This is a genomic window from Niallia taxi (assembly GCF_032818155.1).
Lineage (GTDB): Bacteria > Bacillota > Bacilli > Bacillales > Cytobacillaceae > Niallia > Niallia taxi_A.
Window position 1 is genome coordinate 1 of record NZ_CP102589.1, and the last position, 57,671, is coordinate 57,671.

52 protein-coding genes (1 of these 52 running past the window's edge) are annotated in these 57,671 nt (G+C 38.6%); 11 read left to right on the forward strand and 41 right to left on the reverse strand.

Annotation, left to right across the window (positions count from 1 at the left end):
• Nucleotides 1-293: 293 nt before the first annotated feature.
• From NQZ71_RS00005 to pdxR, 3 genes are all read right to left on the reverse strand, one after another.
• Entirely contained in the window at nt 294-488 is a 195-nt protein-coding gene (locus tag NQZ71_RS00005; RefSeq protein ID WP_144456181.1) for a Loki-CTERM sorting domain-containing protein, read from the reverse strand.
• Nucleotides 489-655: 167 nt separating this feature from the next.
• On the reverse strand, nt 656-1,693 hold the full coding sequence (locus NQZ71_RS00010; protein ID WP_144456322.1) for a SepM family pheromone-processing serine protease: 1,038 nt from the start codon (nt 1,691-1,693) through the stop codon (nt 656-658).
• 90 nt (nt 1,694-1,783) lie between these two features.
• Nucleotides 1,784-3,178, reverse strand: a complete 1,395-nt coding sequence (pdxR, locus tag NQZ71_RS00015) for a MocR-like pyridoxine biosynthesis transcription factor PdxR (protein WP_260054033.1) — start codon at nt 3,176-3,178, stop codon at nt 1,784-1,786.
• A gap of 110 nt (nt 3,179-3,288) precedes the next feature.
• Between pdxR and NQZ71_RS00020 the strand changes: the two genes are divergently transcribed.
• Nucleotides 3,289-3,984, forward strand: a complete 696-nt coding sequence (locus tag NQZ71_RS00020; RefSeq protein ID WP_317011155.1) for an aspartate/glutamate racemase family protein — start codon at nt 3,289-3,291, stop codon at nt 3,982-3,984.
• Between the two features lie 82 nt (nt 3,985-4,066).
• On the opposite strand, the gene NQZ71_RS00025 is transcribed toward NQZ71_RS00020, so the two are convergent.
• Both NQZ71_RS00025 and NQZ71_RS00030 read right to left on the reverse strand, forming a co-directional pair.
• Nucleotides 4,067-4,891: an STAS domain-containing protein gene (locus tag NQZ71_RS00025; protein ID WP_317011156.1), complete on the reverse strand. Its 825-nt coding sequence runs from the start codon at nt 4,889-4,891 to the stop codon at nt 4,067-4,069.
• A 150-nt stretch (nt 4,892-5,041) separates the two neighbouring features.
• A complete protein-coding gene (locus tag NQZ71_RS00030) occupies nt 5,042-5,893 on the reverse strand; it encodes a VOC family protein (RefSeq protein WP_144456187.1) in 852 nt (283 codons plus the stop codon).
• Nucleotides 5,894-6,047: 154 nt separating this feature from the next.
• Here NQZ71_RS00030 and NQZ71_RS00035 point away from each other — a divergent pair, with 154 nt between their 5' ends.
• Complete coding sequence (locus NQZ71_RS00035) at nt 6,048-6,359, forward strand: winged helix-turn-helix transcriptional regulator (RefSeq protein ID WP_127740189.1); 312 nt, start codon at nt 6,048-6,050, stop codon at nt 6,357-6,359.
• 115 nt (nt 6,360-6,474) lie between these two features.
• Here the strand turns inward: NQZ71_RS00035 and NQZ71_RS00040 are convergent, their stop codons facing one another.
• The 6 genes from NQZ71_RS00040 to NQZ71_RS00065 form a co-directional block, all read right to left on the reverse strand.
• Nucleotides 6,475-6,708, reverse strand: a complete 234-nt coding sequence (locus NQZ71_RS00040; protein WP_127740191.1) for an excisionase family DNA-binding protein — start codon at nt 6,706-6,708, stop codon at nt 6,475-6,477.
• A gap of 388 nt (nt 6,709-7,096) precedes the next feature.
• A complete protein-coding gene (locus NQZ71_RS00045) occupies nt 7,097-9,145 on the reverse strand; it encodes a bifunctional diguanylate cyclase/phosphodiesterase (protein ID WP_260054031.1) in 2,049 nt (682 codons plus the stop codon).
• A gap of 192 nt (nt 9,146-9,337) precedes the next feature.
• Nucleotides 9,338-9,937 (reverse strand): class I SAM-dependent methyltransferase, encoded by a 600-nt coding sequence (locus tag NQZ71_RS00050; RefSeq protein WP_260054030.1) that lies wholly within the window; start codon nt 9,935-9,937, stop codon nt 9,338-9,340.
• Nucleotides 9,938-10,046: 109 nt separating this feature from the next.
• Nucleotides 10,047-11,717, reverse strand: coding sequence for a glycoside hydrolase family 13 protein (locus NQZ71_RS00055; RefSeq protein WP_275009597.1), 1,671 nt, complete (start codon nt 11,715-11,717; stop codon nt 10,047-10,049).
• Between the two features lie 213 nt (nt 11,718-11,930).
• Nucleotides 11,931-13,520, reverse strand: coding sequence for a response regulator (locus NQZ71_RS00060; protein WP_144456195.1), 1,590 nt, complete (start codon nt 13,518-13,520; stop codon nt 11,931-11,933).
• Nucleotides 13,517-15,334 carry a cache domain-containing sensor histidine kinase gene (locus NQZ71_RS00065; protein ID WP_317011157.1) on the reverse strand — a complete coding sequence of 606 codons (1,818 nt, stop codon included), beginning with the start codon at nt 15,332-15,334 and terminating at the stop codon, nt 13,517-13,519. Before NQZ71_RS00065 ends, NQZ71_RS00060 begins: the two co-directional genes overlap by 4 nt.
• A gap of 265 nt (nt 15,335-15,599) precedes the next feature.
• Here NQZ71_RS00065 and NQZ71_RS00070 point away from each other — a divergent pair, with 265 nt between their 5' ends.
• The 3 genes from NQZ71_RS00070 (at nt 15,600) to NQZ71_RS00080 (ending at nt 18,771) form a co-directional block, all read left to right on the forward strand.
• Nucleotides 15,600-16,565 carry a carbohydrate ABC transporter permease gene (locus tag NQZ71_RS00070; protein ID WP_317011158.1) on the forward strand — a complete coding sequence of 322 codons (966 nt, stop codon included), beginning with the start codon at nt 15,600-15,602 and terminating at the stop codon, nt 16,563-16,565.
• Nucleotides 16,565-17,392 (forward strand): carbohydrate ABC transporter permease, encoded by an 828-nt coding sequence (locus tag NQZ71_RS00075; protein WP_127740205.1) that lies wholly within the window; start codon nt 16,565-16,567, stop codon nt 17,390-17,392. Before NQZ71_RS00070 ends, NQZ71_RS00075 begins: the two co-directional genes overlap by 1 nt.
• An 86-nt stretch (nt 17,393-17,478) precedes the next feature.
• The gene (locus NQZ71_RS00080; RefSeq protein ID WP_144456199.1) at nt 17,479-18,771 is read left to right on the forward strand and encodes an ABC transporter substrate-binding protein; all 1,293 of its coding nucleotides are present in this window, start codon (nt 17,479-17,481) and stop codon (nt 18,769-18,771) included.
• Nucleotides 18,772-18,997: 226 nt separating this feature from the next.
• Here the strand turns inward: NQZ71_RS00080 and NQZ71_RS00085 are convergent, their stop codons facing one another.
• The 9 genes from NQZ71_RS00085 to NQZ71_RS00125 form a co-directional block, all read right to left on the reverse strand.
• Nucleotides 18,998-19,813: a MetQ/NlpA family ABC transporter substrate-binding protein gene (locus NQZ71_RS00085; RefSeq protein ID WP_317011159.1), complete on the reverse strand. Its 816-nt coding sequence runs from the start codon at nt 19,811-19,813 to the stop codon at nt 18,998-19,000.
• A gap of 148 nt (nt 19,814-19,961) precedes the next feature.
• Nucleotides 19,962-21,170, reverse strand: a complete 1,209-nt coding sequence (locus NQZ71_RS00090) for a 3D domain-containing protein (RefSeq protein WP_317011160.1) — start codon at nt 21,168-21,170, stop codon at nt 19,962-19,964.
• Between the two features lie 171 nt (nt 21,171-21,341).
• Entirely contained in the window at nt 21,342-23,129 is a 1,788-nt protein-coding gene (locus NQZ71_RS00095) for a methyl-accepting chemotaxis protein (RefSeq protein ID WP_317011161.1), read from the reverse strand.
• A gap of 139 nt (nt 23,130-23,268) precedes the next feature.
• A complete protein-coding gene (gene phoU, locus NQZ71_RS00100) occupies nt 23,269-23,928 on the reverse strand; it encodes a phosphate signaling complex protein PhoU (protein WP_317011162.1) in 660 nt (219 codons plus the stop codon).
• Nucleotides 23,929-23,941: 13 nt separating this feature from the next.
• The gene (gene pstB / locus NQZ71_RS00105; RefSeq protein WP_317011163.1) at nt 23,942-24,715 is read right to left on the reverse strand and encodes a phosphate ABC transporter ATP-binding protein PstB; all 774 of its coding nucleotides are present in this window, start codon (nt 24,713-24,715) and stop codon (nt 23,942-23,944) included.
• Nucleotides 24,716-24,727: 12 nt separating this feature from the next.
• Complete coding sequence (gene pstB, locus NQZ71_RS00110) at nt 24,728-25,555, reverse strand: phosphate ABC transporter ATP-binding protein PstB (RefSeq protein ID WP_127740220.1); 828 nt, start codon at nt 25,553-25,555, stop codon at nt 24,728-24,730.
• A gap of 19 nt (nt 25,556-25,574) precedes the next feature.
• Nucleotides 25,575-26,462 (reverse strand): phosphate ABC transporter permease PstA, encoded by an 888-nt coding sequence (gene pstA, locus NQZ71_RS00115; protein ID WP_144456209.1) that lies wholly within the window; start codon nt 26,460-26,462, stop codon nt 25,575-25,577.
• Complete coding sequence (gene pstC / locus NQZ71_RS00120) at nt 26,462-27,385, reverse strand: phosphate ABC transporter permease subunit PstC (protein WP_260054026.1); 924 nt, start codon at nt 27,383-27,385, stop codon at nt 26,462-26,464. The genes pstA and pstC overlap by 1 nt, the downstream gene beginning before the upstream one ends.
• Nucleotides 27,386-27,466: 81 nt before the next feature.
• Nucleotides 27,467-28,369: a phosphate ABC transporter substrate-binding protein gene (locus tag NQZ71_RS00125; protein ID WP_144456214.1), complete on the reverse strand. Its 903-nt coding sequence runs from the start codon at nt 28,367-28,369 to the stop codon at nt 27,467-27,469.
• A gap of 288 nt (nt 28,370-28,657) precedes the next feature.
• On the opposite strand from NQZ71_RS00125, the gene NQZ71_RS00130 reads away from it, so the two are divergent.
• The gene (locus NQZ71_RS00130) at nt 28,658-29,419 is read left to right on the forward strand and encodes an IclR family transcriptional regulator (RefSeq protein WP_144456216.1); all 762 of its coding nucleotides are present in this window, start codon (nt 28,658-28,660) and stop codon (nt 29,417-29,419) included.
• A 59-nt stretch (nt 29,420-29,478) separates the two neighbouring features.
• On the opposite strand, the gene NQZ71_RS00135 is transcribed toward NQZ71_RS00130, so the two are convergent.
• From NQZ71_RS00135 to NQZ71_RS00170, 8 genes are all read right to left on the reverse strand, one after another.
• Nucleotides 29,479-30,426 carry a sugar kinase gene (locus tag NQZ71_RS00135; protein WP_144456218.1) on the reverse strand — a complete coding sequence of 316 codons (948 nt, stop codon included), beginning with the start codon at nt 30,424-30,426 and terminating at the stop codon, nt 29,479-29,481.
• A gap of 44 nt (nt 30,427-30,470) precedes the next feature.
• Nucleotides 30,471-31,460 (reverse strand): 2-keto-3-deoxygluconate transporter, encoded by a 990-nt coding sequence (gene kdgT, locus NQZ71_RS00140; RefSeq protein ID WP_144456220.1) that lies wholly within the window; start codon nt 31,458-31,460, stop codon nt 30,471-30,473.
• A gap of 835 nt (nt 31,461-32,295) precedes the next feature.
• Nucleotides 32,296-33,666: a 23S rRNA (uracil(1939)-C(5))-methyltransferase RlmD gene (gene rlmD, locus NQZ71_RS00145; protein WP_275009604.1), complete on the reverse strand. Its 1,371-nt coding sequence runs from the start codon at nt 33,664-33,666 to the stop codon at nt 32,296-32,298.
• A gap of 182 nt (nt 33,667-33,848) precedes the next feature.
• A complete protein-coding gene (locus NQZ71_RS00150; protein WP_144456224.1) occupies nt 33,849-34,787 on the reverse strand; it encodes a diacylglycerol kinase in 939 nt (312 codons plus the stop codon).
• Nucleotides 34,788-34,991: 204 nt separating this feature from the next.
• A complete protein-coding gene (locus NQZ71_RS00155; RefSeq protein ID WP_144456226.1) occupies nt 34,992-35,927 on the reverse strand; it encodes a hypothetical protein in 936 nt (311 codons plus the stop codon).
• A gap of 33 nt (nt 35,928-35,960) precedes the next feature.
• Nucleotides 35,961-37,052, reverse strand: a complete 1,092-nt coding sequence (locus NQZ71_RS00160; RefSeq protein WP_317011164.1) for a hypothetical protein — start codon at nt 37,050-37,052, stop codon at nt 35,961-35,963.
• Nucleotides 37,049-37,531, reverse strand: a complete 483-nt coding sequence (locus NQZ71_RS00165) for an anti-sigma factor (RefSeq protein ID WP_144456228.1) — start codon at nt 37,529-37,531, stop codon at nt 37,049-37,051. The genes NQZ71_RS00160 and NQZ71_RS00165 overlap by 4 nt, the downstream gene beginning before the upstream one ends.
• The gene (locus NQZ71_RS00170; protein ID WP_127740244.1) at nt 37,528-38,097 is read right to left on the reverse strand and encodes an RNA polymerase sigma factor; all 570 of its coding nucleotides are present in this window, start codon (nt 38,095-38,097) and stop codon (nt 37,528-37,530) included. The genes NQZ71_RS00165 and NQZ71_RS00170 overlap by 4 nt, the downstream gene beginning before the upstream one ends.
• A 197-nt stretch (nt 38,098-38,294) precedes the next feature.
• Here NQZ71_RS00170 and NQZ71_RS00175 point away from each other — a divergent pair, with 197 nt between their 5' ends.
• A complete protein-coding gene (locus NQZ71_RS00175; RefSeq protein ID WP_260054022.1) occupies nt 38,295-39,965 on the forward strand; it encodes a hypothetical protein in 1,671 nt (556 codons plus the stop codon).
• Between the two features lie 143 nt (nt 39,966-40,108).
• Nucleotides 40,109-40,729, forward strand: coding sequence for a glycerol-3-phosphate 1-O-acyltransferase PlsY (gene plsY / locus NQZ71_RS00180; RefSeq protein ID WP_144456232.1), 621 nt, complete (start codon nt 40,109-40,111; stop codon nt 40,727-40,729).
• Nucleotides 40,730-40,853: 124 nt separating this feature from the next.
• On the opposite strand, the gene gatB is transcribed toward plsY, so the two are convergent.
• The 3 genes from gatB to gatC are packed head-to-tail and all read right to left on the reverse strand — an operon-like array spanning nt 40,854 to nt 44,054.
• Nucleotides 40,854-42,281, reverse strand: a complete 1,428-nt coding sequence (gene gatB / locus NQZ71_RS00185) for an Asp-tRNA(Asn)/Glu-tRNA(Gln) amidotransferase subunit GatB (protein WP_144456234.1) — start codon at nt 42,279-42,281, stop codon at nt 40,854-40,856.
• 12 nt (nt 42,282-42,293) lie between these two features.
• Nucleotides 42,294-43,751 (reverse strand): Asp-tRNA(Asn)/Glu-tRNA(Gln) amidotransferase subunit GatA, encoded by a 1,458-nt coding sequence (gene gatA / locus NQZ71_RS00190; protein ID WP_260054020.1) that lies wholly within the window; start codon nt 43,749-43,751, stop codon nt 42,294-42,296.
• 12 nt (nt 43,752-43,763) lie between these two features.
• Nucleotides 43,764-44,054 (reverse strand): Asp-tRNA(Asn)/Glu-tRNA(Gln) amidotransferase subunit GatC, encoded by a 291-nt coding sequence (gene gatC, locus NQZ71_RS00195; protein WP_144456238.1) that lies wholly within the window; start codon nt 44,052-44,054, stop codon nt 43,764-43,766.
• Between the two features lie 236 nt (nt 44,055-44,290).
• On the opposite strand from gatC, the gene NQZ71_RS00200 reads away from it, so the two are divergent.
• Nucleotides 44,291-44,728 carry a MarR family winged helix-turn-helix transcriptional regulator gene (locus tag NQZ71_RS00200; RefSeq protein WP_275009607.1) on the forward strand — a complete coding sequence of 146 codons (438 nt, stop codon included), beginning with the start codon at nt 44,291-44,293 and terminating at the stop codon, nt 44,726-44,728.
• 81 nt (nt 44,729-44,809) lie between these two features.
• Here the strand turns inward: NQZ71_RS00200 and NQZ71_RS00205 are convergent, their stop codons facing one another.
• From NQZ71_RS00205 to NQZ71_RS00245, 9 genes are all read right to left on the reverse strand, one after another.
• Nucleotides 44,810-45,238, reverse strand: coding sequence for an organic hydroperoxide resistance protein (locus tag NQZ71_RS00205; protein ID WP_144456241.1), 429 nt, complete (start codon nt 45,236-45,238; stop codon nt 44,810-44,812).
• A 227-nt stretch (nt 45,239-45,465) separates the two neighbouring features.
• Nucleotides 45,466-45,903, reverse strand: coding sequence for a YueI family protein (locus NQZ71_RS00210; RefSeq protein WP_144456243.1), 438 nt, complete (start codon nt 45,901-45,903; stop codon nt 45,466-45,468).
• A gap of 130 nt (nt 45,904-46,033) precedes the next feature.
• Nucleotides 46,034-47,203, reverse strand: coding sequence for a CamS family sex pheromone protein (locus NQZ71_RS00215; protein ID WP_144456245.1), 1,170 nt, complete (start codon nt 47,201-47,203; stop codon nt 46,034-46,036).
• Between the two features lie 15 nt (nt 47,204-47,218).
• A complete protein-coding gene (ligA, locus tag NQZ71_RS00220) occupies nt 47,219-49,225 on the reverse strand; it encodes an NAD-dependent DNA ligase LigA (protein WP_275009608.1) in 2,007 nt (668 codons plus the stop codon).
• A gap of 21 nt (nt 49,226-49,246) precedes the next feature.
• Nucleotides 49,247-51,457 carry a DNA helicase PcrA gene (pcrA, locus tag NQZ71_RS00225; protein WP_144456249.1) on the reverse strand — a complete coding sequence of 737 codons (2,211 nt, stop codon included), beginning with the start codon at nt 51,455-51,457 and terminating at the stop codon, nt 49,247-49,249.
• Nucleotides 51,458-51,512: 55 nt separating this feature from the next.
• Nucleotides 51,513-52,202: a heptaprenylglyceryl phosphate synthase gene (locus tag NQZ71_RS00230; protein ID WP_260054018.1), complete on the reverse strand. Its 690-nt coding sequence runs from the start codon at nt 52,200-52,202 to the stop codon at nt 51,513-51,515.
• A 244-nt stretch (nt 52,203-52,446) separates the two neighbouring features.
• On the reverse strand, nt 52,447-52,770 hold the full coding sequence (locus NQZ71_RS00235; protein ID WP_144456326.1) for a YerC/YecD family TrpR-related protein: 324 nt from the start codon (nt 52,768-52,770) through the stop codon (nt 52,447-52,449).
• A gap of 33 nt (nt 52,771-52,803) precedes the next feature.
• Nucleotides 52,804-53,856 (reverse strand): DUF3048 domain-containing protein, encoded by a 1,053-nt coding sequence (locus tag NQZ71_RS00240; protein ID WP_144456253.1) that lies wholly within the window; start codon nt 53,854-53,856, stop codon nt 52,804-52,806.
• Between the two features lie 221 nt (nt 53,857-54,077).
• Nucleotides 54,078-55,823, reverse strand: coding sequence for an adenine deaminase C-terminal domain-containing protein (locus NQZ71_RS00245; protein ID WP_317011165.1), 1,746 nt, complete (start codon nt 55,821-55,823; stop codon nt 54,078-54,080).
• Between the two features lie 143 nt (nt 55,824-55,966).
• Here NQZ71_RS00245 and NQZ71_RS00250 point away from each other — a divergent pair, with 143 nt between their 5' ends.
• A complete protein-coding gene (locus NQZ71_RS00250; RefSeq protein ID WP_144456257.1) occupies nt 55,967-56,359 on the forward strand; it encodes a YgaP-like transmembrane domain in 393 nt (130 codons plus the stop codon).
• A 208-nt stretch (nt 56,360-56,567) separates the two neighbouring features.
• Nucleotides 56,568-57,452 (forward strand): SDR family oxidoreductase, encoded by an 885-nt coding sequence (locus tag NQZ71_RS00255; RefSeq protein ID WP_127740276.1) that lies wholly within the window; start codon nt 56,568-56,570, stop codon nt 57,450-57,452.
• 42 nt (nt 57,453-57,494) lie between these two features.
• Here the strand turns inward: NQZ71_RS00255 and purD are convergent, their stop codons facing one another.
• Nucleotides 57,495-57,671, reverse strand: partial view of a phosphoribosylamine--glycine ligase gene (gene purD / locus NQZ71_RS00260; RefSeq protein ID WP_144456259.1) — the final stretch only. The gene runs 1,080 nt beyond the window's last position; 177 of the gene's 1,257 nt are visible here — the last part of the coding sequence; the start codon falls outside the window, past its right edge; it ends in the stop codon at nt 57,495-57,497.

Sequence of the window (57,671 nt, forward strand, 5' to 3'; positions counted from 1 at the left end):
AAATTCTCGCCCGTCTCTCTAGTGCCTATATACCCTTTCTCTTTATACAGCTAACAGGACAGATAACGGGAAAAAGACAAAACAACATATAACCTCTATATTGAGTAAAAAGCTTGGGATAATCCTGCAAAAATTGGACGCGAGGGCATTGGAAAGAACTAATTATAAAGGGATATTCTATTTAAAGACTTTATTTATTAAAACCGAAAATACAAAAAACCGAACTATTAATCAATAAGATAAAATAGGTCGGTTTGATTAAACTTGCATTATTATTTCACAGTAATGCCTGTTTACTTATTCTTATCATTATCACTTTTTTCAATCTTTTCTACAGGTGATTGGCCATGCCAGTCTTCCCTTCTACGGCGTCGGCGCTTTCTGATCTGTATTACGGCTGCGACGACTATAATAATAAAGATGATTGCTATTGGGAAACCAAATACCCCATAAAATATACTAAATACTCCGTTTAAAAAATCATTCATTGTACTACCTCCTTCGCCCATTCTTCAATGATGAAGAAATACGTTCCGTTCTATGTATCCATGTTGATAATATTCCCTAATCCTCTCATTTTAAACTACGTTCTTTTTAATCCATTTAAAAAACAAAAAAAGCGTGGTGAGATAATCACCCGCTTTTTTTCTGTCTATTATTTTGCTGGAAGCTTCTCCAAGTAGTCGATTGCATCTTGTAATGTACTGACAGGCACGATTTTGATGTCATCATAGCCTTCCTCTTTTACTTGCGCTTTAATTTCCTGCTCATTTGTATCATAGCTATTTATGTCCTCTGGAAAGAAGAATATATCCACATCAGCCTTATGTGCCGCAACGATTTTATGCTTTATGCCACCAATTTGGCCAACATTGCCTTCAGCATCCATTGTTCCTGTTCCAGCTACTTTATAGCCCTTCGTCAAGTCTTCCTTGACTAGTTGGTTATATATTTCTAATGAGAACATTAGCCCTGCTGACGGACCGCCAATATTGTCACTGTTTATTTTCACATTAACAGAAGGATCAATCGACATATTGTTTTCTGGATTTATTCCAATCCCGACTTGGCCTGTCTTCTTATCGAGCACAATCATTTCAACAGTCGCCTTTTTCTCCTTGTTATTATGTGTATATTCCAATACTACCTTGTCACCAGCTTTTTTATCCTTTAAGTATGCAATTAAATCCGTTGCCTCTGTAAATGCCTCCCCATCCACCTTATGGATGATATCTCCAACATGAATAACGGATTTTGCTTTCGATGTTTCCAATACGCCCGCGACAAAAATTCCATTATAATCATATTCAACCTTTTCATCAGCAGCATCAAGGCTGGCTATAATAGCATTTTGCTTTGAACTGTCCATCATATGAAGCAGCAAAGAATTATATTCCGCATCTGAAAGGTCACCCTTGACCTCTTCTTCTTTTTTGATTTCCGTATGTGGAGCCAGTAATCCATAAAGCAGTATGTAAGGGTTACTTGCTTTAATAGAGTAAACCGTTGTTAAGTTTAAGCTGCCTGCTTCTGTCTTATCCCCATCCTCTACAGTGACTTTTTCCGCAAGTGGTTCAATAGAACCTGGCTGGTTTAAATAATAAGGAGTTGGAATGAAGAATAATACTAGTAAAATCCCCATTAGTATAAATAAACTTATTTTTAATTTTGCGCTCTTCCCTTTTTGTTCCATCACGAAATAAAACTCCTTACTGTCTTTTCTGGTTTTCTTTTTTATATCATAAAATAAATATTGGTTCATTAAAAAATGATGTAAAACAATTTAGATTTCCCTTTCAAGCACCCTTTTTAAAATGCTGATGCCCTTGGTTATTTCCTCTGGGGCAACACCGCCATACCCTAAAACGGCAAGATGCTTATGCTTGCCCTTTTGCATGCTGTATTGTTCAACAGGATATATGCATACACCCTCCTGTTTCATTCTTTTCATAATATTCTCTGTAAAATGAGCACCTGGGAATTCAACTACGAGATGCATTCCAGCTGCTTTTCCGATAATTCTTGCATCAGGAAAATAGTGTTTGATAACATCTACTAGTACTTGCCTTCGCTCTTGATAAATTTTCTTCATTTTGCGGATATGTCTATCAAAATGCCCTTCCTCCATGAAACGAGCGAGCACATACTGTTCAATGCTCGATGTGTGTCTGTCATTAAACCATTTAAGTTGTTGAAATTCATGCAATAAATTACGCGGCAAAACAACGTAGCCTATTCTCAAAGCTGGAGATAATATTTTGCTGAACGTACCAACATACAGGACATGCTGCTGGTCAATTCCCTGCATCGAGGGAACAGGAGCACCTTCATATGTAAATTCACTGTCATAATCATCCTCCACAATATAGCAGCCGCTTCGTCTTGCATACTCAATCAGCATTAATCTTCGCTGAATGGATAAAATACCACCTAAAGGAAACTGGTGGGAGGGAATAACAAAAAGAAAGTTAGGCGCATCTTCAGGCAACTGCTCGGGAATGATTCCATTTTCATCCACAGGCACTGGATACACCTTCGCATTTGCCATCGCAAAAATATTTCTCATCTCATCTGCAACAGGATCCTCTGATGCAATGAAGCCTTCAGGACTCAAGAGCAGCTCTGTAATTAGCCGCAAAGCCTGCGTTGCCCCCGAGGTGATGATGATTTGATCTGGATCGCATTTTACACCTCTGGCCTTTCGTAAATACTGAGCAAGCACATTTCTTAGTTCCTGGACTCCTCTGGGATCACTATAGCCGAATATATGCTGAGGCGAGTCCATGCATACTTCTTTTGTAAGCTGGCCCCATTTTTTTCTTGGAAAATAATCAGTTGCCGGATTGCCACCGCGAAAATCAATATAAGACTTTTCCGTCTGGAATAAATCTGTTCGCGACTTTTCATGCTCCATATGCTTAATCGTAGTAAGTGTTGTTCCCTTTGAAACATATGTGCCTGCCTTTGGTTTGACCTCTAAAAAGCCTTCAGCTATTAATCGGTCATAAGCTTCCATAGCAATATTGCGTGAGACACCGATAGTTGCAGAAAGCTCTCTTGTTGACAGCAATTTTTGGCCTTCTTTTAAGGTATTGCCAAGGATACTTGTTCTTATTTGCTCATAAATTTGCTGTGTTAAGGATATTGAACTTGACCTGTCTACTGTAATAAATATCATACTAAGCCACCTTCAAATGAACTGGCACTATTAAAGTTTATAAAATGTGGTCCTACTTTATACCAGAATAGCATGTTATGCTTTTGAAAACTATAAACAAAGGAGAAAACATGAAAACAATTGGACTAATCGGCGGACTAAGCTGGGAATCTACAGCAGACTATTATCAAATCATCAATACTTTAGTGAAGGAAGAGCTTGGAGGATTAAATTCTGCCAAATGTTTAATCTATTCCTTTAATATGGAGGAAATGGCTGTTCTTCAGCGGGAAGGAAAATGGGAACAAGCAGCTCAACTAATGGCAGATGCAGCCAAAACATTGGAAACGGGCGGTGCAGAGGTTATCCTTATTTGCACGAACACAATGCATAAGGTGGCACAAGAGGTGCAAGAGGCGATTTCCGTTCCACTTATTCATATCGCACAATCAACAGCACGAAGCATTACAACAAAAGGTCTTAAGAAAGTTGGTTTGCTTGGAACGAAATTTACGATGGAGCAAGACTTCTATAAAGAAGTCCTTAATCTTTATGGTATCGAAACAATCATTCCAGAGGCTTGTGACAGAGAGGATGTTCACTCGATCATTTTTGATGAGCTTTGCCAAGGAAAATTCTTTCCGGAATCAAAGGAACGTTATTTAGAAATCATCCGTAAGCTGCTTGCTGATGGTGCAGAAGGAATTATTCTTGGATGCACAGAAATCCCCCTATTGATTAAGGATGAGGATATCGACATTCCTTTATTCAACACTACTTACCTTCATTCCAAAGAGGCTGTTGACTTCTCCTTTGGCAAGGAATAAAACCATTAAAAAACTGCACCGTAAAAATTTACGGTGCAGTTAATTTTGTTAGGAAGAAAGATAAATGATTGCTGATTACTTACTAAAAAATGGCAATCGCTTTGCTTAGTGTGGATGCAATGGAAATGTCATTAAAGGATAATCCTAACTGAATCGCAGTTGTGGCAATCTCCGGCCTTATACCAGAAAGTGTGGAATGAACTCCAATTAAACTCAAGCCATGAATCAGCTGGAAAATTTGGTGTGCTACCATCGTGTCAATAATAATGACTCCAGACAAATCAATAAACAGCTGTGTGACCTTTTTGTCAGCACATTGTTTAATTGTATTTTCCAAAATAGCAGCAGCACGCGCTGTATCAATGTCGCCAACAAGCGGCAGCAATGCACGGTTTTTGCTGAGCAGGATAACAGGCGAGCTAAGCTCATTAATCATTTCCTGTTGTGCCCGAAGCTGTTTAATGGAGTTTTCATGGAATTGTTCTGTAAATTGGACAATGACAATATCAAATACCCTCACTATGCTCCGGTTCCAAACTGTAATGCGTTCTTCTGGCACATTATTCTGTTTCTGAAATTCCCTCACTAGCTGAAAATATTGCTCTCTCGTTCGGATAAATTCTCTAATGATAAAATGGATAGGAGTTTCTAAGTGCTCCTTATCGGAAGCGATGGCTACCACCCATTCCTGAAAATCCTTCAGAAAACTTTCCTCTTCCTCAATGAATACCTTTGCCAAGTAATAATGAAAATCGTTATTTTGCTTTTTTAATGTTCGAATAATCTCCAGATTATCGGAAGCGTATACACCATTAGGGTCTGTTCTATCCAGGTTTGCATACCATTCATCAGTTAACCTGTCCGCATTTTCAATGAAATAGTTATATAGCTGTTCATTCTTCTGCAAAATATTCCCACCTACTCTAAAATTTATGATTGGAAATTTCAAAGGAAAAAACGACTAATTATCTTCCTCTTATCTATACATCATTATTTAAAATTTTAATAATAAAGTGGGAATTACGCAATTTTTTTTATCACGGAAATTGAAATATATTTAGAGAACTAAACGAATAGTATTTCCAGACGGATCCTTAACATAATAAGCATCATTATCCTTCTTTATCTCTGCATTCATGACTGCCAGTCTTGCGGCCATTTCCTCTCTTGCAGTATGACTTGGGACCTTCAAGTCAAAATATTTCATGCCAGGATTTGTTTCCTTCGGAGCAGGAGCACCGACTCCGTTCCATGTATTAAGGCCGATATGATGATGGTACTTGCCAGTAGATATAAAGTAGGCTTGAGTTCCATATTTCTGGACAATATCAAAGCCTAAGCCTTTCACATAGAAATCTGCCGTTTCCCCTAATTCAGCAACATGAAGATGGATATGTCCCATTTTCGTCCCTTTTGGCAAGCCATTCCACTGTAGTTGACCCCTTGAGTCCAGCACACCTTGGGCATCCATTTGTAATGTATCCATTTTTACAAATTCTCCATCCCAAGCCCATTCATCTGCAGCACGATCGCGATAAATTTCAATGCCATTTCCCTCTGGGTCTCCAAGATATAGTGCCTCACTTACATTATGGTCAGATGCCCCTTGCAGTGGGTAGCCGCTTACCAATAAATGCTGCAATTGTGCACCAAGATCCTCTCTTGTCGGCACAAGAAGAGCAAAATGATATAATCCTGTTGTCCGGCTTCTTTTGTCTTCTGCCTCCTCAAGCTTTTCTAAATATAACAACGCTGTTTTCCCGTCTGCACTTAATGCTGCCTTACTGTCAGTTTGTTCTAATATTTGAAAGCCGATAATCTCTTTATAAAAAGAAATCATCTTGTCTAAATCCTTTACTTTTAATGTTACATGCTCTACATATAAATTTGGGTACTCATGAAAACTCAAGTGAACCCCTCCTGTCATTAATATCTTCATACTTACTTTATGTAAGTAATTATATTTTAATAAACTACAATTGTAAAGTAACTAATTTATAAATGATAATACTTTTACTTAAGGTAATAACTATTGTATAATAGAAAAAAGGAGTGAATTTAGCATGAATCCATCTGTCATTTGCCCAAGGTTTGAAAAAGCCATGGGATTGCTAAGTCAGCGTTGGACTGGTTTGATTATTTATCAGCTCCTAAATGGATCTCAGCGCTTCTGCACCATTGAATCATCTATTGGCATCAGCGGGCGGCTTCTTTCAGAAAGGCTTAAGGAATTAGAAAAACAAGGAATTGTCATACGGGAGGTCTTCCCTGAAATTCCTGTGCGTATAGAATATTCTCTGACTGAAAAAGGCCGTTCATTACAGCCATTAATGAAGGAAATTGAAAAATGGTCGCAAACCTGGCTGGAGCCGTAAGCTGACAAAGCACCCTTTCTGTGTCCAGTTTAGTATTTCCAACTGGCCACAAACACATGAACAAAAGGCGAATGAGCTCTATAGCCATTCGCCTCTTTTTATATAGAAATTTTTGTTAATCTTCATCCTTAATATCTTTATCTTCTGGTATTGGTTCATTTTCCAGTTCTTGTATGAGAAGCTGGTACTTTTCCAGCTGCTTAAAATGAGTCTTAAACTGATCTTTATAAATCAGCACATTTCCTTCCTCATCATGCAATACCCTAACTTTACCCTGCAGCACTAAATTTTCCACATATGACACAGATACAGATAAATATTCAGCTGTTTCTTCTATTGTTAAATACATTATTTTTCACTCCTCGTCTGTCTACTATATCATAAATTCCAGTCTCTACCGTCCGCTTTACTATCTAACTAAGCTTCATAAATATCATACATTCATTACTTTAACTTAATAATACATTAATAGTAGCTAAATGGTTATTGGATATATTAAAGATGTAAGAAGCAATCATATCGGAGGGATGCAAAATGTTAAGCACAATCCTTAATGGTTTATTTCTAGTAGAAGTAATCGGCATTTTCTCACTGATTTTTTATTGTTCTTTTATTCAAAAACCGAAAAAAAGGAGAAACCCGTAAGCAATAGAATACACCTGGATGCATCTCTTTTTTAAACAAAAAAGAGCTTCTTTTTTGTTTAAAACAAATAAAGAAACTCATTGCTTTCAAATTTAATGGATAGTTAATTCACTTATAAATTTTTCCCGCCATTCCTCCAGCTCCGATAGAACCATTGGCTTGGCATAGAAATAGCCTTGAAGCACTTTACATCCATCTACATTATATAAATAGTCCACTTGCTGAGCTGTTTCGACACCTTCAATAACAATATTCAAGTGCAAGGAATTCCCTAAAGCAATAATTGCCTTCATAATTTCCGAATCCTTTCGGGAACCTGGTACGCCGTCAACAAAGGACTTGTCAATTTTCAAAGTAGAAACTGGCAGTCTCTTAAGGTACGATAACGAGGATACTCCTGTTCCAAAATCATCAAGAGCAACTGAAAAGCCACTGTTCCTAAATGCATGTACTGCTTGAATTGCTCCTTCAATATTTTCAACAGCACTTGTTTCCGTCATCTCAAGCTCTAATAGCTCGGGTTCAAATCCATATTTGTCAATTGACTCTCTCAAGTAAGACATAAGCCTTGGAGAAGTCACATAAGGACCAGGAATATTAACAGACACCTGTATTTTTTCTCCATTTTTCTCCCAGCTTGCAATCTGCTGACATACTCTGTCAATCACCCAATCTGTCACATCAAACATTTTGTCTGCTGATTCCAGAATCGGGATAAAAACTGCTGGCGATAAAAATCCATAAATAGGATGGTTCCATCTCAACAAGGCCTCTAAGCCTGCCATTCTCTCAGACACCATTTCCACTTTTGGCTGATATACAAGGTAAAAGTGATTTTCCCTCATAGCCTGTTCTACATCGGCAACAAGTGTGTTCTGGAAGGACTGGATATGAATCTCCGGATTGTAATGTATCACTTCATGTTCATAGCGAACAGAGTGATGGTTTAAGACAGCAATGGCATTTTCATAAAGCAGCTTTTCATCCCGCTTCTTATCAAGAAACGAAAGGGCAAAGACAGTATTAACAATAATCATTCTGTCCTTAATATTTATTGCTGATGACAGAATTGCTGAGATCTGAAAAGCCATTTCCTCCAGTTTTTTATTATCTTCCTTGCTATTACTTATAAACCCAAGTCTATGTCCTTCAATTCGATAGACCGCGACGGTTTTCGGTTTAAGCTTTACTATTAGCTGTTCAATGTATCGGATAATTTCATCACCGAATTCAAATCCATACGTACTATTCCATTTTTCCAGCTCATGAATATGGAGAATGGCTAATCCGGAAACATTTCCAGTATGGATAACATTTTCAAACTGCCTTCTATTTGGCAATCTTGTTAGCGGGTCAAAATAATTAATCCTATAATCAACATAGCGGTCAAGCAATGCCGATAAGCCGGAAATAAGCAGAATCACAAATGTCCCTGCTGCAACGGCTAGAATCAAAATTCCTACATTCATCTCATGCATCATGCTGTAATCTAAATACTTATCTGCAGCCACATAGTACTTCACCGCATACATTCCGGTATAGTGCATACTAGCGACAGCAAGTCCCATTATAATAGAAGTAAACAGCTTTAAAAGCAGATTACTCATATATCTGTTCAAGCGTGCAAAAATAAATAGTGATACAAATGATACTGTTATCGCAATGATTACTGATAAGATAAAATATTTAAGCTGATAAACATACTTTACATCCTTCATGACCATCGCCATCATACCTACATAGTGCATGGCAGAAATACCTATTCCCATGACAATTCCTGAGATTATAATCGTTTTAGTCGAACGATTTCCAGAGCTTGTCATATAAAACGCCAGGAAGGACGCAAGCATCGCAGGCAATACGGAAATAACTGTCAAACCTATATTGTAACTCATCGAAGTAGGAAGCATTAGTGCACTCATCCCGATAAAATGCATGGACCATATCCCAAATCCCATTGTTAGCGATGCAAGGGTCAGCCATACATAGTGATGAAAAAAGCTGTTGTATCTTATTCTCTCATTCATGGATAGAGCAGTATAAGATGAAATACACGCAATAATAATGGATAATGCGACAACAGGCATAGAATAATGGCCTTCTAAATACACTACCTTACTGCTATCTGGCAACAAAAACATAGATTTTTCTCCCTTTTACTCAATTTATAGCAGATTAATGATTAATAGTATTGTAGTTTATCAATTGCCATCACAAACTTTAATCCCATGTCCTTTTTACTATATATATATGACTATATAGGATAATCATTGGTTCTACAAGATATGTAGATACAGTACTTTTTTCCAATTCGCAAAGACTACCTTCCTTGCTTAATAAAGCCTGTAAACAGCAAACTTCTCCCTCGATTCTTTAGGAAAAATAGGGATGGAAAATACAGTTTCTCTTACAAAGGAGGGATGTTCATCCAATAGGAAAATATACTCATCTGATGGATAATATAAAATGATTTTAATGCTTCGCTCATACTGCTCTGTTGAAAATAAGATATTATTTATTACCTTCGTAAAAATCTTGATTGAAAAAGGATTAAAAAAATAAAAGATAGTATCAGCAGGATCGATTGCATATTCTTCGGCTTTGCATAGCAAAAATTGGATGTCTTCCTGCTTCTTATTGCTTCTAAAATAGCTCTGCTTATTTCTCTCTGCATCTGCATAAAACACTTCATTCATTTCAATACCAACACTTTTGAGCTGGAATAAATGGTGAAGCAAAAATTGCATTCTGCCTTTTCCACAGCCAAAATCAACGAGCCGGTCTTCCGGTTGTAGCTGATACTCCTCAAAAAAGACTTTTAAATATTCATATGGAGTCGGTTCATAGCGGTGATAATGAAGTGAGCTATTAAAGCCAGCCTGTTCTCCTTCTGTCTTTATGCGCAGGATTTTATCATAATCTTTTCCCTTCATAGATAGAGCTCCTTTTTTGTCTTACTGTTCTGTACACTCACTATACACTTATTCCAATAAATTGATAAGCAAAAAAAGCTTAACCATATTGGCTAAGCCTTCTTAGGAACTAACTGATGAAATATACTCTTGTTTCGTATGGCTTAAGAGCCGTTTGCTTTCGCAGCTTCTTATCCCTAACGTCATAATTATGAAGGGCAAGCTCTGAATATTTGTAGGTGATTTCGGAAGGAACCTTAAATATCGTCGGCTTATCACTGAAATTGTTAATGATAATTGCCTGTCTTTTCCCTAAGGTTCTTGTATAGACAAACAATCTAGGATGGTTTGCCAATAAAAGCTGATAGCTTCCATAAGTAAACAATGGACTGCCTTTTCTCAAACGTATAAGCTCTTTATAAAAGGCAAGGATAGAATCAGAATCCTGCTCTTGATCCTCGACATTTATCTCAAGATAATTAGGGTTCACACCAATCCAAGTATGATTCGATGTTGTAAAGCCAGCCATATTTTCTTTATTCCATTGCATCGGTGTTCTTGCATTGTCACGGCCCTGCTTCCAGACAACCTTCATGATGTCCTCATGCGGCACACCCTTCTCTGACTCAACTTTATAGAAGTTAATCATGCCAACATCATCATAATCATCAATAGAGGGAAATTGAACATTCGTCATACCGATTTCCTGGCCTTGATATATAAATGGCGTTCCCTTCATAAGGAAATACATGGCAGCAAGCATTTTAGAGCTTTCCTTCCAGTAGCGCTTATCATTTCCCCAAGAAGACACCCTGCGGGGCTGATCATGGTTTTCGATAAACAAAGCATTCCAGCCTCTTCCTTCTAAACCGTTTTGCCATTTGGAGAGTACTTTTTTCAAGGCAATAATATCAACCTTATCTTCATCGTCTTTATTCCATAAACTTAGGAACTCAAACTGAAAAATCATATTGAAATAACCTTGCTCCTCACCAACCCACTTATCTGCATCATCTAAACCGACACCGTTTGCCTCGCCGACCGTCATAATATCATAATTCTTAATTGTTTTATTAGCGAACTCGCTCAAGTATTCATCAATTCCATGAACATTCATCATATAAGGGAAGCTTGGTACATATTCCAAATGATTCGGATTGTATAAATCCGGCAACCCCGGAGCCTTTTTTATATGGGAAATGGCATCTACTCTGTAGCCGTCAATTCCCTTATCAAGCCACCAATTAACCATGTTATAAAGGGCTTCTCGCACTTCTGCATTCTCCCAGTTAAGATCGGGCTGTCTTGCGGAAAATATATGCATGAAGTATTGCTCTGTTTCTTCATCGAACTTCCACGCAGAACCGCTGAAAATAGACTCCCAGTTGTTCGGCTCTTTTCCATCCTTACCGTCTCTCCATATATACCAATCTCGTTTTGGATTGTCTTTCGATGAGCGTGACTCAATAAACCATGGATGCTCATCACTCGTATGATTTATAACCAAGTCTAGAATTAGCTTCATGCCACGTGCATGCACTTCATGAAGAAGCTCATCAAAGTCCTCCATCGAACCGAAATCTTCCATAATATCCTGATAATCAGAAATGTCATATCCATTGTCATCATTCGGTGATTTGTACATAGGAGAAAGCCAAATGACATCAATGCCCAGATCCTTTAGATAATCAAGCTTTGAAGTGACACCCTTTAAGTCACCCACTCCGTCGCCATTGCTGTCCATAAAGCTTCTCGGATAAACTTGATATGCTACACTTTCTTTCCACCATTTTTTGTTCATCTATACGCACCTCATCTATTCAAAAATCCAAAGAGCTACTTTGCACCCCTTGCCTTGCTGGTTCACTGTTTTGATATGTTTCCTATATATTCTAAAGCATACCCACAAGATTGAAACTGCTTACATTGAGCAAATAGGGTGGAATATATTGAACATCCTTTTACCCTTATATTAGTAAATAAAACAATTTAGACCTATTTTTTACCTTTTAAACTATCCGCTAATCTTTGAATCTCTATATTCATTTGGGGTAACACCAACTGTTTTCTTAAACAGCTTCCGGAAATACTTATCATCCTGATATCCTATCAGATTAGCAATCTCATAAATTTTCAGCGAGCTGTTCACAAGCAGGGATTTAGCCTTTTCCACTCTTATCTTAGTTAAATAGTCAGTAATCGTGACATGAAATTCTTTTTTGAACTTACGCGAAATATATTCTCTGCTAATATAAAACTGTTCTGAAAGCTCCTGCAATTTAACGTCTCTGTTAAAATTTGCAATAACATATTTTTCAATTTCATAAATAATGCTACTCTCTTTGCTGGCAGCTGCTCTTTTCACCTTTTTCAAAAACACAGCTATATCTCTTTTTATATAAGCCTTATATTCCTCAAGAAGAAAACTGCCCTCAGGTTCAAAAAAGGCATCCATTCTATTGGAGGCACTATCCCATGCACTCGGAAGAGGAATTTGGAAGTGCTTATACCACCGTTCTCCAACAATCCGATATTCCTTTTCAAAATGCAATAGCTGTTTCCATGATAAAAAGCCGTTCTCTGTAAATTCATTTTCTATTTGCTGAATAATGTCTGTAAATGCGCCAATTTCTCCTGTTTGCATGGCCATCTTGATCGCTGTGTTGTGTTTCATTAAGCTTTTCCACTCTAGCTTAGGCAAAACTGGTTTAATATAAACTCTTGTTTCCCGTTTTTCAAGAACATTCATAGATAAAAGCTGCTCTTTTCCCAATTCATAAGAGTCCATTAGCTTTGCAAGCTCACTTACAGGTCCGCCAACCGCTATCGGACAGGAAATATTAAAGGTTGCGCGGATTTTTTGATAGATTTCTGTCAGTTGCCTGTCCACATCCTCTGCCTTATTCCAAAGGATAATAGCGATTTCTCCTTTATTCGCTAAATAGCGGAACGCAATGCCGGCTCTTTTTTCATTTAAGGCTTCACTTATAATATTCAGGATCGAAAAATAAGCTAATTCCCTGTCCTTATTGAAATTCTCAATTGTTTTTTCCGTTAAGAACATAACAGCAACCCTGTATTCACTTGCTAAATAGAATTGGAATTCGCGAAAAACCTCTTCGTTAACTGATCTACTTGTTAAAAAATGGGTTAGTTTTCTGTCCCGGTATGCAGGCTTCATCTTATTAATAAGCTGGTCAAAGTTCAGCTTCTTTTTTCTATCTAACTCCTCTTCATTCCACTTTTCCACTGCATTTTTAAGGGTATTATTCAAGATTTCAGGATCAACTGGTTTTAATAGATAATCAAAGCTGTTGAAATGAATCGCCTTACGCATATAATCATAGTCATCATAACCTGTGATAACAACCGTTTTGCTTGTCGGTCTATTTTCCTTAATCCATTCAAGCAATTTTGTTCCGTCCATTTTCGGCATCTTCATATCAGAGAAAATTAATTCTGGCTTATAACGCTCAATGAGCTGTATCGCATCTTCCCCATTGCTCGCCTCATAAATCTCTTCTATATTATTTTCTTCCCAATTCGCAAGCAGCCGAATGCCTTCCCTTACATGCTTTTCGTCATCAACGATTAAAACCTTCATTTTTCCTGCACCCCATTAAGTTTCTTCGGAATATATATTTCTACCATAAACCCGTGCTCTTCCTTGCCGCTTATGATCATTTCAGCCTGATTGTTATAATAAATTTGCAGCCGCTCATAAATATTTTTCAGGCCGATTGATTCCCTTTGACCAGGTTCAGTGACAGCCTCCTTCCTATAAAGCTTTTGCCTGATTTCCTGAAGCTGCTTTTGGTTAACCCCCTTGCCATTATCGCTAACAGACAGAACAATATAGTCATTCAATAATGTGGCTTGAATAGAAATTTCCTCAGGCTTGTCCTGGTCTGCAAAACCATGTTTGAAGCAATTCTCAACAATTGGCTGGAGAATCATTTTCGGAACATGCAAGCTCCCAATTCCTGGAGTAATATCAATAGTGTACTCAAAGCGCTCATCAAACCGCTGCTTTTGCAAGGATAGATAGCTTTGTGCATGCTTAACTTCCATCGTAAATGGAACAATATCCTCCTGCATATTCATGCTATACCTCATTATGTTTGATAACGACGTAAGCAGCGAATAAACATTTGCTGCTTTTGCCTTTAATGCCAACGTTCCAATTGATTGCAGGCTGTTATATAAAAAGTGCGGATTAATTTGGGACCGTAGCACCCTTAGCTGTGATGCTTTGTTTTCTATCTCCAGCTTATATTCTTTATCAATCAGCAAATTAATTTTCCCTATCATCGATTTAAAGTGTTTGCCGAGCATGCCAATTTCATCATTTCCTAATGAGTCAAAATCTGCTTCCAGTTGGCCTTTTTCTACCTTTTTCATATTGGCAATCAATACTTTAATTGGCGCTGTTACCTTAACTGAAACAAGTGACGTAATTAATAACACGATTGCTAAGGCTATAACGCCAATTAAGCTATTCATCACAACAGTTTCTCTTGCTGTCTGGTATAAAACGGCATAAGGAATCCGCTTTGCTATATACCAGTCTTTTTCTTGGACAGAGAACTTCTGGAATACAATCACACCTGAAAAGTCCTTATCCTCCCATTCCAGACTATGCTTGTCTCTCTCTTTCGTTATTTTATTAAACCAATTATCTGCCATCCCTTTACCTATTTCCTCTTTAGATGAGGAATAAATGATTTTCCTTTGATCATCCACAATATACAAATCTTCCTCTTCTGCTGTATATAGCCGTTCCGCTATGCTCGCAATTCTTGACAGGTTGATATCAATGGACAGAAACCCGAGAAAATCCTCTGAAGGGATGTTTCGAATGATATTATGAAAGCTTAACACATTCACTTTCTCTGAATTCGGTATTTCAGAAATATTGTTGTAGCTGTATATTTCATGAGGCGCCTCAATTAACGAATAGTCTGTCGTGTTCGTCTTAAATTGAGCATAATAAGGGTGGTCAAAGACATTTTTGTACTTAACTCTGGCACTGATTTTGCTGTGATAATTTGTATAAGAGTCAGAACCATTGTTAATGTACAGATGCATTTGCTCTATTTCCGTCCTTGTATTAAACAAATATGCGAGCAGCCTTCTTACCTCTTCCTCATTGACCTTACTGTCATCAGAGATGCCGTTTCCAAGCACATTCATGAAAGGAGTATAGCGATACAGTACAGACGACATCTGAGCAATATCCTCGAGATAGACGGACAGCTCTTCCTCACCTTTTTTGATAAAGTCATAGTTAGTTGTGACAGATCTTTCTTTAATAGAGTCGATCGTATAGTAATAAGTAATGATGATTCCCGTTCCGAAAGGGAGAATTGTTGCAATCATCAGCAGCAGTATAAGTTTCTTCCGAATTCCCCATTTCATATGTTTGGTCAGCAGCTCTTAGGTGTCCTCTCCTGACCTCCCCTCCCTTCTATATGTACGAATCAAATTGCACAAGTATGAGCAACTTTTTTTCTTTTATCACATTACTTCTATTAATATATTCACTTTCATTAAATTACTATTCTAAAAAAACAACTCCATTAAGCGAAAAAGGCAGTTTAATATTTTCCACCCTTCTCGTCAATGTAAGCAGTTTCATAAAATTCGTTTATAACTTACATTATACATACAGGAGGTGCGGAAAGTGAACAACGAAAATAATTTGCAGGAACAGAATCGTTCCAATATCGTTACAATTAATAGAAATACAAAAAAACCTGTCACTACAGCCAAGAAAAAGAGGCTTAAAAACGTAGGGCTGTTCACATTATTTGTGGGTCCTGTCTTCCTCGCCTTTACCATTATTGTTTTAGTTCCATTCTTTACAGGAATCTATTATTCTTTTACTGATTGGAACGGTATTACAGGACAAATAAAATGGGTTGGACTGGATAACTTCAAATATTTGTTTACAGAGGATAAACAATTCCAAGAGTCATTCTTACTGACGACGAAGTATACGATTGTCGCCATTATATTGACGAATCTTATCGGCTTTGGTCTGGCGCTTCTGGTCACACAAATGCTGAAAACCCGAAATATATTGCGGACTGTCTTCTTTATGCCTAACCTTCTCGGCGGCTTGCTGCTTGGATTCATCTGGCAGTTCATCTTCGTTAGAGGATTTGCTTCCCTTGGAGAGTTAACAGGCATTCCACTCTTTGAGTTGGCATGGCTTGGCGATGCTAATACAGCGTTTTGGGGAATTGTCATCGTCAGTGTCTGGCAGGGTGCCGGCTATATTATGATTATTTATATTGCGGCATTGCAAAACGTACCACAGGAGCTTATTGAAGCCGCTAAAATTGACGGAGCAAACAAATGGCAAATATTGCGCCATATTACAATGCCTCTTGTTGCGCCTGCTGTAACAATTTGCTTGTTCTTAACAACAGCATCTTCCTTCAAGATCTTTGATGCTAACCTTTCCCTAACAAACGGTGGACCATTTAAGTCAACTGAAATGTTAGCGCTTAACATTTATACAGAAGCCTTTGTCAATAACCGCTATGGTATCGGTGAAGCAAAAGCTTTAATATTCTTCCTTGTTGTGGCAACAATCTCTGTCCTTCAAGTAACACTTTCTAAGAAGAAGGAGGTTGAATCCTAATGGGCAACAAATATAATGGAAGAACCTTTATTCTAGAAATATTTGCGATATTAATCGGACTTGTCTTTTTAGTGCCATTTTATTATGTAATTTCAAATTCCTTAAAGCCATTTGCGGAAATTTTGACGAATACATCTGCATTGCCTAAGGCACTTCAATTTCAAAACTATGTTAGTGCATTTGAAAAACTAGATTACTTGAAGGTTTTGGGTAATTCATTAATCATCACAATAGCAAGTAATATCGTTCTCGTTGTTTTCTGTTCAATGGCTGCGTACATGCTTGTCAGAACAAAAAAGAAAATTTCTAATATTATCTTTATGTCCTTTGTTGCGGCAATGATTATTCCATTCCAATCAATCATGATTCCTTTAATCAAGACAGCAGGAAGCCTTAATCTGCTTAACAGCATCTGGGGACTTGTTATCATGTATTTAGGGTTTGGGTCTGGTATGACTATCTTCTTGTATCACGGATTTATTAAAGGAATACCGGTAGAATTGGAAGAGGCAGCCATCATTGATGGATGTTCACGATTCGGCTTGTTCTGGCGCATTGTCTTCCCGCTTCTTAAGCCGATAACTGTGACAATCGTTATCTTAAACAGCCTTTGGATCTGGAATGACTATCTGCTTCCATCCCTAGTCTTACAAAATCCAGATTTAAGAACGATTCCTTTGGCAACCTTCTTCTTCTTCGGTCAATATACGAAGCAATGGGATTTAGCACTTGCAGCATTGATGCTCGGTATCATCCCATTATTAATTTTCTTCTTTGCGATGCAAAAACACATCATCAAGGGGATTACAAGCGGCTCTATCAAGTAACGTACTTAACGGGATCTACCTCCATCCTTTCTTAAAAGGATGGAGATCCATATAAAAATTTTTTCCTAATTCAGGAGGGGAAACCAATGGGTTTTAAATTCAAAAAATTTTCATTAGCAGCAGGTGTTTTGTCTGCGACACTTTTACTTGCAACTGCATGTTCCAACGAAACGGCTTCTGATAATTCCGGCAGCAAGGACGGCAAGGTTGTTGTTGATATATTCAACGGCAAGGTTGAAATTGCTGACCAATTAAAAGCACTTACAGATGCATATACAAAAGAGCATCCTGACGTTTCTTTCAACATTGAATCTGTCGGAGGCGGCGCTGACGGCTCAGCTGCACTAAAAGCAAAATTCGCTTCCAATAAAGCTCCAGATATCTTCGGCAATGGCGGCTACCAAGAAGCCCTTACTTGGAAGGATAAATTCGAGGACCTATCTGATCAGCCTTGGGTTAAGGACGCTTATGAAAGCGCATTAGTACCGATGACAATTGACGGTAAAGTATACGGACAGCCAGTAAACTTAGAGGGTTATGGATTTGCCTATAATAAAGAATTATTTACAAAAGCAGGAATTACAGAGCTTCCAACTACTTTCACTGAATTAGAAGCAGCAGCAGAAAAACTAAAAGCTGCAGGCATTACTCCATTCTCCATCGGTTATGGCGAGTGGTGGGTACTAGCAAATCACGGCTTGAACGTGCCATTTGCTTATCAGGATGATGCAGATGCTTTCATTAAAGGCTTAAATGATGGTACTTCCAAAATTGAAGGAAATGAGTATTTTAACAAATACTTTGACTTGTTAGACGTAACTTTGAAATACGGCAACAAAAATCCTTTAACAACAGACTATAATACACAAGTAACTCTATTTGCCACAGGTGAAGCAGCGATGATTCAACAAGGTAACTGGATTCAGCCGATGCTAGACAAATTGGATCCAAACTTGGAAGTTGGCTTTATTCCTATGCCGCTTAGCGATGATAAAGAGCAATCAGATAAATTAATGATTGACGTTCCAACAAACTGGGTTGTCCACAATGGAGCTCCAGATGCTGATAAAGAGGCAGCTCTTGACTTCTTAAACTGGATGGTCACTTCTGACACAGCGAAAACTATGTTAGTAAAAGACTTCAAATATGTACCTGCATTCAAAACAATTGAAGCAAGTGCAGATGATATCGGTCCACTAGGTGCTGAACTTCAGAAATACTCTCAAGAAGGCAAAACATATACTTGGCAGTTTATGAAATACCCAGATGGCGCTGGACAGGAATTTGGTGCTAGCCTGCAGGCATATGTTGGTAAAGAAAGCACAAGAGAAGAAACAATGAAAGCTCTTGATGAAACTTGGAATAAACTGAAAAAATAACTCTACCAACAAAAAAAGCAGTGTTCTCTTTAAGTGAGAGAAACTGCTTTTTTAGTCTTTAAAGCTTCACAAACTTGTTATGAAAAGTTGATAGTTTTGTCATAATTTCTTCATATTTGCGGGGTACAATAAGTATATGTTAAGACAATTACTCTTTTTCAAGTTCCCCCTTGAAATAGATATACTTTGGAAATCCAGCTAGTAATAGCTGGATCTTTTTTTTACCTTAAAATGCTGGTAATGCAGAATCTTTAAAGTCTTCCTCAAGGAATTTCTTCACTTCTGGTCCTGTCATTTTTTCAGCTAGCAGCTTAATTGCTTCTGAATCAGCATTATCCTTACGCGCTACAAGTGTAATAGCGAATGCAGACTCTACTCCTTCTGTTAAAAGAGCATCCTTGTTTGGCTTCAAGCCTAACGGTTCAGCATAAGCAGGAGTCATGATCGTTAAATCTGTATCTTCATATACACGGGCAAGCATAAGTAAATCCACTTTTTTAATTTTAAAGTTACGTTTATTTTCAACAATATCTGCCTCTGTAGCATCTGTGCTAGTTGCATCATCTTCCAGCTTGATCAATCCATATTTATCCATAAGGGCAAGAGATCTGCTTATATTAGTTGGATCATTCGCAATAGCCACAGTTGCTCCATCTGGAAGGTCATCCAATGATTTATATTTAGGAGAATAACCGCCATATACAGCATGGTAAATCGGCTGAACTGCCACTAAATCAGCATTGGAATTTTTGTTGAACTGCTCCATATACGGTACGTGCTGGAAGAAGTTAGCATCCACTTCTTTGTTTGCCAAAGCATTATTCGGCTGAACATTATCATTTAGAACAACAATCTCTAAATTAATGCCTTCCTCCTTCATCAAAGGCTTCACTATTTCTAAAATATCCGTCATAGGAGGGATTAAGGAAGCCACTTTAAGCGTTTGTTCCTTTTTCTCTTTCGGTTCTTCTTTATCTGCATTGCTGGCGCATCCTGCAAGGCACAGGACACTGAACAAAATGAATAACATTAATTTTTTCATATGTAGCTCCTTCAATTTTTTCTGGCACATTTGCCAGAAGTAATTATAGCATGATTCCTTCCAGTATGAGAATTATTCTCAAATATTCTGATATTTCATACAAAATCAAAAAAGGTGCAAAGCTCAGTTGCTTTGCACCATATCATTATTAATCAAGTATTTTCACTTTAACTGTCTTGCGTCCCCAAGCTTTTGCTTTGCCGTTATTAGGCATCAGAACGTCAATTTTATGGCCTTTAATAGCACCGCCTGTATCGCCAGCGATTGCCTCACCATAGCCTTCTACCCAAACTTTGCTGCCTAATGGGATAACTGAAGGATCAACTGCAATCAGCTTCATGTTCGCATTCTTTTTGATATTATAACCAAGGGCTGTATAATCAGACTTTGTGCTTTCATGGCTGTATGCTGTTGCAGATACATAAATTGTCTCTGAACTGCTGCTTTCCTTTTTAGAGCTTGAATTCTTATTTGAATTTGAGCTTGAGCTTGAATTACTCTTACCTTTAGATGATGAAGAAGATTTGGGTGCCTCAGTCGTTTCAGCAGATACTGCTGTTTGCTGCTGCACAATTACCTTTTTACGTGCTGCTGCCTCTTCCTGCTGTTTCTTGATGCTTTCCTCTGCATCCTTCAATTCTGCTTGAATAGCTGCCTTTTCTGACTCTGCTATCTTAATTTCCTTTGAGATGCTTTTGTACTTATTATTTGCTTCAGATACAGCGGCCTGTCTTTTTTCCAGGTTCGCTTCAAGAGCAGATTGATTTTCAGCTAATGATTCATAGCTTTGCTGAAGCTCTGCCTCTTTATCGTCAACATCCTTCTTTTCTGCCTCAATAGTCTCTAGATCCTGCTGCTGCTGTTCCAGAAGGTCTTTATCGCCATTATAGAAAGCTGATACAGCTGCTGCACGATCAATGAAATCTGATAAATCTTGAGCATTAAGTATAACTTCCATAATTATGTTTGTTTTATCTGTATTTTGTAAGGCTACCAATCTATCCTTCATGACATCCTTACGTTCTAGCACTTTATCTTCTAACTCAACAATCTGATCTTTTTTCTCTTCTATCAGAAGTTTTGTCTCTTCTATTTTACCTTCGATGGATGAGATTTCTTTTTTACTAGCCTCTAATTGGCCTTCTGTAGACTCAAGCTCATCCTGCACAGCTTTAAGCTCTTTCGATGCTTGCTGCTGTTCTTGCTCTTTTTCATCGAGCAATCTATCGTTTTCTTCTAGTTTGCTTTTACCATTTGTAAGTGTTTCTTGACTCGTTTCTGCATGTGCCATCAATGAAGTAGAAAAAAAAGAAGCACATATTAATGATAAAACCATCATTTTTTTAATCAGACTCATCTTAAAACCCCTTTCCATTAAGTTATAACACATGAAAGGGGCTGTTAAATTACAATTCTATTAAATTAACGAGTCAATTCCTTTAAAAAACGCTTACACGCTGGAATGTTTTACTAGTAATGTGTTTTATTTCTATTAAAAATTCTATCATTTACCAAACAGCTTTTTTTATTACATCTTAAAATTCTTCACAAGTGCTGATAAATTATTTGCTTCTGAAAGCATTTCCTTTGTTCTAGCAAAGATATGTTCTAGCTCTCCGTCCTGCTCCTGCAAGGATCCGGACGACGAAACAGCACCTGCGGCAAAAGTTTGTGAAGCCTCTGCTGCCACTTCTACACCTGCTTTAATCTCCAAACTGCCAGCCATAAGTTGTGCAAGTGTATTTGATATTACAGCAATGTTACAAACCATGTCTTCCACTTCCGTCTTTATTGTTTCAAAGCCCTCTCCAGTTTGCTTGATTTTAACGGAGCCATTCTCTAACTCTTGAAAACCGTTCTTTAGAGAGCGGGATACTGCTTCTGAAACATTTTGCACCGCTGTTACTGTACTGTTGATTTCCACCAATGATGTTTCCACTTGATTAGCAAGATTTCTCACTTCATTTGCCACTACTGCAAAGCCTTTGCCTGCTTCACCTGCTCTTGCTGCTTCAATTGCAGCATTTAATGCCAGCAGGTTTGTTTGTGCGGCAATCCCTTTTATTGACTCAACTAGTGTATGAATATTTCTTGTTTTCTCTTCCATTCCTAGCACTTCTTCATATGTGTCTCGTATCATCTCGTATACAATATTAGTTTGAGTAATCGACTCTTTCATCGAATTATGCCCTTTCAATGTTACAGAGAGAACCTTTTCAGAGCTATCCTTCACCATTGCTCCATTATCTGCGGCAACTCCAAGCTGTCTGTTAAAGGACTTGTATGCGGCAATCAGCTGGCTTGTACCCTCTCCCTGCTGTTCTGCACTCGCGGATAAAGCTGCCATCGTTTCAGATATCTGCTGACTTGTATGCTTAACATTTGATGAGCTGTGAGCGAGCTCCTCGCTGTTGTTATTAACAGAAACAGCAGCGTTCCCAATACTGTTCACCATACTCCTCAGACTGTAAATCATGCCATTAATTGCTGTTTCCAGCTGGCCAATCTCATCCTTGCCATCATAAAGAGATTCTTCCTCCAACAAGTCTCCTTGCGCTACTCTGCTAGCTCTTTGCACAACCCTTTCTAGGTTGTTTTTTAAAGAACGGGAGACAAAGTAAACAAAGACTCCACTGAAGATAGCAGACATCGCTGCAGCTGCTATTATGAGCCAAACAAAGAACGTCATGCTCTGTTCCATGTTCTGCATCGTATTATTACGGTCTGACTCTACATAGTTAACTAAGTCCGCAAGTATCGCTGCATTATCCTCTCTAAGCTGTGCGATTTCCATCCTTGCGTCCGTGTAAATCTTTTCATCTAGTCTTACAACCGCCGGAGCCACAGTCCGAATAAACAAATCATCTATCTTTTCATTATTCTCTTCTATTTTATTAATCAGCTGTTTTTGCTCTTTATCTGCAATTGTCCCATTTAAGCTATCTAGCGACTCATTTAGTTCGTTTCGCAGCTGTCGATAGCTTTTAATGTCCTCATCTTTTAAAAAGGTGATATAGTCCGCAATACGGATATCCTTTGCTCGTATAAGAGAGCCTATTTCCTCAATTGCCGCAGCCTTTTCTCCCTGATTTTTTATATCGATTGTTTTTGACCAGAACATATTGAGCAATATAATTACAACTATTGTTGTAGCGAAAAACAGAACAGTGTTAAAACCAAACAGTAAATAGAGCTTTGACCTAACTTGCATATCCTTCCATCTAAATGAGGTTTTCTCCCGATTCTTACTCTTTGCCTTCTTTTTAACAATATTGAATGTCCTTGGCTTCAGCTTGAATTTCCATTTCCCAGACATGACTTTCCTCCTGCAAAAAAAGATAAATAAGACAATATACCTAATTACCAATATGAAGGATTTAAGAAGTTATATCTACAAATTTACGGAAATTTTACAAAAATATAACAATAAAAAAACCAGCAGATAAATCTGCTGATTATGTGTTCAAATCGTATCTTTTTCCAGTTACTAAATAGATAACATTTTCGGCAATATTCGTAACATGGTCGCCGATTCGTTCGATGTATCTGCAGACGAAGGCAAGCTGTGTTACCTGCTTTGTTTCACTTGGGTGCTCACGGATATAACCCATAAGTTCCTGAATAAGACGGCCATACATTGCATCAATCTCATCATCCTTTTCAGCACTTGCTTTTGCTATAACCGTATCCTCCGTATAGAAGGCTGTTAAAGATTCCCTTAGCATATTTAGTGCCTTCTCCATCATAAGCGGTATTTCCACTATATCCTTAATATGCGGTTCACTGCCAATATGAATGGTGGATTTAGCAATGTTAACAGCCATATCGGCAATCCGTTCCACTTCAGACGAAATTTTGAGAGCTACGATTATTTTTCTTAAATCTGTTGCTACTGGGGATTCTTTTGCGATTAACAAAATTGCCTGATCGTTAATCTTATTTTCCATTTCGTCAATTTTGTTGTCTCCTTCAATTACTTCCTCAGCCTTCTGCAAATCTTGGCTAACTAAGGAAACCATTGCTTTTTTGATGGCATATTCTGCTTCTTCCGCCATATCTAAAAGACTTTGTTTTAATTCTTTAAGATTACTGTCAAAATTCGTCCTAGTGTTCATCCCTGCACCCCAATCATCCAAATCGTCCGGAAATATAATCTTCTGTTCTTTGGTCAGCCGGTCTTGAGAAAATTTTAGATGTTTCGTCAATCTCCACTAGCTCTCCCATTAAGAAAAAGGCTGTCTTGTCTGAAACACGTGCTGCCTGTTGCATATTATGTGTCACGACAACAATTGTATATTTCTCCTTCAATTCAAGCATCAGCTCTTCAATTTTCAATGTTGAAATTGGGTCAAGAGCAGATGTAGGTTCATCCATTAAAAGCACATCAGGCTTTGTCGCAAGCGCTCTTGCGATGCAAAGACGCTGCTGCTGCCCACCTGAAAGTCCCATCGCCGGAGTATGCAGACGATCCTTTACCTCATCCCAAAGTGCAACGTCACGAAGTGATTTTTCTACAATCTCTTCAAGCACCTTTTTTCGTTTTTCGCCATGAATTCTCGGCCCATATGTTATATTTTCAAAGATTGTTTGCGGAAATGGATTTCCCTTTTGGAAAACCATGCCGACATTTTTGCGCAAATCAACAAGATCCATTTTTTTGTTAATAATGTTTTTGCTTTTATAGTTAATTTCACCAGACATCTTAACGTTTGGCACCATATTAATCATCAAGTTTAAAGTTTTAATAAAAGTCGATTTACCACAGCCGGATGGACCGATAATAGCCGTAACTTCATTGCGGTTAATCGGGAAATTGATATTTTTCAAGGCATGGTGATCTCCATACCAAAGGTTTAAATCATTTATTTCAAATACAGGCGCGTGCGTAACTGCTGTTGACATGATAGTCCCCCCTTATCCAAATCTGCCGGAAATATACTCTTCTGTCTTTTTAACAGATGGGTTTGTAAAAATTTTCTCTGTCGCATCAAACTCAATTAAATCTCCGCTCAAGAAGAAGGCAGTCTTATCCGAAATTCTTGAAGCCTGACCCATGTTATGTGTAACAATTAAAATAGAATATTCCTTCTTCAATTCCACAATTAACTCTTCGACCTTGGCATTTGAAATCGGGTCAAGAGCAGATGAAGGCTCATCAAGAAGCATAAGTGAAGGCTTCATTGCAATTGTACGGGCAATGCAAAGTCTTTGTTGCTGTCCACCAGATAATGACAAAGCAGATTTATGAAGTCTGTCTTTTACTTCATCCCAAAGTGCTGCTTTCGTTAAGCTCTCTTCTACAAGGACTTCCAACTCACTTTTTTTCTTTATCCCCGCAAACTTCAATGCATGCGCAATATTTTCATAGATTGATTTAGGAAAAGGATTTGGCTTTTGGAACACCATGCCAATCTCTTTTCTTAATGCAACAACATCAATGTTATCACCAAGGATATTCAAGCCTTCATACAGAATCTCTCCTTTTGCTTTAGCTCCAGGAATAAGGTCATTCATTCGATTAATACTGCGAAGGAAAGTTGACTTACCACAGCCAGACGGTCCAATTAATGCAGTGATTGAATTTTTCTCGATATCCATTGAAATGGTATTAACTGCTCGTTTTTCTCCGTAATATATGTCTAAGTCCTTCACTTGAAGGATTAAATCTTTATTTGTAACTGACGTTTCAGAAATCTGTTCTCTGTTAAGGACGGCAGTTCTTGGCAATGTACTTGTATTCATTTTCATCATCCTTACCTAGTTATTTAGATGCTGTAAGTTTACGATGGATTAAACCTCCAATTAAACGCGCACCTAGATTGAAAATCAGCACAGACAAAATCAATACTGCGGAGGCACCGTTTGCGATATCCTCAACATCCGGAATAAGCCCTTGTGTGTTAACAGACCAAATATGAACAGCTAAAGTTTCTGCAGGTCTAAATATATTTAATGGTGAGTTTTCAACGAATGGATTCCAGTTTGCATAATCCAGTCTTGGTGTTGACAATCCAGATGTAAATAATAGCGCAGCCGCTTCCCCGAACACCCTTCCAGAAGCAAGAATTGCACCTGTTAAAATTGATGGAAATGCTGTTGGTAAAAGAATCGTTTTAATTGTATGCCAATGTGTAATTCCTAATGCAAGACTAGCTTCTTTCTGGTCACGTGGCACTGAACGAAGTGCATCTTCACTGACACGCACCATAACAGGCAAGTTAAACACTGTTAATGCCAATGCACCGCCAAGGATTGAATAGCCCCATCCTGTTAGGTTAACGAACATTAATAGACCAAACATACCAATAACAATAGAAGGAAGTGATGCAAGTACCTCGATACAAGTACGAATCGTGTTTGTCACTTTCCCAGGCTTTGCATACTCAGCCATGTAAATTCCGCCGCCCACTCCAAGTGGAACAGTAATAATCATTGTGATAAACAAAATATAAAATGAATTGAACAATTGATCTCTAATTCCACCGCCTGCACGGACATTACTAGATGGATTAGTTAAGAAATCAAGAGATATGTGGCTTACGCCATTAAACAAAATATATGAAAATAATCCGACAAGTACGGATACAATAACGATTGCTATCGCAACAAACACACTGGTTGCGATACGATCTGCTACTCTGCTGTTCATTATACTTTCCTCCTAGATGACAGATAACGGATTAGCAAGATAAATGCGAATGACATAATTAACAAGATTAGCCCCATTGACCATAGTGTATTGTTTTCAACACTTCCATATGTTGTATGACCCATATTTAATGTGATGATAGTTGTCAATGTTCCGGCTGGATCTAAAATGCTTCCAGGGATAATTCTCGTGTTACCGATAACCATTTGAACCGCTAATGCTTCCCCGAACGCTCTTGCCATACCTAAAACGATTGCAGTTAACAATGAAGGAAGGGCAGCAGGAACAAGTACTTTCCTGATTGTTTGCCATCTCGTAGCACCAAGTGCATAAGATCCTTCACGCAATGATTTAGGCAATGTCGCCATTGCATCTGTTGCAATTGTCGTAACTGTCGGCAGGATCATGATTGCTAAGACGATTGTTCCAGATAATAAACTGAAACCAAGTCCGCCTACATGCTCCCTGATAAAAGGCACTAATACTGTAAGCCCTATGAATCCATAAACAACGGAAGGAATACCAACAAGCAACTCAATTACTGGTTGAAGTATTTTCTTCCCCCATGATGGAGCAATTTCAGTCATGAAAATAGCTCCTCCAATTCCAAGTGGTGCTGCAACTAGTGCGGCAAGCATTGTTACCGCAAAAGAACCAAAGATAAAAGGCAGTGCCCCATACATTGGGCTTTCTGGATCAGTAGGATTCCAATTCGTACTGGTTAAGAACTCAATCGGACTTACACCGTTTTTAATGAAAGACTGTAAACCTTTTGTACTTAGGAAAATTGTGATTGCAATAGTAGCAGAAATCATGATAATTGCACATAATGTTACTAAAACTTTACCCCGTACCTCACCATTAAGCCTTGTTTTATTAGATTTGATTAATCTCTCTCTAACAGGAAGTGATGATTTTTCCATAATTTTTGAAGCACCCCTAATTTACGTCATTAATTGGTAATGAGGCAACGCCAGGTCGGCATTGCCCCTTACCTAATTCGTTTATTTTTGATTTCCTTCAGCGTCACGCTCTACTTTCATTTCGCTGCCAGGAATATATCCTTGGTCTTCGATCAATTGTTTTTGCTCATCAGCAGCCATGTAGTCAAGGAATGCTTTAGCAAGTTCATTTGGCTCACCTTTAGTGTAAGCATGTTGGTAAGCCCAAACTGGGAATTCTCCAGTTTTTACTTTTTCATCAGTAGCTTCTACACCGTCAATTGCAAGTGGTGTTACAGTGTCATCAGTGAAGTAAGAAAGTGCAAGGTAACCTACAGCTCCTTCAGTTTCAGAGATGATTTTCTTAACTGTGTTTGAAGAATCCTCCGTAACGCCTTCAGCAGGTGTAGCGCCATCTAATGCATATTTATTGAAAGTTGCACGAGTACCAGAAGAATCTGGACGGTTAACTAATGTAATTTTTTGGTCAGCACCACCAAGGTCTTTCCAGTTAGTGATTTTGCCTGTAAATACTTTAATCAAATCTTCTTTAGATATATCTTTAACTCCAGCAGATGGGTTAACAGCAGCTGTCATGCCTACTACAGCAACTTTGTGGTCAACTAGCTCATCAGCAGGAATTCCTTCTTTTTCTTCAGCAAAAACATCAGAGTTTCCAATATCTACGGAACCTTCAGAAACTTGTGATAAGCCTGTACCAGAACCACCAGCGTTCACTTGGATATCAACTTCTGGATTTTCAGCCATAAACTCTTCAGCAGCAGCAGCTACTAATGGTTGCATTGCAGATGAACCAGAAACTGTCAAAGTGCCTGATAGTTTTTCTTCTGAACCATTATCTTCATTGTTATCTCCACTTGTGTTGTCATTTCCTCCGCATGCAGCGATGAATGCCATAAGTGCTGCAACAAGCAGAAGCAGGCTTAGCTTTTTCAAACTTTTCATTTCTTTAATTCCCCCTAAGGATATGTTGGTGTTTTGTCCTACAAGAATTAGAATAAGGGAAAACTATTAATGTTGTTTGAATCAATTGTAAAGGTTTTGTAAATGCTAGTTTTTTGTGAATAATTGTCGAAAAAATGGTTACTATCCCATTATTATAGTTATCAAGTCCCAATATTTATGGACATCCCCCATTAATTCACCAAAAATCCGTTAATTTACAAAAGATTGCTTGTGACGTAATATAGAAGAAAAGGTCCTATTCTCATTTAGATGAAGAGGTATAATACTATGTCAAACGTTCAATCACTGGAAAGAGCATTAACGATATTAAACAAGCTTTCTGAATATCCAGATGGCCTGCAAATCGCCCGCCTGTCCGAGCAGGTTGGCCTCTCCAAAAGCACCGTACACAGACTTTTGGCAACATTAACTAACATGAACTATGTCGAAAAGGACATGGATACAGACAAATATAAGCTTGGATTACAGACACTTTTCCTTGCAAGAAATTTTTTGAACAGCAATACACTTGTTCATACAGCAAAACCGTTTCTGACCAAATTATGTAAGGAAGTCAATGAAACCATTCATTTATGCACACAAGACCGAGAAGAAGTCCTTTATGTGGACAAGATAGAAAGCACACAAACGATTCGCATGTTCTCCCGTGTTGGCAGCAGAGCACCAATGTACTGTACAGCTGTTGGAAAAGTACTATTATCAGGGCTCGATCCCGAAGCTTTAGAAGAATCGCTCTCCAAAATGGAATTTGTCAGCAAAACAGCTGCTACCATCTCATCAAAGGAAGAATTACGCGAGGAAATAGATAAGGTGGAGCAACAAGGCTATGCATTAGATAATAACGAGAATGAAAAGGACTTACGCTGCATCGCTGCCCCTATTTACAACCATGAAGGCAGAATTATCGCAAGCTTCAGCATCTCAGGTCCTAGTACAAGAGTGACAATGGACTTAATAAATGAAGTGTTGGTTGAAAAAATGCAGCATTATAGTGCGGACATATCCCGCCACTTTGGCTTCATCAGCTAATAATAGTAAATAGAAAAAGAGCAAAGCTGCCTCATTGGCACACTTTGCTCTTTTTCTATTTATCTATTTAATTTAGGTTCCATAAAGTCGTTGAGACCTTTTCGGTCAGGGAGTCCATCATTGTCACCTGGAGCCATGACTGCAAGAGCGCCGATTGCTGTTCCTCTTCTAACAGCTTCCTCGAGCGGTAGATCCTCCAACAATGCACTCGTCACACCAACAGCAAACCCATCTCCAGCACCAACTGTGTCAATGACTTTGTGAACCTTAAAACCTTCTGTATAGAATTTTTTATCCTCAGAACTAGTATAAGCCCCTTTTGGTCCAAGCTTTATGATTACGGTTTTTACACCAGCAGCATGATAAAATTGAGCTATTCCTTCAGGAGTTTCTCTGCCCGTAAGCAGCCTTCCCTCTGCCATGCCAGGAAAGACAATATCAGCTAAAAAGGCAATGTCATTGATAACTGCCGCCATCTCTTTTTTATCTGGCCAGAGTGCAGGTCTAATATTAGGATCAAATGAAATCGATACCCCTTGCGCTTTCGCCTTACGCGCCAATTCATAAACCATTTCCCTGCAGCTCGTTGATAATGCTGGAGGAATGCCGGTCAAATGGAGATGCTGAAAGTCTGCAATAGACAATGAACTTATTGATTGAATATCCATTGTAGAAGCAGCAGAATTTTTTCTTAAAGCAAACACTTCTGGATCTCCTGCGGAAACCTTTTGCTTCCATTGCATTCCTGTAGCATGCTTGTCGTCAAAGGTAACAAAACTCGTATCAATATCATTATTCTTCAAGAAGCCTTGAATATTTTTGCCGAAGGGATCATTCCCAAGCTTCGTAATATATGTGACATCATGGCCTAAACGAGCCATCCCGATTGAAAAGTTCACTTCTGCTCCTGCCACAAAACGAGCAAACCTATCTACCTCTTCCAAAAGCCCTTCAGACTCTGCCGCAAATAGGGCCATCGGTTCTCCCACAGTAACTATTCTGCTCATACTAACAATCAACTCCTTCTATTAATATAGGAAGAATCTGCTCTTTAAAGTGCACGAGTATTTACGCCACTTCCACTATTCTTGTTGTTCTTTTTTTGCATATATTTATACCAAAAGGCAGTTAATATCGGAACTAAAATGGAGGTTACAATGACAGATGCTGCTACCAATGCTGTTGCAGACTGGGCAATTGGCATAAATTCCGGCTTCATACTTGCAATAATCATTGGATTGGCAACAGCAGCCCCAGCAGTACTTGAAGCCGCAATCCCAGCTGTTCCGTTTCCTCCACCAATAAACTTGTCTGCGAGCATTAATGGAATGCCTGTAACTATAATAACGAGAATACCAAGCAAGACGCCGGCGAAGCCTGTTTTTACAATTACGCCGAGATCAATCGTATTTCCTAATGCAAATCCGAAGAATGGAATCATTGTATGTGTAGCCTTGCTGAAAAAACTTCTAAAATCAGAATCAAGATTTCCTAAAATAAAACCGACTAAAAATGGAAGCACTGCTCCTACAAATGCCTGTGGCTCAAACGCAATCCCAGTTGAGCCAAGAATAAGCATCGTCACAAGCGGACCTGACTCAAGCGACATCAATACAAATGCACCGGCCTCCTCCTTTGTTCCGTATTGCTGCATCATGGACGCATACAAACCACCGTTCGTCATATCCATCGCCGCAACAAGTGTCAAAATCGAAAATCCGGCGAAAAAGCCTGTCTGTACTCCACCCTCTGGCAAAAATGCTCCTGCCACAAGGGCAACAATCCATGCAACCCCAATCTTTGTCACCAGCAGCGTTCCCGATTTCCGCAAAACAACTCCTGTCGATTTCAAATTAATTCCTGCACCCATGCAGAAAAACCAGACAGCAAGAATTGGGATTGTACCTGTCATCAGCCCATTCGTAAACGAGCCGAAATACTCTCCAGATTTTGGTGCAAACGTATGAATAATAGCTCCTACAAACAGCGGAACCAGCATAAGGCCTCCTGGTATTCGCTCAATCGACTTCATGATTTTCATATTAGCATCCTTACCTTCCCATTTAGGTAATTTAAGCAATTGAAAAAGACGCTGCATCTGATATGTAGTAATTGAATTATGCCGCGTGTCAAAGACCTGCTCTTCAACGCATCATCCAGTTCTTCATGCTCTTAGAAACAACTAACGATAATTAATAGAAAAAACTTGCCCTGGCCATGATGGCGTTCACTAATCCAATGAAGAATACGCTTACATATTTAGAAAAAACAAAAAAACAAGTAGCCTCCTTTCAACAACCTAACAAACGTTCCACATCGTGGTACGTTGTTCCATAAAATAATTATACCGCTTACATTTTTATAATTCAATAATTTGGCAAAAGAAAAGGATATTTCGACAGAAAAAAACAATATCTGTTTCAGAAGATATTGTTTTCTTCTATTACTATGTAAACCATTATTCTATAAACTAAGATGCTAACATCTAGCCTTTAAACACGAAAGTTTAAAAGCTTACTTCTTTATTAAATAGCCTCTTTACATAGACACCATCCAAAAATACAGCATATGATTTAGCAGCGTTAAGTGATATTACGCTTTGAATCAAATTATCTAGAGTATTTACGATATTCATGTAGTTGTACCAGTTAATGTGGATATTCACTGAATAATTAGGAGTTTCATCAATAGTTATCAACATTATGAGGTTTATTAATAACAAATGTTAATACTTTCAGGTCTTATCCACAAGGTCTTTCTGTATAAACAAATATTCAAGGTTTACAGAAAGCGATTTATTGTCTTTTCTAGCTATCATTAAAACAAAAAATTCTGGATTCCTTTAGGGAAGTCCAGAATTTTTCCAAGAATTAATATTACACTGTTAATACCAACTGAGCTACAGCCTCAACATGCATTGTCTGCGGGAACATATCCACAGGCTGTACTTCAAGTGTTTTGTAGCCGCCGTCTTCAAGAACGCGCAGGTCTCTTGCTAATGTTGCTGGGTTGCAGGAAACATACACGACTTTTTTTGGCTTCATGTCAATGATTGTTTGTAATAGGGCTTCATCACAGCCTTTTCTTGGCGGATCAACAACTAGAACATCTGCTGTGTTTCCTTCTTTATACCAGTTGGGGATAACTTCTTCTGCTTTACCGACAGCAAAATCCACATTGTGGATATCATTTAGGAGTGCATTTTTGCCAGCGTCTTCGATTGCTTGTGGAACAATTTCTACTCCAAACACCTTTTTTGCTTTTTTCGCGAGGAACAGAGAAATCGTGCCAATACCACAATAAGCATCAATAACGTTTTCTTCGCCTTGCAAATTAGCATACTCTAGTGCTTTATCATATAAAACCTTTGTCTGTTCTGGATTTACTTGATAGAAAGAGCGGGCTGAAATAGCGAACTTCACATCTCCAATATAATCAGTAATTGTTTCTTGTCCCCACAATACATTTGTTATGTCGCCCATAATGACATTTGTTTTTTTGTTATTCACATTGTGGATAATTGATTTTAAACCGGAAATCTCTGTTGCAATTTCATCCACAACTTTATTTTTGTTTGTAATTTCGTTTGTTCTCGTAATAAGCACAATCATCATTTCACCTGTAACTAAACCACGGCGAACCATGATATGACGAAGCTCTCCTTTATGGCGCTCCTCATTGTATGCCTTTACTCCGTACTTTTGACAGATCTCTTTTACTTTTCTTACGACATCATCATTTTCTTCTTGTTGTATAAGGCAGGCTTCCATATTAATAATTTGGTGGCTGCGCTGTTGATAGAAACCTCCTATCAGACCGCCCTCCTGCTCTCCAATTGGCACCTGAGCCTTGTTGCGATAACGCCATGGCTCTTTCATTCCGATTGTCGGGTGAACTACAGCATCGATTTTTCCGATTCTTTCAAGGACATCCTGAACATGCTTATGCTTTACAAGGAGCTGACCTTCATAGTTAAGATGCTGAAGCTGACAGCCTCCGCATTCTTTATAAATTGGACATGGTGCTTCCACTCGATATGGGCTTTTTTCCTGCAATTCAAGCAAACGGCCAAACCCAAAATTTTTATTAGTTTTCACGACTTTAACCTTCGCTTTTTCCCCTGGAAGTCCATTGGGGATAAACAGTGGATAACCTTCAACCTTCGCTACGCCAGAACCTTCATGTGTCAAATCTTCAAATACTATATCTAATATATCGTTCTTTTGAACGGGCAATGTTCTGCTCATTGTCTACTTCCTTTGCTACATGTTATCTATTTTTGAAAAGTATACCGAACAAAATTGTATCATACTTTTCCTGTTATCTATAATCCTGTTGGTTTTTTTAAAGTTTGAAAACAATGGAAATAAGGGGCTTTTTTGGGGATTTGGAGTGGTGGATAGAGTGAGTCCGCACTCACTCTATATCTTTACTCTGCTGTTAGTGTCTCTTCTTTAGGGCGATCTTCATCGCGGATTTGGTCAATTGGAACAAACACCTCAAAATGTCTGTATAAATTAACAAATTCTGCTGGAAGCACCCCACCGAACTCACCATCGAGGTTCAGCTGTACCTTCTCTTCAGATGTTATCTTAATACGGTTTGCACCTACATAAATAACATTCGGATCATTAATATGCTCTCCGCGAAGCGCCAATGTGGCAATACGGATAAAGTCTGCTAGATTGGCTTTTTTTAGGATAAGCAAGGAAAATAGACCATCATTGATCGAAGCACCTGGAGCAAGCTTTTCAAATCCGCCGACAGAGTTTGTCAGACCAATTAAAAACAGCATGACTTCCCCTTCGAATAGCTTTCCGTCATATTCTATCTTTACTTTAGTAGCTTTAATAAAAGGCAGCTTTTCCATACCTTTCAAATAATACGCCAGCTGTCCAAGCATTGTTTTCAACTTGCTCGGCACTTCATACGAAAGCTCAGTCAAATTGCCTCCGCCGCCAATATTGATAAAGTATTTGTCTTCATTTATCCGTCCAATATCGACAGGGATTGTGTCGCCTTTAGCAATTATATCCGCGGCAGCTTCAATGTCTCGCGGGATATGCAAGGCTCTTGCGAAGTCATTAGTTGTACCCACTGGGATAATTCCAAGCTTTGGCCGGTAGTCCTGTTCTGCTAGTCCATTAACTACTTCATTAATTGTGCCGTCTCCGCCAGCTGCAACAACAAGATCATATCTTCTTTCAATTGCAATCCTCGCAGCCTTTGTGGCATCCTCTGGCCCTGTCGTAGCATGACAGGATGTTTCATACCCTGCATTCTCAAGTTTTTTCAGCACCTCCGGTAAATGCTTTTTAAAAGCTTCCCGGCCTGATGTTGGATTATATATAATTCTTGCCCTTTTCATACCCATCATCCTATTTCATAATTTCATGGCTTGTTTTCTATCATCTAACATCATATACGAAAACCACTTCTTTAGGCAATATTTAGTATACTACCAACTGCTTTGTAAAAAAAATTTAGAATTCTGCTATCAATTATACCCAAATAACTAATATCCCAACCCCAATAGGCATCTATAAAAATTAAACAAACGTTTGATTAATACTTACTTTTTATCGTTCAGCTGTAACAGCGCACTATTAAAAACATAGATATGATGGTCGGCTTTTCCCTTTTTATAATTGCCATTATAAGTAGTATCGTCTTCTGTTGATTCATACTCATCAGTGTCTTCCGCTTCCTTCACAAAGCTCCAATTCTGATTCTCTCCATTTTCCACCTGAGTATTCTCCACAGAAACCATTACATCGTTCGTCTCTTGTATATCTATATCAAGCTCACCAGCACCAGACACTTTCCAATCGCTTTTCAATCCGCGTGGATTAATGGATAGGTTGCTTTTAAGATTAGTAATTTCTAATTGAACATCTGTAGGCACAAGCAAGGTAGCATCCATATTGGAATAATCAGAGTAGAACGTCGATGTTTGATACGGTCGCTCTTTCACCCTTATATACAGTGTATCTCCTTTATGTGAAGTGGTGACATAATCCTCCAGTTTAGCTATTTTATCTAATGAACTATCCTGTCTGTATGTACCAAACAAGGAGACGTTTCTGTCATTCGTACCATCTACTTTAAGTTGCCCTATTCCGTCTCCTTCCACAACAACTCTATTGATATCATTGCTGATATTCTGTTCATATGCAGGAAGGTCCAGCGTTCTTTCTTCCTTCTTAATTTCATCCTGAATCAAGTCAATGAAGCCTGAAGTCTGAAGAAACACCATTATAATTCCGGCTGTACCCAATATGCCGACGATAAGAATACTAAATATGTCAAAATTCAGATAAGGTTTCTCCTGCTTGCTTAGAAATAGGTACAGCAGTATTTCTAAACCAAGAACTACAAGAATAACTGGCCACCAAAGCTTTAAAGCAGTTGTAATATCCCACTCTAAAATTTGCGATAGTAACAGGAATACACCAAGAAGCAATAGTGATAATCCCATCGAAAATGTTCCTACTCTCCAAGTCCTCATTCCGTATTTCTCCTCCCTTAATTAAGACAGATTTTACTGTCTATTATCTGTCTTTATCTTATTCTTATTGCCAGCAAGCACTCGCAAACCGCCGAAAATAAGGACGATGCAGACAACACCTGTTTGGAAGTAATGATAGAACAAAAATTGCAAGTCAATGCCAAGTAACAGCTGCAGTCTTGTTGAAAAGACTGGAAGCAGTATATTGACTGTCATATAGTAGAAGCCCACAAGGAGAAGGCCAATTCCGACCCATTTTTGATAGTTTGTTAAATAAGCTATCACTGGTGTATCCTCCAGCTCCGCTTCGCCTATTCTCGAAGCTTTCTGAAGTCCATCGAAAAAGCTGTAAAACCATATAATCGGTATTAAAAACAAGAAAATTCCTAAGTAAAGCTCATTGATTAAGAAGATTGCAAATAGGAAGGCAGCCATTAATTGCAGACCTCTTTGCTGCAAGCCTAAGTATAAATGACCTGCCCCTGGAAAAATGGAAAGGAATGTGGCAATGATTTTGCTTTTTTTCCCGTCTTCTCGATTTTGTTCAAAGTCTTGGAATATGGTCTGGTCAACAAGCTCCTCGCCATTTTGTTTTTTAACAAACTGCTGCATAACATCAAAAAATCCATATACCCAAATAACCGGAAGTATAGCCAGAAACAGCAGGAACTCTCCTGCTCCAGTTAGGAATGACACAAATAAAACCATGATAATTAACCCCAAAAAGGTGGATAACAGTGTTATACCGCGGTACATCAAGCCTAATTGTATATGTCCTAAACCAGGGATAAAGGATAGGACTATGGTATAGAAGCGCTGTGATTCAATTGTATTTACAAGCACTGTTTTGTCTTCCTGACCACCTGGCAGTACTTGTCTTTTAAAATACCTGCTTGTGGTTATAAAAGTATCCAGAATGCTGATGCAATAAATTAGAAGCCCTATAAAAACAAGCACGATAACAATTTCATCCATATATCCTGACATGCTTAGCAGTAATATGGAAAATACAGCAAGTCCGAAAACGGCAGCACCGTATAAAGAGCCTCTTATCCGCTTACCGATATAAAATAATCCACCTCCTGGAAAGAAAGCTAAAATAAATGCGACGATCGGGTTTTTCATTTTTTCTTTTCCTCCTTCGTACTTCCATCAAATGTATCGAGCCAAGAAAATGTCTTGTTAACAAAGCCTACTTTTACTTCTTCCTGTTTCATCGGCATTTCCGCCTTTTGGATGCTTTCCGTATGTTTGATAATCGATTGGAAAACACCAGTCGACATTAGAACCAGCGTTATGCTGGCAGCAAGTGCGTAGTGAAAGACAGAGGATTGGTAAAATGATTTTTTCTTTTTCGGTTGTAAAACAGGAATATCTGCTGCTTCTTCCTTTTCTTCTGAAATCTTCAGCATGATTTGATCTGTAAATGCCGCCACATCTGATATGGACGGAAGCTCAACTTCTTGTACTTCAACTGCTTGAACGTATAAATCAAGGCACTGATCACACCCATAAAGATGGTCTTCCATTTGTGTTCGTTTGCCTTCATCAAGCTCGTCCTTTGCGTATTCTAGCCATTGTTCAAAAGAATAGTGCGGTATCATAAGAAATCCTCCTCCTTCCAATGCTTCTTCAACCAAATCCTTGCCCGGTACAGTTTTGTTTCAATTGTCTTAACTTGAACATTTTGCTCTTCAGCTAATTGCTGGTAGCTCTTTTCTGCAATATAGTAACCGTATATAACATCGCGATAGTTGTCAGGAATATCATTAAGCTTTTCCCTTAACAGCTTGCGCTGCTGCCTTATTAAGACCTCTGCCACTACATTGTCTTTTTTCCCTGTATCAAGCTCAATTTGTTCTGTGATGTCTTCTTTCCTTCTTTGCTGTTTTCGCTTAACATCAATCGAATGATTGACTGCTATTCTCGTTATCCAAGTTTTAAACCCTTGGTTTTCGTATTTGGGGAGAGAGTAATAAATTTTGAGGAACACTTCTTGTGCAGCATCTTCCGCTTCCTTTTGATCCTTAAGAACGCTGTAAATGGTGCGAAATATGTCCTGGCGATATTTCTCAACTAGCAAGCGAAATGCATCATCATCTCCAAGCTTGACTAGTTCAATCAATTCTTGATCTGCTATTATTCTCTCCCCCCTTCTAAACAACTTCATATAATAGACGTTATTAAATACTCAACCCCTACACCAATGTTTTATTTTTTTCGAATAATATTATGTTACTGAAATAAACACTTTTTTATAGTACCATTTTTCCCTGCTGTTATTAGAAGTTTTTTTAACAATGAAACTATTATGGATAGTGACCGTATATTGATGGAGGCATTATTAAAAAGGAGGTTTTTTATTTAATGGTTTATTTATTATCACTACTCGCATTGACGCTTAATCCATTCGTTTGGAAGACATATTCCCGCAGCAAAGCTTTTTTATATACACAGCTGCTTCGTGTCATGGTAGGTGCCTTCATTATATTTGTTCTAACCTATTTCCAGCTTGTTGATTATTCTGTGCAAGCTGCAATAAAGTTTGGATTATTTTATGTAGCCCTGTTCTTTCTCGGGGATCTTCTGTATAAAAAGGCAAAGGGCTTCTACTATACTAGTTACCTTGGAATAGCCATGCTTCTTGCAAGTGCTTACTTCCAGTTTGCTTACCCATTTACTATTGCAAATGATAAGTATGACTTCGTGGCAGCAAAAGCAACGATTGCCCAAAACAAAGAAGAATCGACAGATGAGCAGCATATTGCAGTTGTACCGGAGAAATACGCTCGGTACCGAAGCGAAAAGAAACTAGGCGAGCTTTCTCATGCTTCCTACTATGATTTAGGACATTCAACTTTGCAAAAAATTGACGATCATCTTTATTGGGTAACACCAATTGAATACACTGGCTTTTTTAAATGGATGAAGAACCAGCCTGTTCCTGGCTTCATTAAAATGAGTGCAGAGGATGAAAATAAAGATGCAGTGTTAGTCAAATCGGAAATGACATATGTTCCATCTGCTTATTTCAACGAAGACTTAAAGCGTCTTGTAAGAAAAACGCATAAGGATCACGTCCTGCTGGAAGCAAGCTTTGAGCCAGACGATAACGATAAGCCGTATTATGTTGTGCCATACGGGGATTACAACAAATTCAGGCAGATTGTTGATGTAAAGGGTATTTATATTATTGATCCGGCAAATGGCGAAATTAAGGACTATAAAATGAACGAAATCCCTGATTTCATCGATCATGTTATCCCAACAAGTGTAGCAGAGGATTGGAATGAGTGGTATGGCAAATATATACACGGTTTCTGGAATACCATCTTCTCTAAGGAAGATATTAAGGTACCGACTGAATGGGAAGATATTGATGAAGTAAATGGTGTATTCAATAAGGATCTTGCCTTAAATTGGTTTACTGATTTCACTCGACCGAACTCAGACAGCGGAAGCATGGTAGGCTATTCACTAATCAATGCAAGATCTGGAAAGCTTACATTCTATGAAGAAGCAAATGGTTCCTTAAATGGAAAATCTGCCATTAATGTAGCTGAAAAGACATTTAGAGCGGAGAAATATGAGGCTGGCACCCCTATCCTTTATACGATATATGGTCAGTTCACATGGGTAGTTCCACTTATGGACTCTAACAGCGTGTTAAGACAAATCGTACTTGTTAATGCGAAGGATGAGAAGATCTACAGCTACAGCAATGAAAAATCAAAGCTATTCAATGACTATAAATATGCCATTGCCACATTGTTAAAGGATGACAACACAGTTCCTAATAATATAGCAGATTTAAAGGACTTGAATGGAAAAATCAGCTATGTTTATAAATCTGAAATGGAAGGAAGCACAGTCGTCCGTTTTATGGTTGAAGGCGATAAGCGGATATTCCAAGTTTCATCTAATGACTTCCCATACAGCATCTTCCTTGATAAAGGGATGGATGTGAATGTTAAGTTTATTGATACAGAAGAAACAGTTGTTACCGTACAAGAACTTGTTATAGATGGTTTTAAATAAACCTTTCAGCAAAGGAGCCTGCTTAACAGAACAGTGGCTCCTTTGCCTTTTTTTTAAAGCTTGGCATTAAGGAACAAGTATACTTTTCGGCTTGCATATACTAACATAGAAACTGGGAATATTTATCATAATGTAAAAGGAGAATGCTTTTGTATACGCTATTGATCGCTTCTTATTTATTGGGATCTATTCCAGCTGCCATTATAATTGGAAAGATTTTTTTTGGCATTGATATTAGAAAGCATGGCAGCTTAAATCCTGGAGCAACTAACTCGATTCGCGTGCTTGGCAAAAAGGCAGGTCTTGCCGTTCTCATCTTTGATATCGGCAAAGGCTCGCTCGCTGCAGCGCTCCCGCTCCTTCTTCACCAGGATATCGATCCAATTTATACTGGTTTGGCTGCAGTTATTGGACATTGTTTTCCAATATTCGCAGGCTTTCGCGGTGGAAAAGCGATCGCAACAACTGCAGGGATGCTGATTGTCGCAAACCCGATTATGTTTTTAATTGTCTATTTAACATTTATAGCTGTCATTTGGATTACAAAGTATGTGTTCTTTGGAAGTATTTCTGTCGGGGTTACGATATTGCTCTATGTCTTTTTTGATGCGAGTGTAGAACACGAACTTATTTTTATCATCTATCTGTTACTTCTCATTTACTTACACAGGTCTAACATCATTAATTTCATTAACCAGCAAGAACCAAAAATAAATGATAAAACAATTAAAAAGGATCGCATCGGACCGAAGAAAATCAGCTAAAATCCTAATTCGGACAAGCTTCGCAAAAACAAAATCGAAAATTGGATATTGGCGCCTTTTCCTGGGAAATAGTGCGGGAAAATGTCGAAAAAAAACCAAGAGAGCTAATCTCTTGGTTTTTTCATTATCTTTTATTTATCTCTTCAACAAGAAGTTTGTTAACCAATTGTGGGTTAGCTTGTCCTTTTGTTGCTTTCATAATTTGACCAACAAGGAAGCCGACTGCTTTTTGTTTACCATTCTTGAAATCATCGATAGATTGAGGATTATTATCCAGTACTTCAGAGATAATTTTCAGCAATGCGCCTTCATCTGAGATTTGTACTAATCCTTTTTCTTTAACGATTTTTTCTGCGTCACCGCCATTTTCAATCAGCTCTTTAAATACTTGTTTGGCAATTTTGCTGGAAATTGTGCCGTTTTCAATCAGCTTAATCATGCTTGCAAGACCTTCTGGAGTCAGTGCAACCTCTGAAAGCTCTTTACCTTCAGCATTCAAAGTTGCTGATAAATCGCCCATTACCCAGTTAGAAGCAAGCTTAGGGTCAGCCTTAGCATTAACTGTTGCTTCAAAGAAATCTGCCATTTCCTTCGTAACAGTCAATACATTTGCATCATATTCAGGCAAACCTAATTCTTCTATATATCTCTTTTTGCGGGCATCAGGAAGCTCTGGAATTTCGGCACGAATTCTTGCCTTCCAATCCTCATCGATATACAGGTCCATTAAATCAGGCTCTGGGAAATAACGATAATCATCAGAACCCTCCTTAACACGCATCAACAATGTTTTACTCGTTGCTTCGTCAAAACGGCGTGTTTCCTGATCAATCACACCTCCGCCAAGCACAACCTCACGCTGACGCTTCTCTTCGTATTCAAGACCTTTGCGGACGAAGTTAAATGAGTTTAAGTTCTTCAATTCTGTTTTTGTTCCGAACTCTTCCTGTCCTACTGGACGGATGGAGATGTTCGCATCACAGCGTAAAGAACCTTCCTCCATTTTACAGTCAGATACACCAGTATACTGAATGATAGATTTCAGCTTCTCAAGGTATGCGTATGCTTCATTAGGTGTTCTAATATCCGGCTCAGATACAATCTCAATCAATGGTGTTCCTTGACGGTTAAAGTCAACTAATGAGTAGCCATTGCCATGGTTCAGCTTTCCAGCATCCTCTTCTAAATGGACACGAGTGATTCCGATTCTCTTCTTATAACCGTCCACTTCAATATCAATATAGCCGTGCTCTCCGATTGGTTTATCAAATTGAGAAATTTGATATGCTTTCGGATTGTCAGGATAGAAGTAGTTTTTTCGGTCAAATTTCGTTTCTGTCGCAACTTGACAATTCAATGCCATAGAAGCCTTCATTCCGTATTCTACAGCCTTTTTATTTAGGACAGGCAATACTCCTGGATATCCTAAATCTACAACTGTTGTATTTGTATTCGGAGCAGCACCGAAATGGTTCGGGCTTGCGGAGAATATCTTCGATTCTGTTTTTAACTCCACATGGACTTCAAGTCCAATGACTGTTTCAAATTCCATTTATTTCACCCCTTACAGCGTTGGTTTTTGCTTATGATAATCCGTTGCCTGTTCGTATGCATATGCCACTTTGTAGACAGACTCTTCATCAAAGTGTTTACCGATAATTTGCAAACCAAGTGGCAAGCCGTTTGTGAATCCACATGGCACAGAAATTCCTGGCACACCAGCAAGGTTAACTGGGATTGTCAAAATATCATTTGCATACATCGTTAATGGGTCATTTACATTTTCGCCGATTTTGAATGCTGGTGTCGGGGTTGTAGGTCCTACAATCACATCGTATTTCTCAAATACATCCTCAAAATCCTTTTTGATCAATGTACGTACTTTTTGTGCTTTTTTATAGTACGCATCGTAATAACCAGAACTTAATGCAAACGTTCCAAGCATGATTCTGCGTTTTACTTCATCGCCGAAGCCTTCTGCTCTTGTCTGTTTATAAAGCTCAATCAAGCTTTCCGCATTATCTGCACGGTATCCATAGCGAATTCCGTCAAAGCGGGACAGGTTCGCAGAAGCCTCTGAAGAAGAAAGCAGATAGTACGTAGCCAAAGCATATTTACTATGTGGCAATGATACTTCTTCCCATGTTGCTCCAAGCTTCTCCAATACCTTAAGGGCATCAAGTACAGATTGGCGCACCTCTTCGCTTACGCCTTCTCCCAAATATTCCTTAGGAACTGCAATCTTCAAGCCTTTAATATCCCCTGTAAGGCCTTTAGTAAAGTCCGGAACTGCCACATTTGCTGATGTGCTGTCCATTGGATCTACTCCTGAAATAGCATTAAGCAGGAAAGCATTGTCTTCAACTGTTCTTGTAATTGGTCCGATTTGGTCAAGTGAAGATGCAAATGCCACAAGGCCAAAACGTGAAATACGTCCGTATGTTGGCTTTAAGCCGACAACTCCGCAATATGCTGCCGGCTGTCTGATAGAGCCGCCAGTATCTGAACCAAGGGAAAATAGAACCTCTCCAGCTGCAACAGCTGCTGCAGAGCCGCCAGATGAACCGCCTGGCACAGTATCCAAATTCCATGGGTTTTTAGTATTCATATAATAGGAATTCTCTGTTGAGGATCCCATTGCGAACTCATCCATATTCAGCTTTCCGATTGTAATCGTGCCGGCATTATGTAATTTTTCCATAACAGTCGCATTATAGATTGGGTTGAAATTCTCTAAAATGCGGCTTGAGCATGTTGTTCTCAAATTCTTTGTGACAATATTGTCCTTGATACCGATTGGAAGGCCGAACAACGGTCCAGTCTTTTCACCTGCAGCAAGTAATGAATCAAGTTGCTTTGCCTGATTAAAGGCATTTTCCTCATCTAATGTTAAAAAGGCTTGTACTTTTTCATCGACATCTTTAATTCTCGTGTATGCTTCCTGCACCAAGTCTGTTACAGAAAGTTCTTTTTTAAGCAGCATTTCCTGTAAATCAGCTGCTTTTTGATCAAATAAGCTCATCCTCTTCCCTCCTTACTCTATAATCGATGGCACTTTGATCTGGCCGTCCTGATGTTCTGGAGCATTCTTCAATACATCCTCAATCGGAAGACCTTTTCCTGCAACATCTTCACGCAATACGTTTTTCACATCCAGCACATGGGATGTCGGTACAACACCTTCCGTATCGAGTTCATTCAATTGTTCTGCAAACGTAATGATTGCATCAAGCTGTTTCTGGAATTGTTCAGCTTCTTCTTCTGTAATTGCAAGTCTAGCAAGGTTTGCTACATGCTTTACCTCTTCTTTTGTAATCCTTGACATAATCGTCACCTCCAAGTACGTTCCATGCAATAATCTGATGATATCAAACAAGCCTCTATTAAGGCAACAGGAACAATAAAGTTATTGCAAATCTCTAGCCAATCCGCCTGTTTCTTTCATTAGACATTTTTTACGTATTATGTGGATATAAACATTATGTACTTCTTCATTAGGAAAAAAAACTAAATTGGATTACAATAGAAATATGGAATGATATTTTAAAGTTGGTGAACGACATGACAAATGAAATAGACTTGCTTAGACTGGAAAATCAGCTCTGTTTTTTGCTTTATGCCAGTTCAAGAGAAATGACAAAAAAATACAAAAGCCTGCTTGAGGAATTGGATGTTACTTATCCTCAATATTTAGTCCTCCTATTATTATGGGAGCATAAGGTATTAAGTGTTAAAAGCATGGGAGAGCAGTTATACCTTGATTCGGGCACATTAACTCCAATGCTTAAACGAATGGAGCAAAATGGTCTTATAAACAGGGAACGCTCCCAAGAGGATGAGCGCTCTGTTATGGTTTCCTTAACAGAACAAGGCAGCAAACTTAAAGAGAAAGCAGCCTGCATCCCATTAGAAATAGTTAAGCTTGCAAATAAAGAGCCAGAGGAATTCAAACAGCTGAAGAACTCCCTCGCCCAGCTTTTGCAGCAGCTTGCCAAATAAGGAAAAAGAAGTGTCCCTTAATTAGGACACTTCTTTTTGTATAAAAAAAACACCATCGTATTTCTACGATGGTTAAATTTATTATGCAGCAATAACTTCCAGTGTCACTTCGATATTGCCTCTAGTTGCTTTTGAGTATGGGCAGAAATTATGTGCTTTATGAACAAGATCCTCTAAAGTTGCTTTATCTACGCCAATTCCTTTGACAGACAATTTAACTCCAAGCTTAAAGCCTTGATCTGTTGGATCTTTAACTAGGCTGACACTCGCTGACACTTCTGATTCAAATTTCACACGCTCTTTTCCAGCAATCATTTGAAGAGCTGAATCGAAACACGCCGCGTAACCTGCTGCAAATAATTGCTCTGGATTTGTTGCATCCTCAATTTGCTTTGCTCTTGGAGTTCCAGGCATTGCTGTTTCTAATTGAATAACATAATCCTCTGATTCAACTCTTCCTTCTCTTCCGCCGACCGCTTTTACAGTTGTTGTGAACAATGTATCTGACATGGTTAAAACCTCCGATTAAATTTTTAATTTTACACAATTGTATTGTACACAATTTAATTTTATATTACAAGTATTAAAGCTCAAGATTTATATAATTCCCGTACATAAACGAATTATGTTATTGTTTCTCTTTATCACAAGCTTGTCTTTTTTAAACGTTAACTTATAAAAAAAACCAGGAAAAGGGATTTCTGCACATAAATCCTTTCTCCTGGTTTTCCTGAATATTATTTGTTAAAAAGCTTAGCGAAAAATCCTTTTTTTTCTTTCGGTTGATCTGGTTTTTTTTCTACTGCCGGTTCATTCACATAAATGTCTTCTTTATCAACAGCATGGTCGTATGCAATCAATAAGCCGATTTCACTGTTATAATCATTGTTCGTAACCATTGTATATTCCATATTTTGCTCGTTAGCTAATTTTAAGTACTTAGACAAATAGGAATAATCCAAATGGCCATTTAAATACAGCTTAGCTCCTTTATTGCCCTTAATCGCTTCCTCGGCCTCTTTATAGACATTTGCTTCACTCACTTGATTTTGCAGTAACGCTAGTACGACACGCTCTCTAATTGTCCCAAGAAACTTTCTTCTCTCTTCCGGCTTTGTCTCCTTCGCACCATACATGCCTTGCTGCAGGTAATCATCTAAATTTGGATTTGACATACTTTCCAACTCCTTATATAGATACTCTTTACCACTATACTAAAAAAAATCCACACACAGTCATTTAAATTGTTTCAAAAAAATGAACAACTAAAAAGATTATCCCAATGCCTTGGAATAATCTTCTTGTTTATTGATATATATGAACAAACGGCTCGTCTTGACCTGCATCCCTGACAATAAGGGCTTCTTCTCCATTAGCGGAGGAGATGCTGACCTGTACAGTCTGGTTTGTGTCCTTAAAGCGATCAATCACTTTTCCAGCCACATATTGAGAGAAGCCGATTACTTCTGTTGCCCCATAAAACTGTACCTTCATATCAATGCTAATACTGCGCAGCTTATTGTTTACATAAAAACCTTTACCGATAACGCCATTGAAATTAGGAAAATACTCTTCAATATCGTTTTGGAATTTAGAAAAGGCAGCTTGCTCTGTCTTATATTGGCTATTTGTATTTGGAAAAATAACATACTTTTCATTGATATCCTTCCACTGACCCAAGGAGGCTTCTCCACTGCCAGCATTTGCATAGGAAATAAAGTTTCCTGGTACAACAGAGGATGTCTCTTTTTGTTCAAACAAAGCAATTGTTATAGGTACGTTTTCCAGCCCTTCTATTTTTCTGAGCCTTTTAGTGACCTCTTCTGCGATACTTTTACCTTCTCTTTCAAGGGTTTGCTCACTAATATCCTTCTTTTTTGTCGATCCGTTTGCTTTTTCCTGATAATAATAAACAGAATTTAATGCAAGGCCAATTGTTACTCCGCCAAGCTCCAGCTTATTTGTTTCTTCATTTTTTACTAAGTAATCATGCTCTAAAATGTGAGCCAAATAGATCGGCTCCATATTACCAGATTCTTTTTTACTTTTATCTTCATCAGAAGGATTAAGACCAACATTGTCATTTGCTGATATTTTTTTGGCACTAAGCTCCTTCTTTGTGTACTTCCTGTTCAGCCAGGCAGCAACAGTCGAGCTGTTCAAATACTGACCTTCTTGGAAATAATAATTTTCTGTATCAAATGTATTTTGGGCAACACGCATCAAACCGCTCTCGAATTCACTGATATCGTATCGCGAATTTAAATTATTTACGACAAGCCCTCTTGCTTCAGATGTCTTAAAAGGTAGACTCATGCTGTAATAGTCATCCGAAATCTTGAATTTCGGCAGGATGGCTGTCTCTGTTTCATTGTCGCCTGTTTCGCTTTTCACTTCTTCTTCCTTCTGAAAATTCGGTGCACAGGCAGAAAGGAAAAAAATGAGACTTGCTATTAATATTAAGCTTTTTTTCATTAACATTACACACCTTTAACCTTTTAGTTCTTCCAACAGCTTTTCCTCGTCCCATATCTCAATCCCAAGCTGTTCTGCTTTCGTCAGCTTGCTTCCTGCATCCTCACCGGCAATAACGAGATCTGTTTTTTTGCTGACACTTCCAGTAATTTTTCCGCCTAAGAGCTCAATTTGCTCCTTTGCTTCATTTCGGGAAAGCTGTTCAAGCTTACCTGTCAATACAATCGTTTTGCCTGCAAACACACTGTCTGACTCTTCTGCGGCAACAGGTCTTGCACCCGTATATTCCATGTTCACACCAGAATCCTTTAATTCCTGAATAAGCTCGGCCGCTTCTTCCTGCTCAAAGAAAGCAACGATGGAATCAGCCATCTTATCGCCTATTTCATTAATAGCTGTCAATTCTTCTCTAGTTGCATTTGCCAATTTATCCATATTTCCAAATTCCATTGCAATTGTCTTAGCAGCTTTTGAACCGACATGACGGATTCCTAAACCAAACAGCAGTCTCTCCAAGGAGTTGCTCTTAGAGGCATTTATCGCATTTAACAGATTCGTAACTGACTTTTCACCCATTCGTTCAAGAGAGATAAGCTGTTCATATGTAAGCTTGTAAAGATCAGCAACATCCTCAATCAGTTTTTCCTGGAACAGCTGGCTGACAACTCGTTCCCCAAGTCCGTCAATATTCATCGCATTCCTAGAAACAAAGTGAATTAATCCCTCTCTTATTTGCGCAGGACATTTCGGATTAATACAGCGTAAAGCAACTTCACCTTCAATTCTCACCAATTCACTTTCGCATTCTGGACAATGTGTTGGCATTAAGAAGTCAACTTCCTCACCCGTTCTGCGTTCCACAAGAACATTCACAACCTCAGGAATAATATCGCCTGCTTTTTTTACGACCACACTGTCACCGATTTTAATGTCTTTCTCTCTTATAAGATCTTCATTATGCAAGGATGCCCGTTTGACTGTCGTCCCTGCCACTTTAACAGGCTCAAGCAATGCTGTTGGCGTCAATACTCCAGTTCGGCCAACACTTAGTTCTATATTAAGAAGCTTTGTAACAACCTCTTCAGCAGGGAATTTATAGGCAATTGCCCATCTTGGACTTTTAGCAGTAGTTCCAAGCTCGTCTTGCTGTTCCAGACTATCCACTTTAATGACAATTCCATCAATCTCATAAGGAAGATGTGGACGCTTTTCCTGCCAGCCTTCTACATACTGTAAAACATCCTCAATTGATGCACAGCGCTGTCTTTCTTTATTTGTTTTAAAGCCAAGGTCATCAAGTAAGTCAAGGCCTTGACTATGTGAGCGGACACCCGTTTCTCCTGGGTCTCCAATCGCATATAGAAATATATCGAGATTACGAGAAGCAGCAATCCTTGGATCAAGCTGTCTTAAAGAGCCTGCAGCCGCATTTCTTGGATTTGCAAACGGTTCTTCTCCATTTTCATCCTTTGCCTTGTTAAGAGCCTCAAAAGATTTCTTCGGCATAAAGGCTTCTCCACGGACTTCAATGCTTACTTGTTCATTTAACCGAAGGGGTATGGAACGAATTGTTCGCAGATTAGCCGTTATATCTTCGCCTGTCGTCCCATCTCCTCTTGTCGCTCCAAGCTCAAATAAACCGTCCACATAACGCAGAGATACAGCCAACCCATCTATCTTCAGCTCACAAACATAAGAAAAGCTTTCCCCGATTGCTTGGCGCACCTTCCGATCAAAGTCCCGCAAATCAGCTTCATTAAAAGCATTCCCAAGACTGAGCATTGGTGAATGATGCTGCACCTTTTGGAACATGTCCAAAATTTCCCCTCCAATCCTTTGGGATGGAGAGTCACTAGTCTTTAAGGCAGGGAAGCTTTCTTCCAAATCAACAAGCTCTTTTAGTAGTGCATCGTATTCTGCATCTGGAACAGAAGGATTATCAAGAACATGATATTCATAATTATATTTGTTTAAAAGGTTATGCAGTTCCTTTGTCCTTTTTTCTGCTGCTTGTAGATCCATACTTCCATTCCTTTCTTCTCATCAGCCTTTTTGAATCGGCGCGAATTTTGCTAACAGTCTTTTAATACCCACTGGGCTTGGGAAAGCGATATCGAGCTCTTTTGAATCCCCTTCGCCCTTGACGCTAACGACTGTGCCTGTTCCCCATTTTCCGTGAACGGCTTTATCTCCAACATTCCAGCCAATTCCCTCACCGCCAGTTGTCCTAGCCGCAGGGCGAACAACTGCTTTTCTTGCTGCTGCAGGTGCTGCTGGTCTTGACGCAAATCGGCTTTCACTTTTTCTTTCAGGAGCTCCTTCTAATAGGTCCTCTGGTATTTCCTTTATAAACCGGGAAGGAGGATTCATATTCGTACGCCCGAATAATGTTCTCATTTGGGCATTTGTTATGAACAATTGCTGTTCTGCCCTTGTAATACCTACATAGGCAAGTCTTCTTTCCTCTTCCATTTCCGCTTCTTCCATAAGTGAACGGGAATGCGGGAAAACCCCTTCTTCCAAGCCAATAAGGAAAACTACCGGAAATTCCAGTCCTTTCGCAGAGTGAAGCGTCATCAGTACAACTGCATCCGCCTGGTTGCCGTCTTCATCAAGCTTATCTATATCCGCAACAAGTGCCAAGTCTGTCAGGAATGCAATCAATGACTTATCTTCGTTTGTATCTTCAAAGTTTTTCGTAACAGACATGAACTCTTCAATATTCTCAATTCTGCTTTGAGATTCAATCGACTTCTCTGCTTTCAGCGCATCTAAATAACCGGATTTTTCTATAACTTCCTCCACTAGCTCTGTTACAGACAAGTACTCCTGCATTTCGCTGTAGCGTCGAATGAAATTGCGGAATTCTATAACTGCCTTTGTAATTTTCGGGCTCAATCCTATTAATTCAGCCGACTCAAGAGCATCGTACATCGACATATCATGCATTGTCGCAAAATTAGCGATTTTATCAATCGAGCTTGAACCTATCCCTCGCTTTGGTACATTTATAACCCTTTGCAAGCTTATATCATCATCCGGGTTGGCAATCAGTCTTAAATAACCGAGTGTATCTTTAATTTCTTTTCGATCGTAGAACTTTATTCCTCCAACGATGGAATACTCTATATTCGATTTAAGAAGCATCTCCTCCATTACCCGGGACTGAGCGTTTGTACGGTAAAGAATAGCAATATCAGCCAGGTTCTTTGAAGTTTCCCGTCTGATTTCCTGTATTTTTCCGATTACAAACTGCGCTTCACCTTGCTCGCTGTCTGCACGATAGTAATGAATTTTATGTCCATCTTCATTTTCCGTCCAAAGATTTTTGTCTTTTCTGCCTGAGTTGTTTTCAATAACCTTATTGGCAGCTTGAAGTATCTTCTTCGTAGAACGGTAATTTTGCTCCAGCATAACTACTTGAGCATTTGGATAATCCTTTTCAAATGAAAGAATGTTAGCAATATCCGCTCCGCGCCATCTGTAAATAGACTGGTCAGAGTCACCCACGACACAAAGGTTGCGGAATCTGCTTGCCATAAGCTTCACAAGCATATATTGTGATCTGTTCGTATCCTGATACTCATCAACATGAATGTATTGGAACTTGCGTTGATAGTATTCAAGCACCTCTGGAACACGCTGAAACAGATGAATTGTCTGCATAATCAAGTCATCAAAATCAAGAGCATGGTTTTTTCTCAATCGTCTTTGGTATTCCGTATATACATCACTTGCAATTTGAGAGAAATAATCACCAGCTGTTTTTGCATACTCCTCTGGTGTAATTAATTCATTTTTAGCAGAGCTGATGCTTCCAAGAATTGCGCGAGGATCATGTTTCTTCGGATCAATATTTCTTTCCTTCAAAATTTGCTTAACAACAGATTGCTGATCTGTCGTATCCAATATCGTGAAGTTTCGGTTATAGCCTATTCTGTCAATATCCTTCCTCAAAATGCGGACACACATGGAGTGGAAAGTAGATATCCAGATATCTTCGCTAGCACCGCCAAGCACTGCAGCTATCCTGTGCCTCATTTCTTTTGCTGCCTTATTTGTAAAAGTAATCGCCAGGATGTTATATGGGTTTACCCCTTTTTCGACCATTAAATAGGCAATTCTTTGTGTTAATACTCTTGTTTTACCACTGCCTGCGCCTGCCATTATCAATAGTGGGCCTTCAGTTGCCTTTACTGCTTTTTGCTGTTCAGGATTTAATCCGTTTAATATTTTATCTGTTAAAAATTGCATTATCTCACCGCCATAAGAACATATATTCTAATCATACCTTTTTCCGTTACCTTAATCAATGAAGACTCTTGATTTTCACCGTGCTTAAAGCAGCAGCCAAATCCTCATAAATAATGTTTCCAACTACGATAACGTCTGCTTCCTTCGCCATTTGCTGTGCCATTTCCAATGTTTTTATTCCTCCACCGTAAAAAAGCACTGTATTATTCAAATGTCTTTTTGCTTCCTTCACGACTTCAACGTCTCCGTAAGCACCGCTGTACTCAAGATAAAGAATAGGAAGATTAAACATATTCTCTGCCATCATTGCATATGCAGCCACGTCATCCGCAGTCAAATCAGTTGTTGCAGCCGTTGCCTTTGCTGCTTTACAATCACTATTCAATATACAATAGCCTTGAACAAGTATTTCATCCCAATTCATTATTTCCCCGTATTCCTTCACCGCTTCATGATGCAGTCCTGTCACCCATTTTACATCCTTACTGTTAAGAACAGTTGGAATGAAATAAAGATCAAAGCCAGGTGTGATAGAATCAATTGTTGATATTTCCAAAATGCAAGGCACTGTATATCTTCTAACCCTGGACATGATGCTCAGTACGTTTTCAAGAGTAACTCCATCTGTACCGCCAATAATAATTGCATCTGTTCCAGACTCAGCTATTTTTTCTAAATGTTCATCTGATATTTCTTTATTTGGATCTAATTTAAAAACGTGACGCCACTCACGAACATTATACATGCAAAAATCCTCCATTCTAACTTACCATTACATCATTATAGCACTTGTATATGTTTCAAAAAAGAAATGATGGGAGGCAAATTTCCATGTAAATATTTGCAGTTAATATTCTCTTCCTGACGACCACTTATTATCAAGTTTTCTAGTATATATGACGACTTTCTAAAAAATAATGTTTCATCTAAAGCAATATTAGCCTTTTTTAGCAAAAGAAAAAGCAGACAATGTCTGCCTGCCATAATAATTATTCGTTTTCGCTATTTTCTTCTTGTACAGTGTCATCCTTAATTCTGTCCAATGCCATAGCATATGAGTCATTCCCGTAATTCAAGCATCTTTTCACTCGAGAAATTGTCGCCGTGCTCGCACCAGTCTCTTTCTCGATGCTATGATAGGTATTTCCCTCTCTCAGCATTCTTGCAACCTCAAGGCGCTGTGATAATGATTGGATTTCATTGACCGTACATAAATCATCAAAAAACGAATAGCATTCCTCTAAATTCTCTAATGAAAGGATGGATTTAAACAACTGATCCAGCTCTTTACCTCTTAGTTTATCAATTTGCATTTTACTCATGCCTCCATCGGTTACATATATTAGTTATTGTGTCTCTAATGAAACGGCTGCGTTTAGTCCAGGATCGGAAGGTATGATATTAATCCATGTTTTTCCAGGGATAAATCCTATTTGCCTGTCTCCCTCAACTGGGAGAATTCGGCCATCTATGTTTTTCCACTCTACTTTTCTAACCTTGCCCTTTTGCAGCAAGTAGCCAATCCCACCAGATTGCAAATCTATATCTCGTCTTCCCTTGCTGTCTACTGTGTGATGCGCTGCTTCTATAACAAATACATTGCTTACAGCCACAGGCATGCCTGATTCATAATCAACCGTTTTTTCGCCATTTGAATACCTAGAATACTTCTCCGTATCTTTATCATAAAAAAATAAAGAGTTGTACTGTGGATTGGAACCATAATAAATAGATACTTTATTCGCTTCTTCCCCCTGTATCTGTTGTGCTTCATCATCATTCAAGAAGACAAGGGAACTTGGAGCTTCATCCATTTGAAAATTATTTTGTTCCGCCCCTTTAAGGATATTACTATAGCTGATATATGAATTGTGAGGCGCTTGCCTTTCTGAGGAGCGCTGAAATAACGTCCCGTCATATTCCATCCCGTTTAGGTTATCAATATATCCTTCTGTTAACAGCTTTTTCGCCTCAGGACTGTATCCATGCGCAAGATATAGGCTGTTATAGCCTTTAGCTAGCTCAATATAGTAATCCCGTGAGCTTCTGACAGGACCAATCATCTTAGGAACCTTGCTTTGAAAAATAGCTAGAAACCTTGTGACCTCTCCTTCTGCAAGGGCCTCATATACAATATCGGCATCTGCTAAACCAGTCTGCGGTCTTGCCTTCGGATGGTTATTAACCATCACAGCAATTGCACGCTCACTGCTTTTTTTATCAACAGCCAGGCCTGATAAAGGATATGTATAGCCTAACTCATCCACACTGTTTTCGTCTTTGCCTGCGTCACCGCCCTGATGATTCTCATCATGGGTGCCAGCATCCTCAGGTCCATTACTGCATGCTGTCATAAAAAGGAAAACCGCTGCCAAAATCAATATCAAGCTCTTTTTCATAAATCCTCCTAAAATAGGCGTATTTTTTTCAAATTTACCTCTGTTAGGAAGAATAACGGAAATAATTATGGCGAAGCTGTCTCTTTTGAAAATAGGCTTAAATTACATTACCATATGGACTATACTTTGTGCTTGGCGTTATCAATACTTTACCGCTATATTGTTGCCTTTTAATACATATATCAGAATATTCTTATTAATAAAAGAATCTCTTTTATATTTTAACGCATTATTGACGGAAAGAGTACATTTTTATTCATGACATCATATAAACCTCTCTGGGTTATTCTTATATATGGTAAATGGGTAGCGGAAAAGAAAACAAGTGTATAAATTGGATCATCAAATGGAAAGCCAGCATCTTTAATATATTGTAATAGCTTTTTCTCTGTTTTAATCAGCTCATGTATTGACATATCGGCCATTACTCCTTTTAAAGGCAGTGGCAATTCTATTGCAAGTATGCCATCCTTGAATATGACGATTCCCCCACCTATTTCCTTCAGTCTATTAAAGGCCAAAATCATGTCATTTTGATCTTTTCCTAACAGAATAATATCCCCATCTCCCGTATAGGAGCTCGCCAAGCCGCCTATTTCCTTAGAGAATCCCTTTAAAAGCGTATTTATTCTCCATTTTCCGCTTCTTCCTAATAGCATAAAGAAACATTCATCATGTTTTTGGGAAAGCGCTTCTCCAGATACATCAATTGAAATAGAATATGGTTTTGTGATAACAGAATTTTCGAGTTTAATCCCAAATGGCATTGAAAATTGCATATCATCATTTGTCAATTCCCAGTCAATCGCTAAATGCTCAAAGCCGAATTCATCCCAATCGATGGAAGGGTACACGTCTTCCACTATCTTCCCTGCACGTTTTACCCATATCCCCTTTGCTAATACAGTATGAGGTGTTGGGTTATCAGGATTGCTTAAGAAATTGATATCAGCGACTCTGCCAGTCGCAATATTTCCATGCAGATGTTCCATATTGTAGTATCTTGCAATATTTATTGTTGCCATATTATAGGCATCTACAGTAGGAATTCCTTGTTCCATAGCTATGCGGATAAGCTGGTCGATATGTCCATTTTCATAAAAATACGACGGGGAACCATCTGTTGTCAGCATACATTTATCGAATTGACTAATCCCAAGCTCCTTCATTTCACTAAGCAGTCTTGGTAAATCAGGGCGAATGGATGAATATCTTAGACTTACCATATATCCCTGCATTAAACGATCAAACACCTCTTTGCCTGTCATCGCTTCATGATCACTATCCACACCAAGCAGCATCAGCTTTGCTAAAGTCTTTTCAGAAGCCCCAGGAAAATGACCTTCCACTTGTTTACGCATCCGTTTCGTTTCTTGAATCCAGTGCAGCATCATGTCATCTCCATCCAAAAGCTGAGGCCAGCCGCTCAGCTCTCCACCTTGAATGACAGCATCATGCTCAAGCCAGCTCTTAACATTACTATGGGAGAATACTCTTTCTTCCTCTGCGAGCTCTGTTTGTGAATCATACCGGCACCACCAGTACATAGACGAAGGAATGTTTCGCATCTGACTCATAAAAGAAAACGCTTTCTTTTTATCCAGCTGCAAAGCTAATAAAAGATTATCATTCACCAGTGTAGTTGTTCCAAATTGAGATGTATATTGAGCAAGAGAAAGGGGATTATATATTTGAAAAGGATGGGAATGCGGCTCTATATAACCTGGCACTAGATATTGACCTTCACAGTCAACAATTTCGCTGCCGCGTACATTTACAGGCATATCTTGCCCAACATAAATAATTCTGTCTTGATAAATCCAGATGTTTGCACAAATCCATTTTCGCAGTATTTGGTTGAGGTATTTAGCATTCTGCAATATGATGGATGGCGCAATTTCGCCATTTAGGACGGAAACATGTTTTCTTAACATTTTATTTTTCCAACGATATCGTTGCTCTAACATTGCTTTCTCCCCTTTTTTTTTCAATTAGCAGTTTTGTTTTATTTTTTAAAAAATGGAAATGTTTTTCATTTAAAATCATTTTATCACATAAAAATTTATCTAATATTACTATTACGTTAAATTTTTTAAGGAGACTACCATTTATGAACCCAAAACAAAATATCAGTTTGATTAATGCTATGATTCGCATCACACTTGGCTTTATGTTTTTAGCCTGGAGCACGGCCAAACTTGTGAAAAGGCCAAATCAGCAGTCCTATTTATGGATAGCCTTACTTGCCGGGATGAAAATCGCTGAAGGTATTGTGCGCTATTGTCCGATTGTTGCTATATTTGACAATAAGGAACAATTAATGAAGAAGGGTTCTCAGCACACTTCTCATACAAACTCTAAAGACCAGCAAGCTCACGAGCATAAAGGGCAAGACGAAACAAAATCGGAGCATACAGAAAAGGCTTCACCTGCTGATATTCAAAACATTATGAGCGAATTTAATCCAGCAACAATCTTTTCACCTGATGATATGAAAAAGTAATCTATTAATGCCTGCAGCAAAAAAGCCTGCAGGCTTTTCAATGTATTCATACATAATATGCTAAATGATTCCCTTCCATTCCTGCAATTTTTATTTCTGTTTGTAATTTTTCTTCCAAGTTTTTGTTTATTGTACGGATTGATTGGGAATCCAATTAGAGAAGCATAAAAAAAGACAATCGGAACTAAACCAAAAGGAGAGATTTATTTTGTCTAATCTAAACAATCCATTAGAGCAATACTTTACAGGAGACTTCCCAAAACAATACCAAGACCCGCCTGGTCTTCAGCAGAAAATGGAGCCAGTTCCTGACTGTGGAGAAAAAAGCTATAAAGGAAATGGCAGATTGACAAATCGCAAAGCACTTGTCACTGGAGGAGACTCTGGAATCGGTCGCGCAGCTGCTATTGCTTATGCAAGAGAAGGAGCAGATGTGGCCCTTAATTATCTTCCGGAAGAACAGGCAGATGCTGAGGAAGTAAAAGAATTGATTGAAGCAGAAGGAAGAAAAGCTATTTTAATCCCTGGTGATTTAAGCGATGAAGCCTTTTGTGGTGAATTGGTCAAAAAAGCATATGATGGCCTTGGAGGTCTTGATGTGCTGGCATTAGTAGCAGGTAAACAGCAAGCAGTTGAGGATATTGCTGATTTGACGACAGAGCAGCTGCGAAGCACATTTGAAATAAATGTATTTTCATTATTCTGGGTTGTAAAAGCAGCGCTGCCGCTTCTTCCAAAAGGAGCTTCCATTATTACAACTACTTCTGTTCAAGGCTATAATCCGAGTCCAAACCTGTTGGATTATGCTTCTACCAAATTTGCCATTACTGGATTTACGCGCGGTTTGGCTAAACAGGTTGCTGCAAAAGGCATCCGTGTTAACTCTGTTGCTCCAGGACCAATCTGGACAGCCTTGCAGGTTACTGGCGGACAACCTAGTGATCAAATTCCGCAATTCGGACAAAATACACCGTTACAACGCAGCGGCCAGCCTGTTGAACTATCAAGCGTATATGTTTTCCTTGCATCAGAGGAATCAAGCTACGTTACAGCACAAGTATACGGAATTACAGGCGGTATTGAACTCGCATAAAAAAAAGAATCCCAACCTACATGCAGGTTGGGATTTTTTTGCTTATCTAATTGCCTTAAAGCCGATGTCTTTTCTATAGAAGACACCATCGCTTTCCATTTTCTCAAGCTCTTTATACACTTTATCTTGGGCATCCTTGATTGTTTTGCTTTTGCCTGCCACAAGCAAGACACGTCCGCCATCAACTGTAAAGTTGCCATCCTCATCAAGGCTTGTTCC

Bases quoted from the DNA above. Each gene is read 5' to 3' on its own strand.
- NQZ71_RS00095 (WP_317011161.1), bottom strand. From the start codon at position 23,129: ATGTCTGGGAAATGGAAATTCAAGCTGAAGCCAAGGACATTCAATATT.
- NQZ71_RS00125 (WP_144456214.1), bottom strand. From the start codon at position 28,369: ATGAAAAGTTTGAAAAAGCTAAGCCTGCTTCTGCTTGTTGCAGCACTT.
- NQZ71_RS00065 (WP_317011157.1), bottom strand. From the start codon at position 15,334: ATGAAATGGGGAATTCGGAAGAAACTTATACTGCTGCTGATGATTGCA.
- NQZ71_RS00075 (WP_127740205.1), top strand. From the start codon at position 16,565: ATGGGCAACAAATATAATGGAAGAACCTTTATTCTAGAAATATTTGCG.
- NQZ71_RS00250 (WP_144456257.1), top strand. From the start codon at position 55,967: ATGAACCCAAAACAAAATATCAGTTTGATTAATGCTATGATTCGCATC.
- NQZ71_RS00060 (WP_144456195.1), bottom strand. From the start codon at position 13,520: ATGAAGGTTTTAATCGTTGATGACGAAAAGCATGTAAGGGAAGGCATT.
- NQZ71_RS00040 (WP_127740191.1), bottom strand. From the start codon at position 6,708: ATGTATTTAACAATAGAAGAAACAGCTGAATATTTATCTGTATCTGTG.
- NQZ71_RS00080 (WP_144456199.1), top strand. From the start codon at position 17,479: ATGGGTTTTAAATTCAAAAAATTTTCATTAGCAGCAGGTGTTTTGTCT.
- gatC (WP_144456238.1), bottom strand. From the start codon at position 44,054: ATGTCAAGGATTACAAAAGAAGAGGTAAAGCATGTAGCAAACCTTGCT.
- NQZ71_RS00135 (WP_144456218.1), bottom strand. From the start codon at position 30,426: ATGAGCAGAATAGTTACTGTGGGAGAACCGATGGCCCTATTTGCGGCA.
- NQZ71_RS00165 (WP_144456228.1), bottom strand. From the start codon at position 37,531: ATGATACCGCACTATTCTTTTGAACAATGGCTAGAATACGCAAAGGAC.
- NQZ71_RS00210 (WP_144456243.1), bottom strand. From the start codon at position 45,903: ATGTCAAATCCAAATTTAGATGATTACCTGCAGCAAGGCATGTATGGT.
- NQZ71_RS00155 (WP_144456226.1), bottom strand. From the start codon at position 35,927: ATGAGGACTTGGAGAGTAGGAACATTTTCGATGGGATTATCACTATTG.
- NQZ71_RS00150 (WP_144456224.1), bottom strand. From the start codon at position 34,787: ATGAAAAGGGCAAGAATTATATATAATCCAACATCAGGCCGGGAAGCT.
- NQZ71_RS00130 (WP_144456216.1), top strand. From the start codon at position 28,658: ATGTCAAACGTTCAATCACTGGAAAGAGCATTAACGATATTAAACAAG.
- NQZ71_RS00230 (WP_260054018.1), bottom strand. From the start codon at position 52,202: ATGTATAATGTTCGTGAGTGGCGTCACGTTTTTAAATTAGATCCAAAT.
- NQZ71_RS00005 (WP_144456181.1), bottom strand. From the start codon at position 488: ATGAATGATTTTTTAAACGGAGTATTTAGTATATTTTATGGGGTATTT.
- NQZ71_RS00045 (WP_260054031.1), bottom strand. From the start codon at position 9,145: ATGTTTTTGTTGCCAGATAGCAGTAAGGTAGTGTATTTAGAAGGCCAT.
- NQZ71_RS00200 (WP_275009607.1), top strand. From the start codon at position 44,291: ATGACAAATGAAATAGACTTGCTTAGACTGGAAAATCAGCTCTGTTTT.
- NQZ71_RS00170 (WP_127740244.1), bottom strand. From the start codon at position 38,097: ATGAAGTTGTTTAGAAGGGGGGAGAGAATAATAGCAGATCAAGAATTG.
- kdgT (WP_144456220.1), bottom strand. From the start codon at position 31,460: ATGAAAATCATGAAGTCGATTGAGCGAATACCAGGAGGCCTTATGCTG.
- pstB (WP_317011163.1), bottom strand. From the start codon at position 24,715: ATGTCAACAGCAGTTACGCACGCGCCTGTATTTGAAATAAATGATTTA.
- NQZ71_RS00235 (WP_144456326.1), bottom strand. From the start codon at position 52,770: ATGCAAATTGATAAACTAAGAGGTAAAGAGCTGGATCAGTTGTTTAAA.
- NQZ71_RS00205 (WP_144456241.1), bottom strand. From the start codon at position 45,238: ATGTCAGATACATTGTTCACAACAACTGTAAAAGCGGTCGGCGGAAGA.
- NQZ71_RS00085 (WP_317011159.1), bottom strand. From the start codon at position 19,813: ATGAAAAAATTAATGTTATTCATTTTGTTCAGTGTCCTGTGCCTTGCA.
- NQZ71_RS00010 (WP_144456322.1), bottom strand. From the start codon at position 1,693: ATGGAACAAAAAGGGAAGAGCGCAAAATTAAAAATAAGTTTATTTATA.
- pcrA (WP_144456249.1), bottom strand. From the start codon at position 51,457: ATGCAATTTTTAACAGATAAAATATTAAACGGATTAAATCCTGAACAG.
- gatA (WP_260054020.1), bottom strand. From the start codon at position 43,751: ATGAGCTTATTTGATCAAAAAGCAGCTGATTTACAGGAAATGCTGCTT.
- plsY (WP_144456232.1), top strand. From the start codon at position 40,109: ATGCTTTTGTATACGCTATTGATCGCTTCTTATTTATTGGGATCTATT.
- NQZ71_RS00020 (WP_317011155.1), top strand. From the start codon at position 3,289: ATGAAAACAATTGGACTAATCGGCGGACTAAGCTGGGAATCTACAGCA.
- pstB (WP_127740220.1), bottom strand. From the start codon at position 25,555: ATGAATACAAGTACATTGCCAAGAACTGCCGTCCTTAACAGAGAACAG.
- NQZ71_RS00050 (WP_260054030.1), bottom strand. From the start codon at position 9,937: ATGAAGGGAAAAGATTATGATAAAATCCTGCGCATAAAGACAGAAGGA.
- rlmD (WP_275009604.1), bottom strand. From the start codon at position 33,666: ATGAGCAGAACATTGCCCGTTCAAAAGAACGATATATTAGATATAGTA.
- NQZ71_RS00160 (WP_317011164.1), bottom strand. From the start codon at position 37,052: ATGAAAAACCCGATCGTCGCATTTATTTTAGCTTTCTTTCCAGGAGGT.
- NQZ71_RS00245 (WP_317011165.1), bottom strand. From the start codon at position 55,823: ATGTTAGAGCAACGATATCGTTGGAAAAATAAAATGTTAAGAAAACAT.
- NQZ71_RS00215 (WP_144456245.1), bottom strand. From the start codon at position 47,203: ATGAAAAAAAGCTTAATATTAATAGCAAGTCTCATTTTTTTCCTTTCT.
- pdxR (WP_260054033.1), bottom strand. From the start codon at position 3,178: ATGATATTTATTACAGTAGACAGGTCAAGTTCAATATCCTTAACACAG.
- phoU (WP_317011162.1), bottom strand. From the start codon at position 23,928: ATGAACACTAGGACGAATTTTGACAGTAATCTTAAAGAATTAAAACAA.
- pstA (WP_144456209.1), bottom strand. From the start codon at position 26,462: ATGAACAGCAGAGTAGCAGATCGTATCGCAACCAGTGTGTTTGTTGCG.
- gatB (WP_144456234.1), bottom strand. From the start codon at position 42,281: ATGGAATTTGAAACAGTCATTGGACTTGAAGTCCATGTGGAGTTAAAA.
- NQZ71_RS00035 (WP_127740189.1), top strand. From the start codon at position 6,048: ATGAATCCATCTGTCATTTGCCCAAGGTTTGAAAAAGCCATGGGATTG.
- NQZ71_RS00240 (WP_144456253.1), bottom strand. From the start codon at position 53,856: ATGAAAAAGAGCTTGATATTGATTTTGGCAGCGGTTTTCCTTTTTATG.
- NQZ71_RS00090 (WP_317011160.1), bottom strand. From the start codon at position 21,170: ATGAGTCTGATTAAAAAAATGATGGTTTTATCATTAATATGTGCTTCT.
- NQZ71_RS00175 (WP_260054022.1), top strand. From the start codon at position 38,295: ATGGTTTATTTATTATCACTACTCGCATTGACGCTTAATCCATTCGTT.
- NQZ71_RS00055 (WP_275009597.1), bottom strand. From the start codon at position 11,717: ATGAACAAAAAATGGTGGAAAGAAAGTGTAGCATATCAAGTTTATCCG.
- ligA (WP_275009608.1), bottom strand. From the start codon at position 49,225: ATGGATCTACAAGCAGCAGAAAAAAGGACAAAGGAACTGCATAACCTT.
- pstC (WP_260054026.1), bottom strand. From the start codon at position 27,385: ATGGAAAAATCATCACTTCCTGTTAGAGAGAGATTAATCAAATCTAAT.